General features: G+C 43.7%; 56 protein-coding genes, 2 tRNA genes, 1 pseudogene and 1 riboswitch (2 of these 60 cut by a window edge). Of the genes and pseudogenes, 25 read left to right on the top strand and 34 right to left on the bottom strand.

The window, feature by feature from the left end; genetic code table 11:
* Window positions 1-206, bottom strand: the start of a protein-coding gene (locus KNQ05_RS11500) for a GNAT family N-acetyltransferase (protein ID WP_214766692.1). 310 nt of this gene lie to the left of the window's left edge; the window shows 206 of its 516 coding nt (coding positions 1-206); it begins with the start codon at window positions 204-206; the stop codon falls past the left edge of the window.
* A 299-nt stretch (window positions 207-505) separates the two neighbouring features.
* Here KNQ05_RS11500 and murB point away from each other — a divergent pair, with 299 nt between their 5' ends.
* A complete protein-coding gene (gene murB, locus KNQ05_RS11495; protein WP_088836357.1) occupies window positions 506-1417 on the top strand; it encodes a UDP-N-acetylmuramate dehydrogenase in 912 nt (303 codons plus the stop codon).
* Between the two features lie 84 nt (window positions 1418-1501).
* Here the strand turns inward: murB and KNQ05_RS11490 are convergent, their stop codons facing one another.
* The gene (locus KNQ05_RS11490) at window positions 1502-2725 is read right to left on the bottom strand and encodes an aminopeptidase (RefSeq protein WP_214766694.1); all 1224 of its coding nucleotides are present in this window, start codon (window positions 2723-2725) and stop codon (window positions 1502-1504) included.
* A gap of 98 nt (window positions 2726-2823) precedes the next feature.
* Here KNQ05_RS11490 and KNQ05_RS11485 point away from each other — a divergent pair, with 98 nt between their 5' ends.
* A complete protein-coding gene (locus KNQ05_RS11485) occupies window positions 2824-3243 on the top strand; it encodes a DUF1232 domain-containing protein (RefSeq protein WP_029332678.1) in 420 nt (139 codons plus the stop codon).
* 49 nt (window positions 3244-3292) lie between these two features.
* Here KNQ05_RS11485 and KNQ05_RS11480 read toward each other — a convergent pair whose 3' ends face one another.
* Together KNQ05_RS11480 and KNQ05_RS11475 are read right to left on the bottom strand one after the other, a co-directional pair.
* Window positions 3293-4129 (bottom strand): formate/nitrite transporter family protein, encoded by an 837-nt coding sequence (locus KNQ05_RS11480; protein WP_088836355.1) that lies wholly within the window; start codon window positions 4127-4129, stop codon window positions 3293-3295.
* Between the two features lie 189 nt (window positions 4130-4318).
* Complete coding sequence (locus KNQ05_RS11475) at window positions 4319-4930, bottom strand: hypothetical protein (RefSeq protein ID WP_157898461.1); 612 nt, start codon at window positions 4928-4930, stop codon at window positions 4319-4321.
* Window positions 4931-5062: 132 nt separating this feature from the next.
* Between KNQ05_RS11475 and KNQ05_RS11470 the strand changes: the two genes are divergently transcribed.
* Window positions 5063-5932, top strand: coding sequence for a YitT family protein (locus KNQ05_RS11470; protein WP_088836353.1), 870 nt, complete (start codon window positions 5063-5065; stop codon window positions 5930-5932).
* A 241-nt stretch (window positions 5933-6173) separates the two neighbouring features.
* On the top strand, window positions 6174-6782 hold the full coding sequence (locus KNQ05_RS11465) for a CHASE3 domain-containing protein (protein WP_088836352.1): 609 nt from the start codon (window positions 6174-6176) through the stop codon (window positions 6780-6782).
* Between the two features lie 89 nt (window positions 6783-6871).
* Here KNQ05_RS11465 and KNQ05_RS11460 read toward each other — a convergent pair whose 3' ends face one another.
* From KNQ05_RS11460 to KNQ05_RS11430, 7 genes are all read right to left on the bottom strand, one after another.
* Complete coding sequence (locus KNQ05_RS11460) at window positions 6872-7246, bottom strand: ArsR/SmtB family transcription factor (protein ID WP_353048334.1); 375 nt, start codon at window positions 7244-7246, stop codon at window positions 6872-6874.
* Window positions 7247-7323: 77 nt separating this feature from the next.
* The gene (locus KNQ05_RS11455) at window positions 7324-7761 is read right to left on the bottom strand and encodes a hypothetical protein (RefSeq protein WP_088836350.1); all 438 of its coding nucleotides are present in this window, start codon (window positions 7759-7761) and stop codon (window positions 7324-7326) included.
* 20 nt (window positions 7762-7781) lie between these two features.
* Window positions 7782-8420: a thiamine phosphate synthase gene (thiE, locus tag KNQ05_RS11450; RefSeq protein WP_214805425.1), complete on the bottom strand. Its 639-nt coding sequence runs from the start codon at window positions 8418-8420 to the stop codon at window positions 7782-7784.
* Complete coding sequence (gene thiM, locus KNQ05_RS11445; RefSeq protein ID WP_088836348.1) at window positions 8410-9180, bottom strand: hydroxyethylthiazole kinase; 771 nt, start codon at window positions 9178-9180, stop codon at window positions 8410-8412. The genes thiE and thiM overlap by 11 nt, the downstream gene beginning before the upstream one ends.
* Window positions 9161-9970, bottom strand: a complete 810-nt coding sequence (thiD, locus tag KNQ05_RS11440; protein ID WP_214802485.1) for a bifunctional hydroxymethylpyrimidine kinase/phosphomethylpyrimidine kinase — start codon at window positions 9968-9970, stop codon at window positions 9161-9163. The genes thiM and thiD overlap by 20 nt, the downstream gene beginning before the upstream one ends.
* Window positions 9971-10086: 116 nt before the next feature.
* Window positions 10087-10197: riboswitch (TPP riboswitch) on the bottom strand.
* Between the two features lie 61 nt (window positions 10198-10258).
* The gene (locus KNQ05_RS11435; protein ID WP_088836346.1) at window positions 10259-11533 is read right to left on the bottom strand and encodes a murein hydrolase activator EnvC family protein; all 1275 of its coding nucleotides are present in this window, start codon (window positions 11531-11533) and stop codon (window positions 10259-10261) included.
* A 203-nt stretch (window positions 11534-11736) separates the two neighbouring features.
* Window positions 11737-13188 carry a murein hydrolase activator EnvC family protein gene (locus KNQ05_RS11430; RefSeq protein WP_088836345.1) on the bottom strand — a complete coding sequence of 484 codons (1452 nt, stop codon included), beginning with the start codon at window positions 13186-13188 and terminating at the stop codon, window positions 11737-11739.
* Between the two features lie 260 nt (window positions 13189-13448).
* Between KNQ05_RS11430 and KNQ05_RS11425 the strand changes: the two genes are divergently transcribed.
* Window positions 13449-13856 carry a VOC family protein gene (locus KNQ05_RS11425; RefSeq protein ID WP_029332666.1) on the top strand — a complete coding sequence of 136 codons (408 nt, stop codon included), beginning with the start codon at window positions 13449-13451 and terminating at the stop codon, window positions 13854-13856.
* Window positions 13857-13909: 53 nt separating this feature from the next.
* Here the strand turns inward: KNQ05_RS11425 and KNQ05_RS11420 are convergent, their stop codons facing one another.
* The 6 genes from KNQ05_RS11420 to KNQ05_RS11395 all read right to left on the bottom strand — a co-directional run bounded on the left by KNQ05_RS11420 (window position 13910) and on the right by KNQ05_RS11395 (window position 18499).
* Window positions 13910-14422 carry a type 1 glutamine amidotransferase domain-containing protein gene (locus KNQ05_RS11420; RefSeq protein WP_088836344.1) on the bottom strand — a complete coding sequence of 171 codons (513 nt, stop codon included), beginning with the start codon at window positions 14420-14422 and terminating at the stop codon, window positions 13910-13912.
* A 24-nt stretch (window positions 14423-14446) separates the two neighbouring features.
* Window positions 14447-14614 carry a hypothetical protein gene (locus tag KNQ05_RS11415; protein WP_204251418.1) on the bottom strand — a complete coding sequence of 56 codons (168 nt, stop codon included), beginning with the start codon at window positions 14612-14614 and terminating at the stop codon, window positions 14447-14449.
* A 30-nt stretch (window positions 14615-14644) separates the two neighbouring features.
* The gene (locus tag KNQ05_RS11410; protein ID WP_088836343.1) at window positions 14645-15085 is read right to left on the bottom strand and encodes an Ohr family peroxiredoxin; all 441 of its coding nucleotides are present in this window, start codon (window positions 15083-15085) and stop codon (window positions 14645-14647) included.
* 138 nt (window positions 15086-15223) lie between these two features.
* Entirely contained in the window at window positions 15224-16567 is a 1344-nt protein-coding gene (locus tag KNQ05_RS11405; protein WP_088838425.1) for a hemolysin family protein, read from the bottom strand.
* Between the two features lie 182 nt (window positions 16568-16749).
* Entirely contained in the window at window positions 16750-17232 is a 483-nt protein-coding gene (locus KNQ05_RS11400) for a DUF456 domain-containing protein (RefSeq protein ID WP_088836342.1), read from the bottom strand.
* 61 nt (window positions 17233-17293) lie between these two features.
* Window positions 17294-18499: a DUF2254 domain-containing protein gene (locus KNQ05_RS11395; protein WP_214805423.1), complete on the bottom strand. Its 1206-nt coding sequence runs from the start codon at window positions 18497-18499 to the stop codon at window positions 17294-17296.
* 193 nt (window positions 18500-18692) lie between these two features.
* On the opposite strand from KNQ05_RS11395, the gene KNQ05_RS11390 reads away from it, so the two are divergent.
* Together KNQ05_RS11390 and KNQ05_RS11385 are read left to right on the top strand one after the other, a co-directional pair.
* Window positions 18693-20177: an aldehyde dehydrogenase family protein gene (locus KNQ05_RS11390; protein ID WP_088836340.1), complete on the top strand. Its 1485-nt coding sequence runs from the start codon at window positions 18693-18695 to the stop codon at window positions 20175-20177.
* A gap of 63 nt (window positions 20178-20240) precedes the next feature.
* On the top strand, window positions 20241-20630 hold the full coding sequence (locus KNQ05_RS11385) for a tautomerase family protein (RefSeq protein ID WP_088836339.1): 390 nt from the start codon (window positions 20241-20243) through the stop codon (window positions 20628-20630).
* 443 nt (window positions 20631-21073) lie between these two features.
* On the opposite strand, the gene yidD is transcribed toward KNQ05_RS11385, so the two are convergent.
* Window positions 21074-21358, bottom strand: a complete 285-nt coding sequence (yidD, locus tag KNQ05_RS11380; protein ID WP_088836338.1) for a membrane protein insertion efficiency factor YidD — start codon at window positions 21356-21358, stop codon at window positions 21074-21076.
* Window positions 21359-21459: 101 nt separating this feature from the next.
* Between yidD and KNQ05_RS11375 the strand changes: the two are divergent.
* The 4 genes and pseudogenes from KNQ05_RS11375 to KNQ05_RS11360 all read left to right on the top strand — a co-directional run bounded on the left by KNQ05_RS11375 (window position 21460) and on the right by KNQ05_RS11360 (window position 26058).
* Window positions 21460-22402 (top strand): annotated as a pseudogene (locus KNQ05_RS11375) (quinone oxidoreductase family protein).
* A 200-nt stretch (window positions 22403-22602) separates the two neighbouring features.
* On the top strand, window positions 22603-24960 hold the full coding sequence (locus KNQ05_RS11370) for a YhgE/Pip domain-containing protein (RefSeq protein WP_214805421.1): 2358 nt from the start codon (window positions 22603-22605) through the stop codon (window positions 24958-24960).
* On the top strand, window positions 24947-25507 hold the full coding sequence (locus KNQ05_RS11365) for a TetR/AcrR family transcriptional regulator (RefSeq protein ID WP_088836336.1): 561 nt from the start codon (window positions 24947-24949) through the stop codon (window positions 25505-25507). Before KNQ05_RS11370 ends, KNQ05_RS11365 begins: the two co-directional genes overlap by 14 nt.
* A 272-nt stretch (window positions 25508-25779) precedes the next feature.
* Window positions 25780-26058, top strand: coding sequence for a hypothetical protein (locus tag KNQ05_RS11360; protein ID WP_088836335.1), 279 nt, complete (start codon window positions 25780-25782; stop codon window positions 26056-26058).
* Window positions 26059-26107: 49 nt separating this feature from the next.
* Here the strand turns inward: KNQ05_RS11360 and KNQ05_RS11355 are convergent, their stop codons facing one another.
* Complete coding sequence (locus tag KNQ05_RS11355; RefSeq protein ID WP_214766705.1) at window positions 26108-26842, bottom strand: metallophosphoesterase family protein; 735 nt, start codon at window positions 26840-26842, stop codon at window positions 26108-26110.
* A gap of 359 nt (window positions 26843-27201) precedes the next feature.
* On the opposite strand from KNQ05_RS11355, the gene KNQ05_RS11350 reads away from it, so the two are divergent.
* The gene (locus KNQ05_RS11350; protein ID WP_088838424.1) at window positions 27202-28200 is read left to right on the top strand and encodes a PTS sugar transporter subunit IIC; all 999 of its coding nucleotides are present in this window, start codon (window positions 27202-27204) and stop codon (window positions 28198-28200) included.
* Between the two features lie 88 nt (window positions 28201-28288).
* Here the strand turns inward: KNQ05_RS11350 and KNQ05_RS11345 are convergent.
* Window positions 28289-28361 (bottom strand) — tRNA-Val (locus KNQ05_RS11345).
* A gap of 166 nt (window positions 28362-28527) precedes the next feature.
* Between KNQ05_RS11345 and KNQ05_RS11340 the strand changes: the two genes are divergently transcribed.
* On the top strand, window positions 28528-31635 hold the full coding sequence (locus KNQ05_RS11340) for an efflux RND transporter permease subunit (RefSeq protein WP_214805419.1): 3108 nt from the start codon (window positions 28528-28530) through the stop codon (window positions 31633-31635).
* A 154-nt stretch (window positions 31636-31789) separates the two neighbouring features.
* On the opposite strand, the gene KNQ05_RS11335 is transcribed toward KNQ05_RS11340, so the two are convergent.
* Window positions 31790-32266, bottom strand: coding sequence for a DUF456 domain-containing protein (locus KNQ05_RS11335; protein ID WP_088836332.1), 477 nt, complete (start codon window positions 32264-32266; stop codon window positions 31790-31792).
* Window positions 32267-32456: 190 nt separating this feature from the next.
* Between KNQ05_RS11335 and KNQ05_RS11330 the strand changes: the two genes are divergently transcribed.
* Entirely contained in the window at window positions 32457-33002 is a 546-nt protein-coding gene (locus KNQ05_RS11330) for a methyltransferase family protein (RefSeq protein WP_088836331.1), read from the top strand.
* Window positions 33003-33024: 22 nt separating this feature from the next.
* Window positions 33025-34515 carry a phytoene desaturase family protein gene (locus KNQ05_RS11325; RefSeq protein ID WP_214770065.1) on the top strand — a complete coding sequence of 497 codons (1491 nt, stop codon included), beginning with the start codon at window positions 33025-33027 and terminating at the stop codon, window positions 34513-34515.
* A 66-nt stretch (window positions 34516-34581) separates the two neighbouring features.
* Here the strand turns inward: KNQ05_RS11325 and KNQ05_RS11320 are convergent, their stop codons facing one another.
* Genes KNQ05_RS11320 through KNQ05_RS11310 form a run of 3 tightly spaced genes read right to left on the bottom strand, consistent with a single transcriptional unit; the run spans window position 34582 to window position 37195 of the window.
* Window positions 34582-35133 carry a histidine phosphatase family protein gene (locus tag KNQ05_RS11320; RefSeq protein WP_214770067.1) on the bottom strand — a complete coding sequence of 184 codons (552 nt, stop codon included), beginning with the start codon at window positions 35131-35133 and terminating at the stop codon, window positions 34582-34584.
* 11 nt (window positions 35134-35144) lie between these two features.
* Window positions 35145-35828 carry a response regulator transcription factor gene (locus KNQ05_RS11315; protein ID WP_088836328.1) on the bottom strand — a complete coding sequence of 228 codons (684 nt, stop codon included), beginning with the start codon at window positions 35826-35828 and terminating at the stop codon, window positions 35145-35147.
* Window positions 35829-35833: 5 nt separating this feature from the next.
* Window positions 35834-37195, bottom strand: a complete 1362-nt coding sequence (locus KNQ05_RS11310; RefSeq protein ID WP_214770070.1) for a sensor histidine kinase — start codon at window positions 37193-37195, stop codon at window positions 35834-35836.
* Window positions 37196-37361: 166 nt separating this feature from the next.
* Here KNQ05_RS11310 and KNQ05_RS11305 point away from each other — a divergent pair, with 166 nt between their 5' ends.
* Window positions 37362-37931: a YdhK family protein gene (locus tag KNQ05_RS11305; RefSeq protein ID WP_088836326.1), complete on the top strand. Its 570-nt coding sequence runs from the start codon at window positions 37362-37364 to the stop codon at window positions 37929-37931.
* Window positions 37932-37976: 45 nt separating this feature from the next.
* On the opposite strand, the gene KNQ05_RS11300 is transcribed toward KNQ05_RS11305, so the two are convergent.
* Both KNQ05_RS11300 and KNQ05_RS11295 read right to left on the bottom strand, forming a co-directional pair.
* A tRNA-Val gene (locus KNQ05_RS11300) sits at window positions 37977-38049 on the bottom strand.
* 237 nt (window positions 38050-38286) lie between these two features.
* The gene (locus KNQ05_RS11295) at window positions 38287-38913 is read right to left on the bottom strand and encodes a nitroreductase family protein (protein WP_088836325.1); all 627 of its coding nucleotides are present in this window, start codon (window positions 38911-38913) and stop codon (window positions 38287-38289) included.
* A gap of 192 nt (window positions 38914-39105) precedes the next feature.
* On the opposite strand from KNQ05_RS11295, the gene yhfH reads away from it, so the two are divergent.
* The 4 genes from yhfH (at window position 39106) to KNQ05_RS11275 (ending at window position 41983) form a co-directional block, all read left to right on the top strand.
* Window positions 39106-39252, top strand: coding sequence for a protein YhfH (gene yhfH, locus KNQ05_RS11290; RefSeq protein ID WP_084157661.1), 147 nt, complete (start codon window positions 39106-39108; stop codon window positions 39250-39252).
* 220 nt (window positions 39253-39472) lie between these two features.
* Window positions 39473-40318 carry a polysaccharide deacetylase family protein gene (locus KNQ05_RS11285; RefSeq protein ID WP_088836324.1) on the top strand — a complete coding sequence of 282 codons (846 nt, stop codon included), beginning with the start codon at window positions 39473-39475 and terminating at the stop codon, window positions 40316-40318.
* A 12-nt stretch (window positions 40319-40330) separates the two neighbouring features.
* On the top strand, window positions 40331-40981 hold the full coding sequence (locus KNQ05_RS11280) for a YkyA family protein (RefSeq protein WP_088836323.1): 651 nt from the start codon (window positions 40331-40333) through the stop codon (window positions 40979-40981).
* Between the two features lie 93 nt (window positions 40982-41074).
* On the top strand, window positions 41075-41983 hold the full coding sequence (locus tag KNQ05_RS11275; protein ID WP_214805417.1) for an EamA family transporter: 909 nt from the start codon (window positions 41075-41077) through the stop codon (window positions 41981-41983).
* A 59-nt stretch (window positions 41984-42042) separates the two neighbouring features.
* Here KNQ05_RS11275 and nagE read toward each other — a convergent pair whose 3' ends face one another.
* The 3 genes from nagE to KNQ05_RS11260 form a co-directional block, all read right to left on the bottom strand.
* The gene (gene nagE / locus KNQ05_RS11270) at window positions 42043-43551 is read right to left on the bottom strand and encodes an N-acetylglucosamine-specific PTS transporter subunit IIBC (protein ID WP_088836322.1); all 1509 of its coding nucleotides are present in this window, start codon (window positions 43549-43551) and stop codon (window positions 42043-42045) included.
* Window positions 43552-43710: 159 nt separating this feature from the next.
* A complete protein-coding gene (locus KNQ05_RS11265) occupies window positions 43711-43908 on the bottom strand; it encodes a CsbD family protein (RefSeq protein WP_088836321.1) in 198 nt (65 codons plus the stop codon).
* A gap of 117 nt (window positions 43909-44025) precedes the next feature.
* Entirely contained in the window at window positions 44026-45228 is a 1203-nt protein-coding gene (locus tag KNQ05_RS11260) for an ornithine--oxo-acid transaminase (RefSeq protein WP_214805415.1), read from the bottom strand.
* A gap of 181 nt (window positions 45229-45409) precedes the next feature.
* Here KNQ05_RS11260 and KNQ05_RS11255 point away from each other — a divergent pair, with 181 nt between their 5' ends.
* Window positions 45410-47449, top strand: coding sequence for a sensor domain-containing protein (locus KNQ05_RS11255; protein ID WP_214805413.1), 2040 nt, complete (start codon window positions 45410-45412; stop codon window positions 47447-47449).
* Window positions 47450-47860: 411 nt separating this feature from the next.
* Here KNQ05_RS11255 and KNQ05_RS11250 read toward each other — a convergent pair whose 3' ends face one another.
* Entirely contained in the window at window positions 47861-49258 is a 1398-nt protein-coding gene (locus tag KNQ05_RS11250; RefSeq protein ID WP_204251430.1) for a basic amino acid/polyamine antiporter, read from the bottom strand.
* A gap of 114 nt (window positions 49259-49372) precedes the next feature.
* Here KNQ05_RS11250 and KNQ05_RS11245 point away from each other — a divergent pair, with 114 nt between their 5' ends.
* A complete protein-coding gene (locus tag KNQ05_RS11245) occupies window positions 49373-50056 on the top strand; it encodes an MgtC/SapB family protein (protein ID WP_088838422.1) in 684 nt (227 codons plus the stop codon).
* 108 nt (window positions 50057-50164) lie between these two features.
* Window positions 50165-51799: a peptide ABC transporter substrate-binding protein gene (locus tag KNQ05_RS11240; RefSeq protein ID WP_214805411.1), complete on the top strand. Its 1635-nt coding sequence runs from the start codon at window positions 50165-50167 to the stop codon at window positions 51797-51799.
* 98 nt (window positions 51800-51897) lie between these two features.
* Here the strand turns inward: KNQ05_RS11240 and KNQ05_RS11235 are convergent, their stop codons facing one another.
* Both KNQ05_RS11235 and ade read right to left on the bottom strand, forming a co-directional pair.
* Window positions 51898-52155: a hypothetical protein gene (locus KNQ05_RS11235; protein WP_214805409.1), complete on the bottom strand. Its 258-nt coding sequence runs from the start codon at window positions 52153-52155 to the stop codon at window positions 51898-51900.
* A 248-nt stretch (window positions 52156-52403) separates the two neighbouring features.
* Window positions 52404-54140 carry an adenine deaminase gene (gene ade / locus KNQ05_RS11230; RefSeq protein ID WP_214805407.1) on the bottom strand — a complete coding sequence of 579 codons (1737 nt, stop codon included), beginning with the start codon at window positions 54138-54140 and terminating at the stop codon, window positions 52404-52406.
* Window positions 54141-54267: 127 nt separating this feature from the next.
* On the opposite strand from ade, the gene KNQ05_RS11225 reads away from it, so the two are divergent.
* Window positions 54268-54807: a gamma carbonic anhydrase family protein gene (locus KNQ05_RS11225; RefSeq protein ID WP_088836314.1), complete on the top strand. Its 540-nt coding sequence runs from the start codon at window positions 54268-54270 to the stop codon at window positions 54805-54807.
* 108 nt (window positions 54808-54915) lie between these two features.
* A complete protein-coding gene (locus KNQ05_RS11220; RefSeq protein ID WP_088836313.1) occupies window positions 54916-55113 on the top strand; it encodes a hypothetical protein in 198 nt (65 codons plus the stop codon).
* Between the two features lie 132 nt (window positions 55114-55245).
* On the opposite strand, the gene KNQ05_RS11215 is transcribed toward KNQ05_RS11220, so the two are convergent.
* On the bottom strand, window positions 55246-56829 hold the full coding sequence (locus KNQ05_RS11215; RefSeq protein WP_088836312.1) for an ABC transporter permease/substrate-binding protein: 1584 nt from the start codon (window positions 56827-56829) through the stop codon (window positions 55246-55248).
* Window positions 56826-57671, bottom strand: partial view of an ABC transporter ATP-binding protein gene (locus tag KNQ05_RS11210; RefSeq protein ID WP_088836311.1) — the 3' portion only. It continues 282 nt past the right edge of the window; only the last 846 of its 1128 coding nucleotides appear in the window; the start codon falls outside the window, past its right edge; its stop codon occupies window positions 56826-56828. The genes KNQ05_RS11215 and KNQ05_RS11210 overlap by 4 nt, the downstream gene beginning before the upstream one ends.

Raw genomic sequence — 57671 nt, 5'->3', positions numbered from 1 at the left:
TCTTTTTTTTCAATCAGCAAAAAGCCCGTCTGACGTTCATCTTCATACCGCTCGAATTGTTGATCGAACCATAAACGGGCCTCCGTCTCATCCAATGAAACACCACCGTTAATATACTGCATCACTAATTCATTTTGAACGAGTTCTTTATAAAAGTCGAAATCTTCCTGAGAAAAAGGTCGCATTCTCAAACGTTCGCTCTCCATATCGATTCCCCTCCTAATTTTCCGAACATCCTTCTATATACGTATTTATAATTCCCCCTTTTCTAACCGATTCATACCCTAAATCCTTATTTTGTCTTGTTCACCTTTCGAAATTCGGAATTCCAGATATATATTTTCATTACTAAGCGATGACAGTTTTCGGATAAACCTTGCATTTTTCGTGTCAACTCTGTATTTTGGGAACTATGTGCTAAACATCAATTACGTAATTAGTGTAAAATATATTTTGAGCGTACTTTCGCTGAATGGAATTCATAAAAAAAGGACTGAGAACTTATATGACTGAACAGTTGTTGACTGGGCTTTACGAGGGATTAAACGAAGACTCTGTATTAGTGAATGAACCGTTAAAATATCATACGTATACGAAAATGGGAGGAATTGCCGACCTTTTCATCATTCCTTCTTCTTACGAAGAAACAGCTTTTGCTGTTCGCTATGCTTATGAGAACGATCTCCCATTGACATTACTCGGTAATGGATCGAACCTCGTCGTACGTGATGGCGGGATTCGTGGCATCGTCTTATCATTTGAAAAATTAACGGATATTTCGGTCGAAGAACATGAGCTCGTCGCACAAAGCGGCGCGGCCATCATCCAAGCCTCACGCGTCGCTTATGATCATGCGTTGAGTGGTCTCGAGTTTGCCTGTGGAATCCCCGGCACAGTCGGTGGTGCTCTTATCATGAATGCTGGTGCGTATGGAGGGGAAGTCAAAGATTGTCTTCAGAGCGCGACGGTTTTAACACGCCAAGGTGAGCTGTTAAACATCACACGCGACGAACTCGAACTTGGATACCGGACAAGCTGTTTCGCTAAAAAAGAATATATCATTCTCGAAGGACGTTTTTCTTTGACGGAGGGGGATCCTGTTCTCATCAAGGAAGTCATGGACGATTTGACGAATAAGCGTGAAACGAAGCAACCCCTCGAATACCCTTCTTGCGGCAGTGTCTTTAAGCGCCCTGAAGGATATTTCGCCGGAAAGTTAATCCAGGACAGCGGACTTCAAGGGACACGAATTGGTGGAGCGGAAGTCTCACAAAAACATGCCGGTTTCATCGTCAATATCGAAAATGCAACGGCGACTGATTACATTTCGCTTATTCACCACGTTCAAGAAACGGTGCAGGATAAATTCGGGATTCTCCTCGAGACCGAAGTAAAAATCATCGGTGAAGAACTTTAATACGAATACTTTCCTTAAACACAAAAAAGTAACAGGAACGGATACCCGTTCCTGTTACTTTTTTAGCCTCCATTCGGCTCATCCTTAAATTGACCAGTTGCCGTTACGCATTAACGCTTCGCGTGTACCGTCTGCTAATTCGCCATCGATTGCCATATCTGCTGAGCCAATCATGAAATCAACATGCGTCATCGAATCATTCGCCCCTTGCTCGGCTAATTCTTCATTCGATAAACTTGGTCCATTCTCAAGGCACGTCGAGTAGGCACGACCAATCGCGAGGTGACATGAGGCATTCTCATCGAACAACGTATTATAGAACAAGATGCCCGAGTCAGAGATTGGTGAATGGTGCGGCACGAGTGCTACTTCTCCGAGATAACGTGCTCCTTCGTCGAGCGAAATCAACTCATCTAATGCCGCTTGACCCTGTTTCGCTTCTGCTTTGACGATTTTCCCATCTTCAAACCAAAGCGTAAAGCCATCAATCAAGTTTCCGCTGTAGCTGAGTGGCTTCGTACTCGAGACATGACCGTTGACTCCTGTCTTCTTCGGTAACGTAAAGACCTCCTCCGTCGGAAGGTTCGCGATGAAATCAACACCGTCCGCATTCGGTCCACCACCACCGAGCCATACATGACGCTCTGGTAACTCGATCGATAATTCCGTCCCTGGTGCCGAGTAATGAAGTGTTTTATATTTTTTCTCCGTCAAGAATGTCGCTTTCGTACGGAGATTGTGATCATGTTTCTCCCATGCAGCGACTGGATCTGCTTGATCGACACGAGTTGCCTTTAAAATCGCTTCCCATAGCTCTTCTACAGCGTTTTCCGAGTCCGGGAATACCTTAGCCGCCCAAGCATCTGAAGGTGCAGCAACGACACACCAGCTTACATTGTCGCTCATGACGAATTTACGCCAATTGGCTAGTGCAACTCCTGCTGCTTTATTCGCGCGCGCGATACGACTCGACTCGACTCCGTTTAAAAGATCTGGATCTTCACTGACGACAGATAAGAAGGCTGTCTTTTCATCAGCTAACTGATCGAACCGTGCTTTTAACCACTCTGGAAATGCGTCAAACGAATCTTCCGGTGCATCGAAATAACGGATTTTCGTCATTTCATCATCTGACCATTGCACGTAAACGTTCGATGCGCCTACTTCGTAAGCAACACGTGTAATTTCACGAACAAGTGGTGCATTTTCGATGCCAGCACGAATTTCTAGTTGCTGACCGGATTGCAAATTGATTCCTGTACGTACAGCGAGTGCTGCATACTTTTTGAGTTGTTCTTGAGTCGGCATTATGTAATCCCCTTTCGTCTCTTACTCTTATTTTCACGAAAGAGTTGCAATTTTGCAAGAAATAAGGTGAAACTAGGTGTAGAGAAGGAGTGTTGAACATGGAATTCGTACCAGGAGATTTTAAATCCGCTTACACATATTTCCACCGTCAGGCATTGGCGTTAGTCGGAGATCACAAAGCACAGGAAGATTTATTGATTCGAGGAGAAGTTGGCTTAGCACATTTAACAAAAGATATCGCTTCAGAAGAAGGGTCTGATATCGAACGTGAAGCAGAACTCGTGCTGTATTTCCAACTTAAACAGTTACTTGAGATGTTACGTGCCCTTTATCAAAAACGTTTTTCGATGAAGGAAGAACAAGAACAATTATTATTGACGGCTGTGCTCTATTTTACTTCCCCAGTTGATGCACTACCTGACGAAAATGTTCTCGGTCTGTTCGATGATGCTCAAATCGTCGAATCGATCTATGAAGAACTCGCAGCAGATGTCGATCGCTTCCAACATCTCGAATAAAGAAAAAGGTAAGGGAGGCGGGAAAACCCGTCGCTACCTTACCTTTTCTTTATGCTTTTTTTTTCGTCGCGATGTTGATTGTCGCAGCTTGTTGTTTTGATTGATCCACTTCTAGCTTTTCTTTATTCAACCATGTGTAAACCATTCCCATGAAGAGTGCTCCACCGATGATGTTACCGAAGAGAGCAGGAATTAAGTTATGGATTGCTCCGGCAAATGAAATCGCCTCTGGGTGAGGTACGACAAGCGCGATTGAGAACAATGCCATATTGGCAATGACATGGTCAAAACCTGATGCGAAGAAGACAGCAACTAAAACCATCATCATCATGATTTGTGCCAATTCATTTTTCATGTTTTTCGGAATGAAAATCGCTAAACAAACCATCCAGTTACAGAAGATTGCTCGCGTAAAAATTTCCCATGTCGAGTGATGGATTTTCGATTCAGAGACAGCGAACAACCAGTTGTTTGCGCCTAACTCTTGAATGATTCCAGTTTGCGAAAAGAGTAACGCGAAGGCAAGTCCTCCGAGACCATTACCAATCAAACAAATCGTCCATACTTTAAACGTATCCATTTTTGTAGTGTATCCACGCATCGTCGCCGTAGTAAAATACATCGTATTTCCTGTAAACAGTTCTGCACCGCCGTAGACGATTAAGACAAGCGCAACACCAAAAGTTAATCCACCGACGAGCGTCATCGCAGCCGATTCATTTAGATAAAGTCCGTTGATTGCTTTGAGTGTAAATATGATAGCAAAACCGATGAATACTCCAGCAAGCATGGCACGAACTAAATATTCGAGTGGACGCATTTGTAGCATTTTAGTTGATTTAACCGCTTTATTTCTTAGCCCTTCTAATGCTTCTACTTCATTCATTGTAGAAACCTCGCTTTCTTCTTGTTCAACACTTCACAATGTTTGTTCACTTATTATCATACTTCCATCTTATAAGATGTTCAACCCCTGCCTACCCCTTATTTAAGGTTTTTACGAAAGAATGACATGTAAACGATACCATTGTGTCAAGTTTGTGAAAAAAGCTTTTTCTTGCTAGATACAACTACTTTACGGGTATATTTTGAGTTGTGAACGGAAGTATTCTAGAAAGGATTTTCGTCTTGATTCAACTAATACATAGTCGTCAATAACTACACGATTAAAGCGGTTAGTGGACGTCGAAGCTCGCTCAATATCGCGTGGTGTATACCCTTCAAAATCATTACGCGTGATTTTAATTTGAAGGATTGATACAGGATCCGTATATTGAATTTCAACTGTCATTACATTAGGAATCGCTAAAAAAAGAGCCAGCGTATGGTGCATGACGAGTTGCGAAAATCGACTTTTGATAAAAGAGGGTGTAGACGGATCAATCCATTCATGATTTGTCCCGACCCATTCTTTTCTGGATTTACCCGTCACTTCATAACGTAAGGAGACGGTAGTCCCTTCAATCTTTACTTGTTTAAGTGCGTCTGAAAATGGAAATCGTTCAATAAATCCTGTCATTGCATTTGTATTTGTAACCGATGTTCCGACATATCGGGTGACCAGTGCTCCATCACGCCACTTATTGTCAGGGGATTCCCTCGAGTAATGCAACATAAAAACGGAACCTGCGCTTAATCCAATGAGCGCACAGCATAAAAATAAAAGGATTTTTTTCAATTCACTCAATTCCTTTCGACCCGCGTCACATTTTTTTTACGATATTTTTCAGTTGAGGGGTTGAATTTAATGCTATATAGGCGTACTCTTGCAGGCAGATACTTTACAAAGGAGGAGCATGAGGATTTCTCATCAATCACAATGAAGACTAAACAAACGAGCAAGAAAAAACGAACAGAAAAAATCAGTTTCCTTTTAATCGGTACACTTCTTTACTCCCTTTATATCAGCCTTTTATTATCTCCAAATGACATTGGATCTGGCGGCATCATGGGAATCACACTTATTTTCCAAGAGTTGTTCAATACGCCTATCGGACTGACCCAACTTGTCTTGAATATCCCGCTTTTCTTACTTGGTTTTCGCTTCTTAAGAAAACGATTCATGCTACTTTCAGGAATTATCGTCCTTATTTCTTCATTTTTAATTGATTGGATTCCAACACAAGTGGTTCCTGAGTCATTAAACGATCCTCTCGTCGCCTCCATTTTTGCAGGGTTAGTTTCCGGACTCGCAATGGCATTAATCTTCTTTGGCGGCGCTTCGACAGGTGGACTCGACATCCTCGGAAAGTTCTTTTATGCCCGCTTTCATAACTGGCCGCTCCCGCGTATTTTTTTAATGCAGGATTTAGTGATCTATATCTTAGTTTGGCTAGTCTTCGACTTAAAACATGTTATGTATGCATTAATTATGAGCTTCGTTCGCGCCAAGGCGTTGCAAACGGTCTATAGTTTTTACTCTGCTTCTAAACAATGTATTATCATTTGTGAAAAAGCAGATGAAATCAACGACGTCATCACAAAAGAACTTGGTCGTGGTGTCACGATTCTCGATGCGCGCGGTGGCTATTCCAACCGGACAAAGAAGATGGTTTATGTCGTCGTACAGAATAATGAAATCGTTCGTCTTCAGGAAATTGTTTCTTCTGTCGAACCTAATGCCTTCGTCACCTTCTCTGAGATTCATACCGTCTTCGGAAATTACAAAGAACATTCCTACTCTTTTTAAATGAACCGCACACGATGAAACGACACCCCCCTGTCATGAGGTGGGTTGTTTTTTGTAAACGAAGGCTGACCCATCATATACGTCTACGTTTGGTATCGCTTCAGGTTTCATCTCAAAATATAAAACGATTGGATCCCCGTAACCAAAAGATGTTCCCCTAAAAAATAGATAACTCTTCACTTTTTGGGAATTAGTGGTTAAGCTAATGACATTACCAGTTAGCTTACGAAGGAATGATTGCATGAATAAACTTTGGCGCTACCGCATCTCTCTCATTCTTTTAGTCAGTTTGTTCGCTTCGATTCCTCTCATCTATGCCTTGACAGGTTATCGTACCATTTCAAAAATGACAGAAGAGATGCACGCCCATAACATCCCGATGATTAAACAGGTCGACCAACTCGTCGAATACAATCGGGATCGGGCAAATGCCGTTCGCGGCCTATTGCTCTATGAAGACGACCGCTACATTGAACAATACTACTTCTGCACGACCAAAATTCATGATTTACGCCGTGTGCTCAATGCTTCGAACGAAACACCTGTACCGATTAAAGATTTATTGGTCCGTAACAATGCATGGGAAAAAGAAATCGAAACCGTTTTCAGCCTTTATGAAACAAACGGTTCACAGGCAGCCACCGCTTTAGCGAAACAATCGACGCAGACCACGCAGACCATTCTTGAAGATCTTGCTCAAGTTAAAGATCAATTGTATACCGAATTAGATCAAGAACTCGAAAATACGGCGCTCGTGACAGCATCCTATAAACGGATGTGCTTTAGTCTATCCATTTTAGCCTTTCTACTCATCAGTGTGACCATCACGTTCTTCCATCGAATCAAATAATCTGTTGTTTCATACGATTAGCTTCGTGAAAAAGCTAAAAAACGCACCGCAGCTCTTTATCGGACTGCGGTGCGTTTTTTATATTTTTCTCAAGAAGAAGCCTTTCCTTCATTCACATGCTCCATTGCCAAATGAACTAACGACGAGACATGATGGTCATCAAGTGAATAATAGACAACTTTTCCTTCTTTACGATATTTGACGAGACCTTGTTTCAATAACGTTCTTAAGTGATGCGAAGCCGTCGCAATCGAACAATCAACTGATGCCGATACGTCACAAACACAAAGTTCTCGCTCGACCGTCAATGCATAAGCGATTCGTAGACGCGTTGCGTCCGATAACACTTTAAACAATTTCCCAATCTCAAGCGTCGGGATTTTCTCAACGGCATGACCAATTTCAGTCGCACGTTTTTTATCGATCGCAATCGTCTCACAGCGTGGTGCCTCCACTGTCTTCACCTCTCCTCCAAACTATTGCACCATCCTAAAACAACAAATGCAAGTAAGATGACTACGATGATTCGCGAGGTGAAGATTCATTTCCGATGTTTTTTTTGGATTGTACGAAAAACTGCCCATCCCCCTAATCGATTCCCGATATCCCAAACGATTCGATTAGTATCGACAGCCCGTACACCGATATCGATGATACTTGTATTTCGCAATCGCTCCTTATATCGATTCGATAGGAAGCGTGGTAACGGTACTTGTAACATCACTCGATAAAATAAATCGAGGTGTGTATGGCCCCAGATTTCCGTAGCGATGGATGCCGTTTTAATCAACAGCGGCCGTTTATATCGTTGTTGGTGTTTGTTTTTTAACAAAACCGCCAATTCAAATGCATAACGATTCGGATAGGGAAACAATTTCCAACCTAAATGATACTTTCCACGGTTGTCGATTCGAATGATTTGTGGTTCGATTCGATACCGAATCCAGCCTCCCCGAAAGCGAATGACTTGCCATTTCACGTACATCACCTCTTCAGTGATTATACCCGGTCTGATACTATTTGACGCGCAGTCTGAACCGCCTCTTTGAACTCTCGTGCCGCACGTTCAATATCTGGTGCTGCGAATAAGGCAGAGACGACAGCATATCCTTCAAGCATCTCGAATAAGTCGGGCACCACATGATGTGTGATTCCACCAATCCCGACGAGAGGAAGGGAAACAGCCCGGCGAATCGCTTGGAGTGTTTCGTTTGTCATCTGACTCGCATCGTCTTTTGTCGCCGTTGAATAGAGCGACCCTACGCCAAGATAAGTTGCCCCGTCTTGCTCTGCTTCGATTGCCTGTTCAACGGTTGAAACAGAAACCCCAATCGTGGCTTCCGGTAACAGCTTACGTGCTTCCTTCAAAGGGATGTCCTCTTGCCCGATATGCAGACCTGCACCGACGATTTGTGCGATATCAATCCGGTCATTGATGATGAGTGGGACGCCGTAACGAGACATCATTTTCTTCAAGTCACTCGCTTGTTCGAGAAATTCTTTCCCTTGCGCCTGTTTTTCACGAAGCTGGACCATCGTCGCGCCACCTTTTATTGCTGCTTCGACCGCATCAATCAAGGCAACGTCCGGGTGAAAGCGCCGATCTGTTACCGCATAAACCGTGTAATCATTCTCCACTGGTCAATACCCCTTTCAAACTTTCTTCTGTAGTTAAGCTGATTGCGTTGAACAACCCCATCCGGAAATCACCAAGTCCCGCTGCTTCATCTGCGACTTCACCCGCTTTTCCCATTAAATACGTCCCATAGGTCGCTGCTTCGAATGCATCATACCCTGCTCCAAGTAGGGTTCCGATGAGCGATGCCGTCATGCAACCTGTCCCTGTAATGTGTCCGAGTCGTGGCGTTCCTACGGTTAGTTTTACTTGTCGCTTGCCGTCTGTAATGAAATCAACCGGTCCCGTTACGACGAGAGTCGTCCCGAGCCGTCCAGCAAACTCATGGACGACTTGAAAATCTAATGTCTCTCCGGAAGCGACATCGACTCCTTTTGAACGTCCGACTTGACCGATGAGCGTCTTGATTTCAGAGACGTTCCCCTTAATGACCGTAAAATGAATTGCTTCGAGTAACTCTTTCGTGAATTGTGTCCGAAGTGTCGTCGCCCCCATTCCGACTGGATCTAAAATAATCGGTTTCTTCAATCGGTTAGCCGTTTGACCTGCCAACAATTGCGACGCTCGTGAAGCTGCGTTCAATGTCCCGATATTGATAACGACAGCATCTGCATGTCCAACCATTTCCTCGACTTCTAGGATATCTTCCGCCATGACAGGTGAACCCCCGAGCGCAAGGGTCATATTGGCACACTCATTAATCGTGACCGCATTCGTTAAATGATGAATTAATGGTTTTTTATCATGAATGGTTGTAAGCATCCGTTTCCCTCCAAATGTCATAAAAGTGATGTGTCGGTCCGATTCCGTTCCCTAAGGCAAATCCATGCCGGATTGCTTCAGTTACGTACCGTTTAGCATAAATCACGCTATCCTTCAGGGAATCTCCCAGCGCAAGACGTGCCGCAATCGCGGAAGACAATGTACATCCAGTACCATGTGTATGCTGGCGTTTTAATCGTGCCTCCTGAAACAGATGATGCATCCCTTCCGTGTATAAAATATCCGAGGCATCCGTACTTTCAAGATGACCGCCTTTTAACAGGATAGCGATATCTCGTTTTTGTGCGAATTCCGTCGTCGCCAGCTTCATTTCATCAATTGTCGAAATCGCTTGCCCTAACATGCGTTCCATTTCCGGAATATTCGGGGTCGTCAAGGTTGCAAGCGGCATTAAATGCTCCATTAATGCTTGTTCAGCATATTTCCTTAACAGCGCATGCCCCCCTTTTGCGACCATCACGGGGTCTAAGACGACTGGTCCCTGATAATGTTTCAAACATTTGGCAATGACTTGAATCGTTTTTTCATTCGAGACCATCCCAATTTTAACGGCATCTACACGAATATCGCTAAAAATCGAGTTCAACTGGGCTTCGACAAGCGTTGGTGATACATCTTCAACTGCTTGTACGCCTAACGTATTTTGCGCTGTGATAGCAGTAATTACACTCATACCGTAAACCCCAAGAGCAGAAAAAGTTTTTAAGTCGGCTTGAATTCCAGCTCCACCACTAGAGTCTGATCCAGCAATCGTCAGTACATGTTTCATCGATAGACCTCACTTTCTATGAGAGCACAAGGAGAAAGCGGAACGAAAAAAAGCGCCGTCCGCTGTAAAAAAGCAGACGACGCCATGAAAAACCAACGAGTGTGGTCACTTATTCATGTCTTCAATCTCAACTTTCCTACGCTGGTATTATCCAGATCAGGTGATAGGGTCGAAAACAGAATGGTTTTCCTCTCAGCCAGATTCCTCCAGCTCCCCTAGTTGCTCATGATTTAAATTTCTCTTTCACTGTAGCATAGCGCCATAAAAAAAACGAGCCGAAGCTCGTTTTTATAAGTATGCTAATGGATTAACTGTGTTAGCTGGTCCTGTCGCACTGTATTGGTAACCACCAATATGCAATTCAAAATGAAGATGTGCGCCCGTCGAGTTTCCCGTATTTCCGAGCGTACCGATTTGTTGCCCTTGCGAGACCGTTTGTCCAGCATGAACTGATAATGAATTCATATGCGCGTAAACTGTTGTATACACTTTCCCATTCAAGAAATGTGAAATCATCACGTGATTTCCGTACGGTCCACCGCTTCCTGCTGTGATGACCGTTCCTGAAGCTGCTGCGACGATTGATGATCCGACTGACCCTCTAAAGTCGACACCATTATGGAAAGTATACCCATTCGCACCACTCGCTGGTCCGAATCCTTGTGAAACACTTCCTGACGCAGGGCGAACGAACTGCGCCGAACCACTCGGAACACTAGCGACTGGCGTAGCACTTACGACCTTCTTAGACGTCCCGGCGTTGTTTTTTTCCGCCGCCTCCGCCGCCTTTTCCGCTGCCGCTTTTTCAGCTGCTGCCTTTTCCGCTGCTGCTTTAGCTGCTGCCTTTGCTGCCGCAATCGCACGTTCTTGCGCTTCTAATGTCGCTTGAAGTTCTTTCGCATTCAGAAGTTTTGTCGTAAATTTTGTTTTACCTTGACGTAATTTTTTTAAGGTTGCACTACGTGCTTTCATTTGCTGTTTGAGTTCCTTTTTTTGAACCAAAAGGGCTTCTTTTTCTTTCACTCGCTCTTCCTTTTTATCCACAAGCGTCGCTTTAGCATCAGCTAATTTTTTTTGCGTTTCAAGGTAAGCAGAAATCATCTTGTCATCTTGTTCAGCAATTTTTTTCCCTGCCATCACACGACTAAAGAGATCGCCAAGATCTTTCGAACCAAAAATGACTTCTTCCCATTTAATCGAATTCCCATCATTTTCTTGAAGCACACGAAGGCGGTCTCCTAACAGCTCTTCCTGGCGTTTTAACATTTCTTCATAATGGATAATGTCTGCCTCAAGCTCTTCAATTCGTTCATTCAACTGACGAATCTGTTTATTTTTTTCTGAGACACGAAAAATATTTTCATTGATTGCTGCATCAATCGCATTGATTTGACGTTGCTCTTTTGAAATTTTAGATTCTTGTTTTTTGATTGATTTTTCTAGTTTACGTTGTTCAGCTGCATTATCTGCTTTCTTTTCTTTGATTGTAGCCGCTTGAGTGATTGGGGTGTTCGTCAATAATAACGTCCCTAATAGTACGGTAGAAAATAACTTTTTTAGCATATGTGAGTTCCTCGCTTATGTATGAATTCGATTTTTGAAGTCCTGTTCCGTAGTGAAACTATCTGAAATTGATTATAGCACCGTAATAGTTTCAGAAAAATTTCATTTACATTTCAAATGAAAACGTTATTTTGTAATATAACAACTAATTATTCAAACTGTATAAAAAAGAACCTCTACAATGTAGAGGTTCTTTTACGATTTTATAACATTGACATAGGATTAACACTATTTGCAGGGCCTGTTCCGCTGTAGATATACCCACCGACATGAATTTCGAAGTGTAGGTGTGGTCCAGTCGAGTTACCCGTGCTACCAAGTGCACCGATTTGTTGTCCCTGGCTGACACGTTGTCCTGCACGCGCATTCAATGAACTCATGTGCGCGTAAACCGTCGTATACGTTTTTCCGTTCAATTGGTGAGCAATCATGATGTGATTTCCGTAAGGACCACTACTAGAAGCCGTAATGACAGTTCCTGTTGCTGCTGCGACAATTGGTGTTCCAACCGGTGCACCAAAGTCGATTCCATTATGGAATCCATACCCATTTTCACCACTTGCTGAGCCGTATCCTTGTGTAGTCGCACCACTTGTCGGATGAATGAACAATGCTGAAGATGCAGCTGGAGCCGGAGCTGGATTCGGTGCTACTGGTGCTGGTTTTGGTGTTACAGGCGCTGGTGTCGGCGTTGATTGTTTTGTTGAATTCGTTGTTGCTTTTTGACGCGCTGCTTGTTTTGCAGCTTGCTCGGCTGCCGCTTTTTCTGCTGCAGCTTGCTCAACTGCTGCCTTTTCTGCCGCTGCCTGATCGGCTGCTGCTTGTGCTGCTTGAGCTTCAGCACGGGCTTTTGCTTCTCGTGCTTCTTGTGCTTTGCGCTCTTTTTCAATCCGTGCTTCACGTTCACGTGCCGCTTTTTCTGCCGCGATTGCTTTTTCTTGCGCAATCAAGATTTGTTGAACTTCTTTCGCGTCCATCAACTGTGTCTCAAATTTCTTTTTTTGCTTCTTAAGTTCTTTAATGCGTTTGTTTCGTTCACTGATTTGTTGTTCGAGCTCTGCCTGTTGACGCTTTAATTCTTTTTTCTCTGTCACAAGCTTTGCTTTTTTATCTTTAAGTTCTGCTTGGGCATTCGCTAATTTCTTTTGCGTGTTCTGGTAATCCGTAATCATCTTATCATCTTGTTGTGAGATGGATTTCCCCGCTAGCACACGGCTGACGAGATCTCCGACATCTTTCGAACCAAAGATGACTTCTTCCCATTTAATCGAATTACCATCATTTTCTTGCATGACACGTAAACGATCGCCGAGCAATTCTTCTTGACGTTTCAGCTTGGCTTTATATTTTTCGATTTGCTTACCAAGTTCGACGATTTCAGCTTCTGTCGCCTTGATTTGACGATCTTTTGCTTCGACGGCAAACATTTTTTCATTCAATGCTTCGTCTAAACGATTCACTTCTTGTTGTGTCTTCGAAATTTTCTCACCTTCGTGATTCACAGAAGACTCAAGATTTTTTTGTGTATTTTGGTTTTCTTGTTGCTTTTGTTCGTTTTTAGCTTTTTGTTCACTTAAATCATCTGCTGATGCAAAATAAGGAGTTGATGAAAGGACAAGTGCGGAAACGATGAGCGACGTAAACGTTTTTTTCATGTAGTATTCCCTCTTTTTCTCTATAATTTTATTGTAGTCAAAAGTATGCTTTATTTAAATTTCATTTTAATGTTTAAATTTTATAAGAACGTTTTTGATTATAGCATTCATTTTGCCTCTATTATATTTCAGTGAGATTTCATTTTGTATAAGTTTATTGGTTAATTATGTAATACGATGAAGCTCCTTTAGTGAAAATACCTGCGCGTTGCACCTTGAGGGAAGTTTTGGCACACTAGTGGTGTAAGGGAGGAATTATAGTGAAACTTGATCATACTGGAATTGCCGTCCGTGATATGCAAGAAGCCATTACTTTTTATACAACAATTTTAGGAGGGAAATTAGTCCGTGAATATTCAAACCCCGCTCCAGGCGTGGCATCGAATATCGCTGTCATTGAATTTGAAGATGCACACATTGAACTACTGACACCAACAAGCGCTGACAGCCCAATCGCTCGTTTCTTAAAACAACGTGGTAAAGGGGTACATCACATCGCTTACCGCGTTGACGATTTAGATCAAGCGATTCTCGATGCAAAAGAACAGGGACTTACGTTCCTCGAAGATACGTACCGGTCAACGCCTTTTGGCCGTCGTTTGATTTACATGAATCCGAGGCATTCACATGGGGTCATCACTGAGCTTTGCGATTACCCAAACGCTTAACGCAAAAACAAATCCCCTACACGACCTGTGAAGGGGATTTGTTTTGCATGAACTTATGCGAGCTTCGCTAACATTTCACGGTTGAACGCCGGAATATCATCTGGTTGACGACTCGAGACGAAGTTATCATCGACGACGACTTCAGTGTCTTCGAAATCAACCCCAGCATTTTCCAAATCGATTCGGATTGATTTATACCCTGTCATCTTGCGCCCCTTAACAATTTTAGCGTTAATCATTAATTGTGGACCATGACAAATCGCGAAGACTGGTTTCTTCGACATATCGAACTCTTCTACGAAAGAGACAAAACGTTCGTCTTCACGTAATAAATCTGGTGAAAATCCACCCGGAATCAACAGCGCATCATAGTCTGCCGGTGATGTTTGATCAATCGTGACATCAACAGAGACTTTTGCATCTTCTTGTTTACCAACGAGTTCTGCACCTTTTTCTGAACCGATGACTGTCACTTCATGACCTGCCCCTTTTAATGCGTCGACTGGTCCTGTGAACTCGACATCTTCGAAATGGTCCGCGAGTACGACTGCTACTTTTTTACCCATTAAAATCATCCCCCAATGTCTATATTACTTATCTTGTCCACGATCGCGAGGTGAAATCGGATCATCCGGCATAGCGTTCTTTCCTTCAAGAATTTCCTCTTGTTGCTCGGATGACAGTTTGCGTTCTTGTTCAGTTAAACGCTCTCGCTCATCTTCTAACTTTTCGTTTGGACGGTCAGTTTCTTTTGGCATACTGATTCCTCCCGTAAAAAAGAATAGTTTTTATTCGCTTAATGCTTCTACCACTTTTACCGATAAATCAACATCAATATTTCCGCGTGTCGCTTTAGAGTACGGGCAGAAACCATGCGCTTTTTCAAGTAATTCTTCTGCTTCTTCTTGCGAGACGCCGACAACTTCTACAACAAGTTTAGCTGCGATTTTAACGCCGTTATCTGCTTCGTCTTGTAAAAGACTCACTTCCGAGTTCGTCCGTGTTTCGACACGTTTTTTTGCTTGGCGTGCCATTAAATTATATGCACCATCGAAACATGCCGCGTATCCTGCCGCGAATAGTTGCTCTGGGTTTGATGTCGGAATATCTTCTTTACCTTTTGTACCAGGCATTACTAAATCTAAATTAATGACGTTATCGTCAGAAGAGACTTTTCCATCACGGCCCCCTACTGCCGCCGCGCGTGAAGTAAGAATTGTTTTAGTCATGAAATAGAACCCCTTTTCCTCTGGTTTGAGTAACTTTTTTGCCACATAAACAGTAATACCACTGACTGCCCGAGTATAAACAAATTCTCTACGCCTTTTATCAAGAAAAAAACAAGGTCACCCTGTGGGCGCCTTGTTTCACATGATTTCTTCTTCAGTTGGTGTAGTGGATTCTTTTTCAGGGAGTTGTAGATAAATCGATTTTACTTGGTGATTATCGACTTCCATCACTTTGACCGTATAGTCTTCATAACGGAACTCTTGACCGCTCGACACTTCCGTATCTTGCGCCATCACCCAACCACCGATTGTATCGATATCTTCTTCCTCGATTCCGAGGTTAAACCGCTCGTTCAAGTCATCGATTAGGACACGTCCAGAAATTCGATACAGTCGCTCATGAATTTGTTCGATGTCGGCCTTCTCATCTTTATCGAATTCATCACGAATCTCACCGACAATTTCTTCTAGTATGTCTTCCATCGTGATGACGCCGGCAGTACCACCATACTCATCGATGACTAACGCCATTGGTGTTCGTTCGACTTGCATTTTCAACATCGCATCTTGTAAAGGAGAATACTCTGAAACAATCGGCAAATTATGCACGTAATAACTTAACGCCTTCCCTTTATTCGCCATATGATCGGTGAACAGTTGCTTCGCATTGATGAAACCGAGGATTTTATCCTTGTCCCCTTCCTCTGCAACCGGATAGCGTGTGAACTGATATTCTTCGACAAGTGCGATGATTTCATCCATCGACGCATCATTGGAGATGGTAATCAAATCTGTTCGCGGCAACATGATGTCTTTTGCGATCCGTTCGTCAAAAGAAAAAATGTTCTGCATGTAAGACAGTTCAGTCTGGTTGATTTCACCACTCTTATAACTTTGTGTCATGATGATTTTAATCTCTTCTTCCGAGTGTGCTTCTTCATGCCCTGCCGGCTCTACACCGAACAAGCGCAAAAAGACTCGCGCTGATCCATTTAAAATCCAGATGAATGGCTTCATCACTTGACCAAACCAGTAAAGGGGTGGTGCAAGCAACATCGTAATCGCTTCTGTTTTTTGGATTGCTAACGATTTTGGTGCTAATTCACCTAACACAACATGAAGGAATGTGACGATTGAAAAGGCTAAGACAAACGAAACAATCGTAGAAATTGAATCGGGTAACGCAATCTCTACGAAGAGCATTTCCAGGATTGCACCTACTGTCGACTCTCCTAGCCACCCTAGACCAAGTGCTGTCACCGTAATCCCTAATTGACACGCTGATAAATAATAATCGAGGTTTTCCAATAATTTTTTGGCGATGACCGCTGTTTTATTTCCCTCTGTAATCAATTGATCGATTCGAGACATCCGCATTTTCACGACCGAGAACTCTGCCGCTACAAAAAATGCTGTCAAAACAATTAATAATCCAATAATGAGAAGCCTGATAATAATCGTTGTTGTGTCGAATGTCTCCATTGCATGTGTACTGTCCAATCGTTTCCCCAAGAGAAGGGGATTCACCTCCATTTAATTAAGCTCAGCTTGAGCTTTTGCGTAAAAAAGAAGCTTTTATAAAAATAAGCTTCTCCTCTTTTTCATATTCATACTATAACGGAACTTACACTAAATGTGTACTTGAAGCAACCTTTGCTTTTAGGTCAAACAATGTACAACATAAAGACGACAATCATTAAGAGCATGGCAATCCCTTTTAATAATGCACTTGATAAAATGCCTAAAACCGTTCCGATACCAATCGCCATTGATTCATTCCACGTCTTTTTACTGATGATTTTTTCTGTTAAGATTGCGAAAACAAACGGGAAAATCAACAGACCCACACCAGGAATAATGAACGGTCCTGCAATCAATCCGACTGTCGTTGCAATTTTAGCCGCACGTGACCCACCACGCCGATCGACTGTGTAAGAACTTACTAAATAGTCAAGCGTGAATAATAAAATGATAAATACCGACTGAATGAGCCAAAAACTAATCGTTAACTCGGTAAACCCGAAACCAAATCCATATATCAAAAAACCGATGATGAGTAACGGTGCACTTGGAATGATTGGATAAACAAGTCCTACAAAACTAGCTATGAAACAGACCGCAATCAGAATCCAAAGTAAAATCGTCATACATATCTCCCACTTTCTTTGTTCTCTCCTCCTAATTTACGTACAAGACACGAATTAAGTTTCAAGCAAGCGCTTTTTCTAAGACCTTTTCTAGATGCACACGATCCCAGTCATTCAGAGAAGACCAATCCAATTCTGAACAAACAAACGGGATAAACGTCTGAATTGTTGCCCGATGTTCGGACAAAGCATTTCGTTTCGCGCTCTCGAGTGACTCTAGCATCGTTGCAAGCACAGAAATATCTTCTTGTCCGTAGTGTCGCAGTTGATAAAACGTCTCGTATAGTAATTCCGAGAAAGTAACGCGTTTAACGATGACAGAGCCTTCGTCGCCGATTAACAGACTGCCATCCGGAAGCATCGCAAAATTGCGTAGCAGGTCACCGATTTGTCGAAGCGCGTGTCGCGCCGTATTCGGGTCGTTAATCCCCGGAGAAATTGCGCGTAAACCGACTTCAGATAACTTTTGGATGACAAACGTAAAATCTTGCACGGAAGAACGTGTTGGTCCAATGATGATTCCGGATTCCACACCTTCTTCGTTTGCAGTACCAATCGCTTGTCCTTTTGTCACGTAACTCCCAATCGTGACATCGACTTGAATATTCATTCCTTCTTTCGCCAATGCACCGTAATCAAGCAATTGCAAGTAACCAGACTCTGATGCGACGATTGGATATTGTAGCGAATCATAACCATCAGAAATAAAATGATGTTTTTCCGCTTTCAAATTATCAATTTGTTCCTCGATTAATTGACTGCCTTCCCGGTGCAAACGATCCAGTAATGTCGTCACACGAATCGATTGGCTAACGATATGGATGAAAGCAACGAAAGCAATGATTGAAATTAAGACGACGAGAACAGCAACGGCAGAAGCAACGACACTTCCTCGTAAAGAAGGACGAACGAAAAACAACATCGTAATCGAATACGTAACTGCCCCGATAAAGATTCCGAAAATATGTTGAACTTGTCGATTTTCGATGAAGTTCGGTAATGTTCGTGGTGAGAACTGTGATGAATAGGTCGTCAAGACGACTAAGATCGTCGAGAAGGTAAACGTCATCATCGTCAACAAACCAGCGAAGACAGAACTATGAATCGTTCTTCCTAAATCGAGCGTTGTTTTCCAATCGTCCGGAAAGTAGTTTTTTAAATATAAATCAGTCGCGAGGACACATGCCGTCAACAAGGCACCACCTACCCCATATAACAAGGGCCACCACCAGTTTGTCTCTTGATAAATCAGCTTCAATCGCTTCATCAACCCAACTCCATTCTTGATATATTGCTATATTTTTTAATTCCTGTTTCTTCATTTAGTGAAACCTTTATCATTCTTCTTTTTCAATAAAAGCTGAGTCACTTTATTTTGTGAAAGTGTCAGATTGTGTTTTACTTCTTTTCATAACGTGAATAACTTAATTGTTATCAAAAAGAATTGGAGATGAAAAGTCATGAAACAGACAAACGAGAACGTTCTGAAAACTGATTTCACAAAAATCTTCATCGATGGTCAGTGGCGCAAAGGCGCAAGTGACAGCAACATGGAAAATACGAATCCTTTCACAGGGGAAACACTATTTGAAATTTCAGCTGCAAACAATGACGATTTGGACGAAGCTTATCAAGCAGCGAAAATCGCTCAAAAAGAGTGGGCAAAAACACCGGCTCTTAAACGCCAAGGATTGATTGAACAGTTCTTGAAAGTCATGTACGAAGAAAAAGAAACCATCATCGATTGGTTAATTAAAGAATCAGGTAGTACACGAATTAAAGCTGAAGGTGAATTCCTTGCTTCCGTTTTAATCGTTAAAGAAGCAGCAACGTTCCCACTTCGGATGCATGGTGAAATTCGCCCATCTGTCGTACCAGGCAAAGAAAATCGCATCTACCGCAAAGCACTCGGCGTTATCGGCGTCATCAGCCCTTGGAACTTCCCGTTCCACTTAGCGGTCCGCTCGATCGCAACGGCAATCGCAATCGGGAATGCAGTCGTCGTCAAACCAGCGACTGATACACCCGTCTCAGGTGGGTTAATCTTCGCAAGCCTGTTTGAAAAAGCCGGTCTTCCAAAAGGTGTCTTGAACGTCATCGTCGGTCGCGGTTCTGAAATCGGCGATTCAATCGTTGAACACCCAGTTCCACGTTTAATCTCATTCACAGGTTCTACTGAAGTTGGTCGCCATATCGGTGAACTTGCTGGGAAACACCTGAAGAAAACTGCATTGGAACTCGGTGGTAACAATGTCTTCGTCGTTCTTGACGATGCTGATCTCGATCGTGCCGTCGAATCTGCTGTCTACAGCAAATTCTACCACCAAGGTCAGATTTGTATGTCAACGAACCGAATTCTTGTCGCAGATTCGATTCACGATGAATTCGTTGAAAAATACATTGCTCGTGTTAAAGAACTACAGTTCGGCGATCCATCAAAAGACCGTACACAAGTCGGTCCATTGATTAATCAATCACAAGTCGATCGTATTATGGAAGATATCGAAAAAACAAAAGCTGCAGGTGCTACAGTTCGTGTCGGTGGTGAAGCAAACGGGAATGTCATCGCACCAACGGTCGTGACTGGTGTAACGAACGATATGCCACTCGCTAAAAACGAAATCTTCGGACCTGTCGCAGTCATCATCCCGTTTAAAGATGACGAACATGCGCTTGAACTCGCAAACTCACTTCCATATGGTTTAAGCGGTGCCGTTCATGGTTCTTCAATCGAACGCGCGACTGAATTTGCGCTTCAAGTTGAAACAGGAATGATTCACATCAATGATCAGTCGGTCAACGATGAACCACATATGCCGTTCGGTGGCGAAAAAGACTCAGGTCTTGGTCGTTTCAACGGTGAATGGGTACTCGAAGAGTTCTCAACGGTTCAATGGGTATCTGTCATGCACGAACGTCGCCAATACAAACCATTCTTCGAATAAAATAAAAAAAATGCGGGCATTGCCCGCATTTTTTTTACATACTATTTAAAAGGAGTGTTACTAATGCCACTATTACGTTTTGATGTGATTGAAGGACGAAATGAAGAAGAGTTAAAGGTGCTCCTCGATACAGCGCATGATGCGATGGTCGAAGCTTTTGATGTACCGGAACGCGATCGTTACCAAATCGTTCACACGCATAAAGAACACGAGATGATTATTCAAGATACAGGACTCGGTTTCGAACGGACACGAAACCTTGTTTTGATTAGTGTCACGAGTAAATCGCGGACACAGGAGAAAAAACAAAAACTCTATCGCTTACTCGCGGAACGACTTGAAGCAAACTGCGGTCTCGCACCAAGTGACTTGATGGTGTCAATTGTTGAAAACGATGCCGCTGACTGGAGTTTCGGAATGGGCGAGGCACAATTCTTAACCGGAAAGTTGTAAATTCCAAATACCTTATTTCATCAAAAAAGCCCTAATTCCTAAAATGGAATTAGGTCAACGTGTAGACAAACTCTTATGAAGCGTGAACATGTTATAACGAGAGGCAATCCGTTCGCGCTTTCCTGTCTCGCCTCGTCTTTAAAGCGGCAATCTTCCGCGCCACTACAGCAAAGCTGCAGGGTCGCGACCGATTGCTTTTCGCTTTATAAGCGATTCGAGACGGATTGCGCTCTAAACCGTCTGCATGACTGGATTTCCGTCACGCTATTCCCTAAAAAGCGTCACGTTTCGTTGACTCCTACGGGGAAAGCAACGAAAAAGACGCTTGATTTCCCGATAGCACATTGTTTACACGTTGGCCTAATTCCTAAAAGGAAATTAGGTCTTTTTACTTGTATGAATCATCCATCTCAACCGTTCGCATGTAAAATCAGAGACCGCTCTCAATCAACCGTTTCTTCATCATTCTCTCGTTCTTTTGGATTCTCTCGCTGCAGCGGTGCTTTCCAACTAAACGTTTCCGGAACAAAGTCGAGTCCACCCGGGTGGAACGGTTGGCAACGTAACAGGCGACGTGTCGTCAAGTATCCACCTTTCATGGCACCATGCTGTTCAATCGCTTCTTTTCCGTAATGCGAGCACGTCGGATAAAAGCGACATGTCGCCGGCTTCATCGGAGAAATCACTTTTTGATAGAAATGAATGCCACCAAGCATAACTTTTTTCATAATACTTCACCCTCTTTTTTTCATTTTAACGCATTCCTGCACTTATATCAGTTTAGATGATCTATAGTTAAATCCATTACTACTAAAAGGATGTGTTTCAGATGAAAGCTCTTACGTTCAGTTCATTCGGAGATTCCTCCGTCCTCACATATCAAGAAGCTCCAACTCCCGTTATTCAATCTCATGAGGTTTTAATCGAAATGAAGGCAATCGGTCTTAATTTCGCTGACATCTATCGCAGAAAAGGTAATTATCACTTAGAAAGAGCCGCTCCCTACATTTTAGGATATGAGGGTGCTGGTATCATCACTCAGATCGGGGAAGACGTTTCCGGACTTAACGTCGGTCAGCGTGTTGCCTTTGCCGATGTACCGAATGCGAACGCAGAACAGGTTGCCGCTCCCTGACGAGATTTCCTTTGAAGTCGGTGCTTCCCTGCTCCTACAAGGATTGACAGCCCATTACCTGACACGTGACAGCTACGCGATTCAACCACGCGATCTTGTTTTGATTCACGCAGCAGCTGGAGGTGTCGGACAACTGCTGACTCAAATCGTTCATTCGCATGGAGCCGTTCCAATCGGGCTGACCTCTTCCGAAGAAAAAGCACTCATCGCAAAAGAAAATGGTTGCGAAGAAGTTTTTCTTTATTCGGACGACTGGGTTGAGCAAATTCTGACAGTAACGAATAATCGTGGTTTCGATGTCGTCTATGAATCCATTGGTACAACATTAATGAACAGTTTTGACGTCACAAAAGTAAGAGGAACCGTCGTGTTTTACGGAATGGCCGGTGGAGATCCCGTCGCAGTCGACCTCCGCTTTTTAATGGATACATCAAAAACACTTACAGGCGGTGATTTGTGGAATGTTCTCACATCACGTGAAGAGCGGATTCGACGGGCGGGTGAGCTGTTCAGTTGGGTGATTTCAAATCAGCTCCATGTATCTGATCCAACTTCATTCCCACTCGCTGAGGGAGCACGTGCCCATGATTATCTTGAGAGTCGAAAAAGTACAGGCAAAATCCTCTTGATTCCTTAAAGACGCTCGTTTTTTGAAGCACGTCTCATTTTTTCCTACATTAAATACTATCTCTTTTAAAATCAATCACAATCAGTCATTACAAAATAGTAAAGATTTGATTAAATGAATTGCTTTCTATTCTGAAAGAGAGTAAAGTAAATCTCATCAAAACCGAAAACTCAAATAAGTTTTAAGTTTTCAAAAGGGGATTTATATTCATGTTTCGCTCAGAATGGAAAAAATTAAAAAGCCCGATGATGGTGATTGTCATCTTGGCAATCATTCTTGTTCCCTTTCTTTACAACTCCATTTTCCTATCTGCATTCTGGGACCCGTACGGTCAGACAGAAGAGATTAAAGTGGCCATCGTAAATGAAGACAAGACGATCAAGTATGAAGGTGAAAAAATTGATATCGGGGATCAATTCATCAAAAAATTAAAAAAGAACGATGACTTTGATTGGCAGTTTCTTTCAAGTAAAGAAGCCGAAAAACAGTTACGTTCCGGGGATACCTATATGACGGTCGTCATTCCAAAAAACTTTTCAAAGAATGCGACAACTTTACTCGATGAACATCCTAAAAAAATTGAACTCGAGTATTACTTGAACCCTGCTAAGAACTACTCAGGGACACAGATTTCAAGTAATGCCGCTAAACAGTTAAATGAAAAAATTCGAAAATCCGTAACGAAGCAATATAGTAGCGCCATCTTTGGAGCGCTAAAAAAAATTGCGCAAGGTCTTGAAGATGCCTCAGAAGGTTCGTCGAAGCTTGAAGATGGTGCCAACAAAACGACAGACGGTGCCAAAACGCTTACGACGAATCTCGGCAAACTGACAGATGGTACAAACGACTTGTCAACGAACTTAGCAAAGGCAGCGGATGGTTCGTCTCAACTCTCGACAGGTCTCAACACACTTAACGATGGTGCTCAGGCGCTCGCTGAGAAATCTGGTGAGTTATCGAGTGGTCTGAACCAGCTGGATGACAATAGCGGTAAACTCATTAAAGGATCAACTGACCTGCAAGCTGGTTCTACTCAACTTCGTCAAGGTCTTGAATCGGCTTCTGCCGGATCAACTCAACTGCGTCAAGGTATTGAGAGTGCTTCTGCTGGTGCATCAGAGTTAGATAGCAATCTTCCGAAATTCAATGCCGGACTCAATCAACTGAATGAAAAAGCACAGGAAGTGGATGCGACGATTACAAACTTGAACAGTGCCGCTGCAGCTTTAAAACAAGATTTAAGTGCTCGGCGTGAAGCAATTGAAGCTAACGTCGCAACAATCAAGGGGGTCATTTCTTCTTCTGAGAATTTATCGGAAGAAGAAAAACGTACGTTACTTGAATCGATTGCGACGATGGAACAAAATGTTCAGAGTCTCGCGCAACAAGAAACGGCTCTCGATGCTAGTCTTGCCGCTGCCAACGATGCGACAGATAAAATTAATCAGTTAGCAGTCGGTGGACAAAACATCGCATCCGCCGTCTCGCAACTTGACGGTGGTCTAGTAAAATTACTTTCAGGTGCAAAAGACTTGGAGCAAGGTCAAAACAAACTGCTTTCAGGTGCAAAAGACTTAGAGCAAGGTCAAACTGATTTTAATCAAGGATTAACGACGTATACAGATGGTGTTCATAAAGCAGCTGACGGTAGTACACAGTTAACTGCCGGTGCTCAAAAAATTGCGACCGGGACAAACGATGCCAGTACGGCAATGGGAAGTTTGAACTCAGGACTCGGTCAACTGACAGACGGTGCGGTAGCACTTTCATCTGGGGCCGGTCAATTGACAGATGGTGCTTCGCGCTTAGCAGATGGTAACTCTAAACTGGCTGACGGAGCAAAAACACTCACTGATGAACTCGGTAAAGGTGCAAAAGACGCAACAGTCAAACCATCAAACGATCGTGACAACATGCTCGCTGAGCCTGTCGTATTAAAAGAACATGACTACTCGACCGTTAGCAACTACGGTTCCGGACTGTCTGCTTATATCTTAAGTATCGCGTTATTCGCTGGTGCGTTGATGTTCTCTTCGGTCTACCAGATTCGTCCAGCACACGGAGAGACGTTATCATGGCGCTTCCTCGTCGGTAAACTTTCTTTGATTTTACCAATCGGTGCATTGCAAGGGGTTGCCGCCGCGACCGCTATCGTTTACGTCCTCGATTCGACTGTCGCGAGTGTCCCTGCCCTCTACGGCTTCGCCGCCTTGACCGGGATGACGTTCATTACCTTGCTATTCGCTTTGACGATGTTATTTGGCCGCGTTGGACAATTCGCAGCGTTCCTGCTATTACTCCTTCAAATCGGTGGTAGTGGCGGTACGTTCCCAGTCGAAATGACACCAAGCTTCTTCCAGTATATTCACCCGTTCCTACCGATGACGTATTCAGTCAGTGGGTTCCGTGAAGCACTTGGACTCGGTGTCACAGATGCTCTTGCTTCTAATAGCCTAGTCCTCGGATCGATTCTAGCCGGAGCGTTAGTACTTGTCTTCGTAGGTGCTTTAAGCGCTAAACGTATTTTGCTTTCGACGAAAGCGAGAAAATCACATGACGCAGCATGAAAAAGAACAAGTCATCCTAAACGCGGCAATGGATTGTTTCTCTGAACTCGGTTATAAAGGAACGACGATTGAACGAGTTGCAAAGCGGGCCCATGTTGGAAAACCAACTGTTTATCAGCTGTTCGAAAGTAAGCTTGATTTGTTTGAATCTCTTGTAACCTTCGTGTTACAAGAGATGCGAACGGAAGCTGAGAATGCTTACGTCGAAGGTGCAAGCGTGGAAGCCAATAAACAGGCGATGATCGATGCAATCGTTAATCATCAGCAGCAACATTTATTCATCTTAAAAATTACAGAAGAGACGCACAACTTAAAACTACAAGAGATGCAAGAGTTACGAACCCGCATTGAAAAACATGTTGTTGACTATATTAAAAACTTACTCGAAACACGCCTCGAGCTAGATGTCAGTTCCTCTGGAATCCCGATTGATGTAACAGCGTTTCTACTGTTTCGAACGTATATCGCTTTGATTGCCGAATGGCCATTGATCGGCGATGAGCTTGACCTAAAAATCATCAGTCAAGCCATGCTCAAGCTACTGTAACCAAAAAGAATGACTTCTCCTGTTAAGGAAGAGTCATTCTTTTTTTGTCTAGTACCGCTTTCTTACTGGCATGCCGTTTGACTAAATGGTATGTCTTTTTCATCGTCCTGAACAAGAAAACATTTTGATACAGCTTCTTCACCCAATCCCACCTATTCTTATCTCTCTTCGTTTGATTCGAAATGAATCAATGATTCCCTTTTACAGAACCCCTTTATTTTGAGTTTAATCGTATACTTAAACTATCTTGCTTGAATGGAGTGTTACCCTGTATGCAATCGTATATGCTTCTCCCGCTTTATCTCTTGGTTCTGCTTGTCTACGTCATCATTTCACTGATTGATATGTGGAAATCCTATACGGCAAGCAGCAACTCGTCGGACTTCCTGTTTTTCATCTTGACGCTAGTCGCACTGTTTGCAGGCTTTCTGCTTGCCCCGATCCTGTCACTACTCTTTCATTGGAAACGCAACCGCCTCAAACGAAATATCGGGCTCGTCCTCTTCTTCATCCTCATCATTGCGTACATCGTAAGATTTTTTATTTCGTAAGTCAAAGCGGCGTCGTCTTTCTCGGCGCCCTCTCTTTTATCTATCGACTTCAACTTCTTCCCCCTAAAAACAATTTCCGTAACAACTCTTTTGACGGCATGTCTGACGCATTAAATGATTCGAGGTACGCCGCGTCATCATACGGTACATCCATAAATTCTACGTCCCAGTTCTCACTATCTCCTGACACGACCGCAAATGGTGCGATTGCCTCCGGTTGGCACCCTAACGCTCCCGGATTCACATATGTCGTTCCGTTTACTTGAACGAACTGTCGCGGATGGTGATGCCCAAAACAAATCAGGGTGGCACTCGTATCAGCAAATAACTGCGGAAGTGTTTCTTTATTACCATCAACCGTCGGACGAAGCGGTTCTTCTCCAATCATTGCCCGCACGTCCCGATAGGCATAATGCGTGAACAGGATACGCCGTGATTCAACTACTTTTGAGATGGTCCGCGGCAGTCGCCCTAAAAAAACTCGATTTTCTGCCGTTAATTGATTCGCAACCCAACTGTGATGTGCTTTCGCATGAAGATAACTGTCCGGATACCGTTCCCCATTCAATAATGCCAAGACATTTTCATCATGATTTCCACTGATTGTCCGAATTTTTTTATCACTTCGAATCAAGTCAATCACTTCATTGGTTTGCGCACCAATTCCGACCAAATCACCGAGGCAGTAAATCGTCTCGATTTCTTGATCCCGGTGGAGTATGGCAAGGACCGCTTCTAAGGCTGACGCATTGCCGTGAATATCTGTAATAAGTGCAAATTTCATGTAACCGCCTCCATTCCAGGTTTACTAACGTTTCTTCTTCCTTTCCTCTTTTAAGCTGAAAGTGAACTGAAAAATAAATTGTCAGAAAATATTGATTATTCATTTAATGCATGTTAGGCTTAGAAAAATTCAAGCGAGAGGAGCACGACACGATGTACCTTCCACAAATTGCGGGCCGACTGATTATTCTATGCACGAGGGACTGAAAACTTTTCCGAGATTTTCCGGAATCGATTTTTGGGCCCTCCTTTCGATGCATCGAATGAGGCGCCCGCACTATTCATGGCGCCTATCCAGTTAACGGATAGGTTTTTTTAATGGAAAAATAGAGAGGATGAAGAAGAGTGAAGGATTATGCGATGGATCGAATGGTAAAGGTATCAGCCGGGATGGCGAATGCAGTGCTCGTTACACTTGGCGTGGGCTTATTGATTGAGACGTTCGGAAACTTATTACATATCGAAGTGTTACTGACGATTGGCGGCATCGCAAAAGTTTTACTTGCCCCGGCGCTCGGTGCCGGCATCGCCTATCAACTTGGTGGTAATACGCTCGTTCTCTTCAGCGCAATGATTGCGGCAACAATCGGTGGTGCTGCCCTCCAGCCGACTGAAGCCGGTCTCGTCTTAATTCCCGGTCAACCGATCAGTGCGTTGATTGCTGCAGCCGTCGCTGTTTATGTCGGAAAACGAATGACAGGCAAAACGAAGTTCGACATGATGGTGATTCCAATGTGTGCCGTACTTGCAGGAGGCATCACTGGTCTTGGTGCTGCTGCCGTAACGACACCCTTACTTACAAAATTCAGTGCAATGGTCACATCTTCTGTCGAAACATCGCCAATCGCGACTTCACTCGTCATCGCACTCATCTTTAGCGTAATTTTAATGTCTCCTGCTTCATCTGCAGCACTCGCCATTGCGCTTCAGCTTGATCCCGTCGCAAGTGCCGCTGCGCTTATCGGCTGTTCCGCACAATTCGTCGGTTTTACTTTGATGGCCTATCGCCAAACCGATCCCGGCGGTTTGATTGCCTCGTTCTTCGTGACACCAAAAGTTCAGTTTCCGAATATCGTCAAGAATCCGCGAATTGTAGCCGCACCGTTTTTAGCAGCTATGATCTCAGCGCCGGTCGCAACACTCGTGTTGTCATTAAAAGTTCCATATGAGTTAGCTGGACTTGGATTGAACTCGATGATTGCGCCACTCAATATTTTCGTCAATCAAGGGTTTAACGCGTTCGCCGTCTTCGTTGTTACAGGCATTCTCTTACCCGGCGTCCTCACATTCGTCTTCTACCGGGCGACAACATTGTTCGGTTGGACAAAAGTTGGCGATCTCCACCTTGAAATCCAATAAAGTATAAGCTATTCCCGTTCAATTAAGGGAATAGCTTTTTTAACGACAAAAAAAACTCGCTCATCAAAAGATGAACGAGTTTTCGGTATGATTCTGACTGGGCTCGAACCAGCGACCTCTACCCTGTCAAGGTAGCGCTCTCCCAGCTGAGCTACAGAATCATGATATCGTGTTGCTGGGTATGTCTTTATTATATCAGCATATCGAAAAGTGTAAAGTGTTTTTTCTAACTTTTTCATAAAAATTAAACCGTTTTAAAGTTGCAGCCCTTTAAACCGTCGTCTAGTATGTAATTAAGCACATACAAAAATAAAGGAGGGACATCTTTTGAACTTTTTAACACGTTTTAGCTTAAAAAACTCTGTCGCTGTATTTATCATCGCTATTCTTTTAGTGTTAGGCGGGGTCTATTCATTTACCCAACTCAAGGTCGACCAGTTTCCTGAAATCGAATTCCCGCAAATTTCAGTTGAAGCCGTTTATCCTGGTGCATCCCCTGAGGATGTCGATCAACAAGTCGTCTCAAAACTCGAAACCGCTCTCAAAGGGATTGAGGGATCAACAAAAATTTCGAGTTCTGCGTACGAAAGCATCGGGATTATCAATATTGAATTCCCGTTTGATACCGACATGGACCAAGTCGAGCAACAAATCGATGCGGCGATCCAGGATGCAAACTTACCTGAAGAAGCAAGTACTAAATTAAACCGCTTCTCCTTTGGTTCGTTCCCCATCTATAATATCTCCTTCTTTAGCAAAGACGGAGAAGACATTGAATCACTATTAAAAGATCAAATTGAGCCAGAATTGAACAAAATCCCAGGTATCAACAGCGTTTCGGTCGGTGGTTACAAAGATGACCTCGTCCAAATTACCGTTGATAAAAAGAAGGCAACAGCAGCCGGTCTGTCGCTCTCAAGTATTAAAGATCAAATCAATGCCAAATACGTCTCCTTCCCATCTGGACAACTTGCGGAAGGTGATTCCAAGATTCCAATTCGTGTCGAAGAAAAACTTGAAAATCTCGACAAAATCAAAAATCTACAATTAACATCGTCCATCGGTACCGCAGCTGCTCCAACAGAACCATCTACTGGTGTTACCGGAGGAACAGGTGCACCAACTGAAGCAACTGGTCAGGAGGCACCTCAAGAACCAGCAGAACCGATTCGTTTAAAAGATATTGCAGACATTGAATCTGTCTCAAAACAGAGCGAAAAAACGCGTTATAACTTAAAAGATTCACTCTCGATGGCAATCACAAAAAAACAAGATGCCAACACGGTAGAAATTGCCGATCAAGTCACAAAAATTCTCAACAAATATGAGGATCAAATCGATTATACAATCGGGATTGATTCAGCAAAAGATATCGAAGAGTCCGTTTCGACACTCGTCAAAGAAGGACTTCTCGGTGCTCTATTCGCGTCGATTGCCGTACTTCTGTTCTTACGTAATATTCGTGCGACCATCATCGCAATCGTCTCGATTCCACTTTCACTATTGATTGCTGCGATCTTCTTGAACTGGCAGGACATTTCACTGAACATCATGACCCTTGGTGGGATGGCTGTCGCGGTCGGTCGGGTCGTCGATGACAGTATCGTCGTCATCGAGAACATTTTCCGAAGGGTCCGCAAGTCAGAACAAGGGATGACTAATGAAGTCATCGAACAGTCGACGAAGGAAATCTTAAAAGCGATTACTTCATCGACATTAACGACCGTTGTCGTGTTCTTACCCATCGGATTCGTTGGTGGAATTACTGGTAAGTTCTTCTTACCATTCGCTTTAACCATCATCTTCTCGCTACTCGCTTCATTGCTCGTCGCGATTACGATTGTTCCGATTTTAGCGAAGTTCGCATTCAAAAAGGTTCCGGCGGAAGAAAAAGAAGGCGTCCTCCAACGCTGGTACGGGACATTGATTGAAAAATCATTATCCCATAAAGCGATTATCTTGATTGTCTCTTTCTTACTCCTCGGTGGATCACTCGCCATCGTACCGCAACTTGGCTTTACGTTTATTCCGAATGAAGCTTCTAAAACATTGACAGCATCGCTTGAGCTTCCGGCTGCGACATCACTTGAAAAAACAAGTGACGTCTCACTGAAGATGGAAGAGATGTTTGACGATGAAGAAGCGATTGACGATGTGACGACGTCTGTCGGAGCGCGTGACTTCACGACAGGTCTTCGTCTCGATAATAAGGCAAGTTACTTCCTTAACTTAAAAGCAGATGCTGATGTCGAAAAAACAATCAAGTCACTTGAATCACAAATGGATGAGATTGCAGCCGCAGACGATGTTGATGCTAAAATCAGCATCGCCGAACTTTCGACTGGTGGTCCTCCTTCGAACAATAACGTGGACATCGATTTGTTCTCGAATGATCTCGAAGCGCTTCAAACAGCAGCAAAATTAGTCGAAGACAATATGAAAGAAAACAGTGATTTAAAATATGTTACAAATAACTTTAGTGAAAAACAAAAGCAATTCCTCGTTGAAATTGATACAGAGAAAGCAAGCGACCTCGGTCTCTCTGGTTTCCAAATTCTCGGTACCGTCAATGACCAAACGAAACCGGTCACGGTCGGCACGTTGACACTCGATGATAAGGAACAAGACGTTCAATTGTCTTATGCAAAAGAGTTAACATCACGTGAAGATCTTGAAGATGTTCAATTGTTCTCAGCGACAGGTCCTGTTCCTTTAAAAGATGTCGCTACAGTCAAAGCGGTCGATACGTTCACATCGGTTCAGAAACTCGATGGAAAAGTCTACGCACGTGTCTCAGGACAAGTGAAAGGCGATAACGTCCAAACGGTTTCGAGTGACGTTAAAGCAGATGTCGAGAAAATTGAGTTACCCGATGGTGTATCTCTCACCAGTGGTGGCGGTAATGATGATACGGTCGAAATCTTCCAGTCACTCGGAATCGCAATCGTCGTTGCGATTGGTCTCGTCTACTTGACGATGCTGATTACGTTCGGCAAGGCGCGTATCCCATTCATCATCTTGTCATCGCTCATTTTCGTACCAATCGGTTCACTCGTCACACTCTTCTTAGCGAACGAACCATTGTCCGTCAGTGTCATGATCGGATTCTTAATGTTGATCGGTATCGTAACGACGAACGCAATCGTTCTCGTCGATCGTATCGGACAAAATGTCACCCGTGGATTACCAATTCGTGAATCGCTCATCGAAGCTGGTAAAACACGTCTCCGTCCAATCTTGATGACGGCATTCGCAACAATTATGGCGCTCGTTCCACTTGCTCTAACGACTTCGTCCGGAACGCTGATTTCAAAAGGTCTTGCGTTGACGGTTATCGGTGGGTTAACGACTTCAACACTCTTAACGTTAATCATCGTACCTGTCGTCTATGAGTTATTCTTCTTCAAAAAGATCAAAAAAGAACGTAAAGCGTAACGAAAAACCCTTCTCGCCTGTGCGAGAAGGGTTTTTTAGTGTGTACAGATAACAATACGAATCCTCTTCCTTTTCCGTTGCCTTCCTCGGGTGAAGCGGTCTTGCCGGTAGAAAGCGAGTGGAAGAAAGCACGGCACTTTGTCTCGTCACTTCTTTATTTTTCAAGGTATTCATCTGTCCGTTCAATCGTTCCGTTATGTTTTGCGACTAGGCCATCCAAAACTGATGGTTCAAATTCCTCACCAATCGCGATCACCCCTGTCTTCCCGGGTGGTATGACCCCTAACGTCCGTTTAAACGTCTCTTGAATCGCTTGGTTTTCTTTCAATTCTTTTGATCCACCAATCAGCATACCAGTCATCGAACCGAGGAGAATCCCGAACGGACCACCCAGTATACCTACGGCCATCCCAATCAATGAACCTTTAAACGCTTTATTCGAACCACTTAAATCAACGGCATCCTCAAACGAAAATGCTCCATTCTCGCTTCGTTTAATGATTGCGACTTGCTCAAAATCCACTTGCCCATTCGCATGATACTTCTTCAGTTCACTGAACACTTGATACGATGTTGATTCTTCTTCAAACGTTAACGTAATGATATGATGCTTTTCATCTTTTTTAGCCACAGCTTCCACCTCTTTCATACCAGACGGACCGATACAACTGAACGACGAAGCATACATCAAGTATTTACCATTTTTATATCCATATGAAACCTTTTAGCAGACTTTAGACGATTGAAATTCTATAACTTTGGGTAAAATAACATGTACGTGCTTTTTCTAAATAATGAATCATGTAAGGGGCGAATCTGTGATGTCAATTTTAGATTATGCCTTCATCCTCGTATCACTGTTTTGGCTACTCGAATTGTTTCTCTTTCGAAATCGTCAAAAAGAATCATCTCCATACGCAGAACAACGTAGTTTCTACTTAATTTTCATAACGTTGTCTCTCACAATTATTTTCTCGTTGCTATTCAGTCGAACAGACGAAAGTCTCCCTCGACAAATTATCGGACTAGGTTGTTTAGGAGGCGGAGTCTTTTTACGTTACTGGGGCATTCTCCACCTAAAGAACCAATTTACGCGGCACGTTACGGTAAATACGGGTGACCGTCTTGTCAGTACGGGACCGTATCGGACATTACGCCACCCGCTTTATACTGGACTATTGTTTATCACGATCGGTTTCCCGTTATTTTTTGCTAATTGGATCGTTACGATTGTTGCCGGTCTTGTGATGTTCTTTATGTTGCGCCACCGGATTCGAATTGAAGAAACGCTACTCACAGCCGGTTTTGGTCCAGCTTATACGCAATGGGCGACGACACGAAAACGTTTGATTCCTTTCATTTATTAAATTCTAAGGAGAAGTGATTCTATTGAAAAAACAAGCAGTGGTTATCGGAGCAGGTTTAGCAGGAATGTCAGCAGCGATCCGTCTCGCGGGAGACGGTTATGCCGTCACGATGCTCGAGCAGAACGGCAATGTCGGTGGGAAGTTGAATCAACGAAGCGGGAAAGGATTTACGTTTGATACAGGTCCTTCTATCTTAACGATGCCTTGGGTCCTCGAACAACTTTTCTCAAGCGTGCATCGTCGCCTCGAAGACTACTTAGAAATTGAACGGATCGAACCTCAATGGCGGACGTTTTTCGAAGACGGGACAGAACTCGATGTCAAAGGTGACTTACCTGGCATGCTCGATGAATTTAAAAAAGTTTCGGATCAAGCCGATTTTGTTGAACTCTTCAGTTACTCTAAAAAAATGTATGACCTGTGTTTAGATAGCTTTTATAAATATAGTCTTGAAGACTTAAAAGATTTAAAGAAATACCATACGATGTCCGAGTTACTTAAGATGGATCCGTTGAATACAGTTGCAAGTGGGACAAAAAAACATTTGAATAACAAACATCTCGAGCAATTGTTTAATTACATGGTGATGTATGTCGGTTCCAATCCATACGAAGCACCTGCCGTCTTCAACCAAATGATTTATGTCCAAATGGGAATTGGCATCTATTACGTCAAAGGCGGTATGTACAAGATTGCCGAAGCGATGCAAGCATTGCTTGACGAATTGCGTGTCACTGTTCACGTCAACACGCCGGTCGAACGTGTCGTCGTCGAAGGAAAACGCGCAGTCGGAGTCGAGACTAAAGACGGTACGTTTTACCCGGCTGATGTCGTCGTCTCGAATCTCGAAGTCATTCCGACTTATCAAAACCTTGTTCCGGACAAAAAAGCAGGCAAACAAGCGAAAAAGTTAAATGATTCGTTTGTTCCTTCTGTGTCTGGTCTCGTCTTGTTACTCGGAGTCAACCGTGAATACGAATCATTAAAACATCATAATTTCTTCTTCTCGGAAGATCCAGAACGCGAATTTGCACAAATGTTCAAGGATGGTGTACCACCTGAAGATCCAACGATTTATGTTGGTGTCTCGTCGAAATCTGACGCTTCACAGGCACCGGAAGGAAAAGACAATCTATTCGTTTTGACGCACGTTCCTCCCCTTACGAAAAACCCCGCTGGTAAAACGGATTGGGATGCGTATCGCGAAGTCGTCCTCGACAAACTTGAACGGATGGGGCTAGATGGTTTACGCGATTCGATTGAATTCGAATATCGTTTTACACCGGAAGACTTACAATCACTCTATGGACCGAATGGCGGTTCGATTTACGGTGTCGCTGCAGATCGGAAAAAGAACGGCGGCTTTAAAATCCCTTCGAAAAGTGACCTGTACGAGGGACTTTACTTCGTCGGTGGTTCGACGCACCCAGGTGGCGGTGTGCCGATGGTCACATTGTCCGGCCAACTGACGGCAGACTTGATTAAGAAACATGAAGGCGCCGTCAACGTTTAAGTATGACCCTATACAAAAGAGGCAATGATTTCCGGTACGTACACGGAAGTCACTGTCTCTTTTAGTTCACCTTGTGACTTGCCGACTTCCGCTATAGCATTCGCCTTCGAAGTCGAGTCGGTACACCGCTGGCATCGGTAACGTTTGCCAAAAGGCATAGTCATACTGCGCATCAAAATGCTGCATCAATAAGGCCATGATGTTTCCATGTGTTCCGATGACAAGCACCTCTTCTTGATGTGTCCGCAGTAACTCGATCGTACTCGCAACGACACGTTCTGTCGCCACTTGATTCGACTCACCACCGTACGGATTATCATCCGGATGTTCCCAAACGACACGGACTGCTTCTTGAAAATCAGCCAAGGCTCCCGGAGCGAGCACTCGCTCCGCGAAATTTGACTGTTCCTTAACAGCGAGCCCCCGATTTGCTGCTAAAGGTTGAACTGTTTCACGTGCTCGCCTGTATGGACTCGTATACACATGATCTACTGCAATATTTTGAAACACTGAAACTAATGCTTCGGCATCTTGCTTTCCTTTCGCCGATAACGGACGATTTCGTTCATCGGTTGAATACGTTGAATGCGCATGGCGCACAAGATAGATAGTCGTCATGATATTCCCCCTTATGTTGACCAATCCGGGTAATCCGTTAACCGATAACCGATTCCCCGAACCGTCTCTAAATACCGATCAATCGGAAATTCCGCGTCACGTAATTTTTCTCGGACATGTCGAATATGCGAATCGACGGTTCGAGGTTCAAGCATGTTTTCATAACCCCAAACAGATTCCAATAAACGTTCCCGCGAAAGGATCGTGTTCTTGGCATGTAGCAGTTTTCCGAGTAACTGAAATTCTTTTTTCGTAAGTGAAATTCGCTGCCCCTCGTATTCACAGCGATAGGCAGCAGAATTATACTGAAGACCATGAAAATTAATTTCTCCATTTCGAGACTTCCCGATTAACAATTCGATTCGAGCAAGCAACTCTCCTTCTTGAATCGGTTTTGAAACATAGTCATCTGCGCCGACTTCGTGACCACGCAAAACATCTTCTCGTTGATTTCGGGCTGTCACCATAATGATTGGAAAATCAGCGAACTGCCGGATAGTTTGACATAATTTCCAACCGTCGACTTCGGGCATCATGACATCTAGTAATGCTAAGTCAATCGGAACCGTTTGAACGAGTTGTAAGGCTTTTTCTGCTGATTCAGCTAAAAAACAAATGTGTCCATAGGGCTTTAAATATAACTGAAGCAACTGCCGCATACGTGCTTCATCATCCACGATCAATATACGTGCCATCTTTGTTACACCTCCCATTGGACAGTTACTGTCGTCCCTTGATTTTTTCGACTTTTAATCTCTAAGCTAGCCCCATGCGCTTTGACGATGGCACTCGCAATCGCCAGACCGATTCCTGATCCGCCACGATTCCGAGAGCGCGACGGTTCACTTCGGTACAACCGTTCTGTGACCCGCTTGATTTCATTTTCCTCTATCCCAATCCCCGTATCTCGAACCGCAAAAAAGGGCCCACCTGAATTTCTACCATAATTGATTTCAATTGATCCGGTTTCTGTATATTTCCGTGCGTTATCAAGAAGATTCAATACGACTTGACCGAGACGAACGTCATCTCCTTCAATCATTACAGCGTCACCCATGACCGTTAGTGTTAATCCTTCCGCTTCAATCGCGGGACGAACTTTCTCGACAAGTGATGGAATGAGTTGCTCAAGTGATACAGGTAACCGTTTAATCAAGAATTCATTTTCATCTAAACGTGCTAATAGAAGAAGTTGCTCAATTAATTCCGTCACCTGCGTGCTTTCCTCTTGAATAATCTTAATATACGAAGCTTTTTCAGATTCTGTTAAACCAGGTCGGCTTAAGATATCCGCATAACCTTTCATATAAGTTAACGGTGTTCTCAATTCATGGGAAACATTTGCTAAAAATTCGGTACGTTCCCGATTCAGAAGATCGAGATCTTTCGCAAGTTTTGTAATCGAACGTGCCAACGCGCCTAGTTCGTCTTGCCGTTCGACCGGCAAATCAGCAGACAAGTTCCCTCTACCAAGTTCTGCCGTCGCCCGTTCCATTTCGATTAAAGGACGTGAAATCACCCGCGTAAAGAACCACACAACAAAGACCGTCAAGACGAGTGCGACGATTCCCATTCGTATAAATTGCCGGGTTAACGGATCAACTACTCGTTGTACTAAATCTGCCTGGGCGAACATGAACACATGACCTACATGTTTTCCCGATACAGTGATCGGGCTATCTGTCATCAAATAGTGCCCTTTCGTCTCGGATGGATTAACAATCCGACTGTTTTTTTGGTATGTAAAGTCGGTATGGACAAGTTTTTGTCGCATCTCATCCGTCAGTCGGTCAGATGTACTTTTGATTTGTCCATATTGATCGGTCACGACAACCGTGAACTCGGACGTCGATTCCATCAAACTGACATGATGAATCGTCTGCTCCGTGAAGGACTGCTCGAGTACGTCACGATGCGTATCCCCCCGATTCAATAGACCTAACATGACTTCATCCGAACGATCTTCGACAAGATTCAAGTACAAAGCACCAAACAAAATACCTCCAGTCACTAAAAAAGCACTCAAAAATAGTACTCCGATATAGTGCGATATGCGTTTCAAGTCATCCCTCCTCATACCATGCTCTTCTTGTTCATTATAAACACCAATTGATTTTAGACTTCAACTGAAAGGTACAGGATGCAGAAATGTCACGCTTTCTGCACGGTTTCTGCACGAATAATGGGTAAAGTAATCGTGTCATCACATTATACAGGGGGAATTTAAAATGAAGAAAACAATCGTAGCAAGCCTCACATTATCGACTGCCTTATTGCTTGGTGCATGCGGGAATGATCAAGATAAAGAAGCAAACCACAATGACATGCAGAGTGAAATGCAGGACGATTCACATGAAGGAATGATGCATTCAAGTGACGGGGATTTACCGGAGGGTATTAAAAAAGCAGCAAATCCTAAATTCGAGGTCGGCTCAACAGCAATCATGTCGTCGAAGCATATGAAAGGAATGGATGGAGCGGAAGCGACAATTGCCGGTGCATTTGATACGACCGTTTATGCCGTGAGCTTCACACCAACAGATGGCGGAAAGAAAGTGACCAATCATAAATGGGTCGTCCAGGAAGAGTTAACACCAGTCCCATCTTCTCCACTTAAAAAAGGTGACACGACGACGATTGATGCTGATCATATGACTGGTATGAATGGTGCCAAAGCAACAATCGACAGCGCTGAACAAACAACCGTTTACATGGTTGACTTCAAACCGACGACGGGCGGCGACACTGTCAAAAATCACAAGTGGGTGACAGAAGACGAACTTCAAACGAACGAATAAACTAAAAAAGTCCCGTTCATCAAATGATGAACGGGACTTTTAGTATGATTCTGACTGGGCTCGAACCAGCGACCTCTACCCTGTCAAGGTAGCGCTCTCCCAGCTGAGCTACAGAATCATGATGCAGTACGTTATGTACTTGCTAGGACATTTATTAATATAGCAAGAAACTAAACAGCTGGCAAGTAGTTTCCGTAAAAAAAATAATTTTTTCATAAAAAAACAGTCGAGCTGACTCAAAAAGAAATCACCTTTCTTTTTACGCGCTTTTTTTGCAAGAGTCGCGTGAAGCAAGTGATTCCTTTTAAACAAGATGGGTGTGGCACATGTTTACTTTTGAGTCAGCCCCTTGTTTTTATAATATTGTTGTCACTTGATCGACTGGTAAGCGAAGTGCCGGGCGTTTTTTCGCATTTTCAACGGCTTTACCGACAGCAATCAACATAACAGGTACAAAACGCTCTTCCGTAATGAACGTATCGGCGAATACTTGATGATCGAAACCGCCCATCGCAAGCGTCGAGAGCCCTTTCGCTTCTGCCACGAGCATCAACTGCATCGCAGCTAAGCTGGCATTCGACATTGCCGCGTCACGGCCGTATGCAGCACTTTGGTAGGCACCTTCTACTTGCCCTTTGATCGAGTCAAATAACTCTTCCGTCATGCCGCCCGCTTCGACAGCTGGTCCGTAGACCGGATTGTAATTACGGTTTGCCTGCGTATCACCCAGCACGGCGATGACGACTGAAGAAGACGTGATGGCTGGTTGATTGTAAGCAATCGGTGCGAGCTGTTGTTTCGCTTCTTCTGAGTGGAAGGCGATAAAATGCCAATGTTGTAAGTTCCAAGCACTTGGTGCAGCTGTTGTTAATTCGATTAATTCTTTTACTTCCGTTTCAGTTAATGTAAATGACGCATCATAATGACGAACAGAACGTCGTTCATTCAATGTTTGCAGTGTTTCTGAAAAAGTTTGGTTCATGATGTAATCCCCCTTAATAGTATCTAATTTACTTTGATATCGTATCATCCTGTTTCTCGACTGTCATATGACAAGACTTACTTAACTTCATCTGTTATAAAACAATTATTGACTTTCATCATCTGTACTAATACAATAAGATTATATAAACAACGTTGTATACACATTGATTGCCATTAGGAGGAGATACAAATGGAACAGCCACTTTACCAAGAGACATCTGCTGAATTTTATCGTCAACTCCCTGCAAAAACTTGTGCTACCTGTGGAAAAGAGATGGATGAACAATGCGAATCTTACCAGTCCGAATGTACGGATTGCACAGTCACTGAACAATAAGTGAGCTATAACAAAGAGGACAAACAGATCCAAACGGGTCTGCTTGTCCTCTTTTTCATATTTAATTTAAATCAAATATCATCTGTTTTAATCTAACTTACTGAGTCATAATTTGAAAAATCTTACTCAGTTATCTTTTTGTAACATGTTTGTTACAAATGAAACAGACAAAATGTTACAGTTAACCTATACGATTTTCTGCAAAGGAGCTATAACAGCGATGGATTCATACAACACTGGAAATCCGATTGGTCTTGGACCACGAAAACGACATTCTAAGAACAAATTTCTTCGCAAGCTATCGATTTTATTCACCTTACTTTTACTTTCTGTCGGTGGATTCATCGCCTATCAATACATCAAGCCGAAACAACAGCTCGCTACTGTAACGGTCACAACGCTCGGACAAGTCCCTGTTGCTAACATGGAAAAATCCCGGGTCGATCAATGGAATGGTGTGACAAAAAAAGTCGCCTATTTAACGTTTGAGGATGGTCCTAGCGCCTTAACCACAGACATTTTAAATGAACTGGCGCAACAACAAGTCAAAGCTACTTTCTTTTTCATCGGAAGCAACATCGACGCCCAGCCGACGTTTGTAAAAGATACCGCAACAGCAGGACATTACATCGGTTTGCATAGTGAGACCCATGACTATGAAACGCTCTATAAGAAAAAACAATATGTCAAAGAGATGCTGAGCGTCCAAAAAAAGATTAATCAGTTAACGGGACATTCGCCTCTTCTGACGCGTCCTCCGTATGGCTCGTCTCCCGGTATTTCAAAAACGATTGCGAATGATGTGGCGTCTGCGAATCTACGTGTCTGGGACTGGTCGATTGATTCGATGGATTGGTATTACAAAGACAGTGCAAAAGAAGTCGCAAAAACTGTCATCGACCGGGCAGAAGATCCCTTCGAAATTATTTTATTACATGAACAACCACAAACGTTACGCGCACTTCCGGCAATCGTTGCCGGTTTAAAGAAAAAAGGCTATCAGTTTTCGATTTATGATGAAGACTTCCATATTCCGTTTAATTTTGTTCAGCAATCCAATCTATAAGGAGTTTCGTTCATGAAAAAAATATACCTGTCTCTCACTTTTCTCTCGAGTTGTGCTGCGTTACTTTTAAGTGGTTGTTCAACAGATTCCTCTATGGACTTTTATGACAAACTCGAGGAGCACGCAACATACGAACAAGACGCGACCACGCTCGCAGAGTCTAGAAGTAGAAAAGATGAAATTTCCGTTAACACGTACCAAGCAGTTCTCGATGCAGGAGCCGAGGAAATCAAGCGGTCACAAAATGAACGTGAGGAATTAATGGCTTTAAACGAAGAACGATCCTCTTTGCTTGAACAAGAACAATCGTTGCGCCGAGAGGCTTTCGCTAAGTTAGATATGCAAGAATTAAAAGATTACGTCGCAGAACTCGAAACCGGACCGAAACGTGAAGGATCTCGCGTGATTGAAGTCATCGAACAGCGTGAACAAGCATTCACTACGTTCGTTAAGCAGTATACCGCTTCAATGAACGCGGAGGAAAAATTACTCTCCTACTTGACCGAGAAACCGAACTTCGTTAAGATTGATGAAGCAACAGCCGACTTAAATCGTATTACGCGTCAGGCTACAGCTACGTTAAACGATTTTAATCGTTTAACTGCTCGCTACAATGAATTAAAACCCGCCTTTTACAAAGAGGTAGGTCTCAACATTAAATAACTCACACAGGTTGCAACCAAACCCTGTCCAAAAAACCTGGACAAGGCCCTGTTGCAACCTTTTTTGTGCGTTCTAAAACATGGAGGCAACCAAATGAATCGATCAAAAGCAACACTTTTCGTTTTAATCGGCGCCATCAGTTACGGTGTCCTTTCAACGATTGTCAAACTAGCTTATGCTGCCGGCTTCGACTCTGCTACAGTTTCAGGAAGTCAGTTTCTCTTCGGATGGCTCATGATTTTCATCCTTGCGCTATTTACAAAAAATCTACGTCTCGCACCTACGACCGCTATGAAACTGGTCATTATCGGCATCTCCAGTGGGACGACAGGTTACCTTTACTATCAGAGCCTGCAGACAATATCTGCTTCCGTCGCAATCATCTTATTGTTCCAATTTACGTGGATTGGTGTTGTTATCGATTCAATCATTTCGAAACGCTTACCTTCACGGGCACACTTCTTGTCAGCAATCCTCTTGATTGGCGGAGCCATTTTGGCAAGTGCTGCTTACACGAGTTCGCTTGACTTCCGCGGAACGTTGTTCGGATTAGGAGCAGCGGTCAGCTTCTCCATCTTTTTACTCGCGAGCGGACGTGTCGCAAATCATCTTCCGGTCATCAAAAAGAGCTTTTATATGATGACAGGTGGGTTACTTTTCGTCATGATTATGTATCCACCTACTACTTTCTTGAGCGAAACAAATTTTGAAAATGGAATGTTGCTTTATTCCCTTCCACTCGGCTTATTCGCTTTGATTTTACCACCACTTTTATTTGCTGCAGGTGCACCACATCTCAGTCCTGCCAGCGTCTCATTGCTCGGGGCTGCCGAGCTCCCAACAGCAGTTATCTGTTCTGTGCTCATTTTAGGCGAACATTTAATGGGCTCGCAATGGATTGGTATCATCATCATTTTAGTCGGTATTTTTTATCCGATTTATGCCCACGCCCCAAAACAAAAAACAGTCACTGCGTCGCACAATCAACGTGACTTTTCTTAAAAGTGTATCTCCCTTCAAAACAAAAGACCATCGCTCATGAGCGATGGTCTTTTGTTTACTTATTTTTGACGTTTCATGGCATCCGCGACGAATTCAACATCTGTCCCGATGATGATTTGGACGTTTGTCGCCCCCATCTTCATGACACCTTTTGCACCAGCGGCTTTAATCGCTGCTTCATCAATTACACTTGTATCTTTGACTTGTAAACGTAAACGTGTTGCACAATTATCAATCGCCGTCACATTTTCCGTACCTTGTAGACCTGCAAAGATTTTTGCTGCTTGTTGCTCATACTTATCATCTGAAACACCTGTTACGATACCCGTGTCTGTTACGAGCGATTCATCTTCACGACCTGGTGTTTTTAAATCAAACTTCGTAATCATGAAGTAGAACAGGAAGTAATAGATGACCGCGAACGCGAGACCAACCGGAATCAGCAACAACGGTTTTGTAGCGATTCCAAAATTCAAGGCATAGTCGATAAAACCGGCCGAGAATGAGAAACCATGCAATACTCCGATTAAATTGACGACGGCCATCGAAAGACCTGTCAAAACAGCATGCATGACATACAAGACGGGTGAAAGGAACATGAATGAAAATTCAATCGGCTCTGTAATCCCCGTTAGGAAAGAAGTCAATCCTAAACCGATCATCGCTCCGGCAACAGCTTTTCGATTTTCTTTTCGTGCTGCCATCACCATTGCAGCAGCAGCTGCCGGTAGCGCAAACATCATAATCGGGAAGAAACCAGCCTGATAGATACCCGCTGTCGGATCTCCGGCAAAGAAACGGGCAATGTCTCCATTGACGATCGTCCCGTCTGCTTTTTCATACGACCCGAAGACGAACCAAAAAATATTGTTTAAGACATGATGAAGACCGACAGGAATCAAGAGACGGTTGAAGAATCCAAACAGTGCGGCACCGCCTGCTCCGAGGCTGACCATCCATTCTCCTGCACCATTGATCCCATCTTCGATGAACGGCCATAAGTAACCAAAGATAAAAGCTAAAACGAGCATGACAGCAGAGGTGATGATCGGAACGAACCGTCTCCCACCAAAGAATGCTAACCAATCTGGAAGTTTAATGTTATAAAAACGATTGTAAAGCAACCCAGCTGTAATTCCGGCAATGATTCCGCCAAATACAGCCATATTGACCATCGAACCGAGACTCGCCTGATTCGCAATCGCACTCAAGGTCGCACCGTCAGCTTTCGTCGAAGAGTCATTGACAATGGCCGCTATCGCATCATACTTCGCTTGAATTTGGGCGTTGGAATAATCTTTGTTCATTGAATCAACACCATTTTTTAAAACGAGATAACCAACTGCCCCAGCTAATCCGGCTGCCCCGCTGGCATCAATCGAAAGTCCGATTGCGACACCAATAGCGAAGATGAGCGGCAGGTTATCAAAAATTGCCCCTCCCGCTGCAACCATCAATGGGATATCCAGCATGTCTGCCGATCCGAGTCGTAAGACAATCCCTGCGGCTGGTAATACGGCGATTGGTAACATTAAGGCTTTACCAATCCGTTGAAGAAATTGCAACATACACTTCATCCTTTCTTAAGTAAATAATGATTTGTGATAGAACAATGAAAACGCTTTTACAACTGTTATTATTTCATATAAACATCTAAATGACTAGACCTTTATACAAATTTATTCATAAAAAAAGTACCCGAACGTTCGGGTACTTTCAGCCATGCATTAATGACGATTCGTATCCTCAAGATCTTGCTGGACATTTCCGACTGTCTTTTTCGCGCCGCCTTTTAGTTGATCTTTCTTCCCATCACGTTCTGTTGATTTATCCCCTGTTGCTTTACCAAGTGCCTCTTTTGCTTTACCTGCTGCTTTATCGACTGCACCATCGAGCTTTTTATTCAAACCACTGTTATCTGACATATTCATTACCCCCTATTTTTTATGCGAATAATAGTATTTTCCCACCTCTAAAAGAATCAAACATAAAAAAGAAAAAGACTTCCCGTCATTATCGACTGGGAAGTCTTGATCCCTCCATTATTGCGTTACTGAAGCGCCTAATACTTGTTCGATTCGTTCAAAGGCCCAGTCGAGCTCTTCTTTCGTGATGACGAGTGGCGGTGCAAAACGAATGACCGTCTCATGCGTTTCTTTACAGAGCAAACCTTTTTCTTTTAATGCTTCACAATATGGACGAGCCGCTTCTGTCAACTCAACCCCGATGAAAAGACCGCGTCCGCGGACTTCTTTAATGATTGGATTTTTAATTTGTTTTAGTTTCTCCATGAAATACGTTCCGAGTTCGAGCGACCGCTCAGGTAACTTCTCATCTTCAAGTACTTCAAGCGAAGCAACTGAAACGGCACATGCTAATGGATTTCCACCAAACGTTGAGCCATGCGAGCCTGGATTAAAGACATTCAGTACGTCCCGATTTGCCGCGACACATGAAATCGGGAAGACTCCGCCCCCTAATGCTTTTCCGAGAATATACATGTCTGGCGTCACTTCGTCCCAATCCGAAGCAAACCACTTGCCTGAACGTCCGAGACCTGATTGGATTTCGTCAGCCACGAGCAGGACGTTCTGCTCTTTACAGACAGCTTGGGCGTCTTTTAAGAACCCTTCGTACGGAATCAAGATTCCCGCTTCCCCTTGAATCGGCTCAACGATGAAAGCTGCCGTATTTTCAGTGATTGCACCTTTTAAGGCTTCCAGGTCACCATAGGGAATCGTTTTGATTCCAGGTAACAGTGGTCCAAAACCACGTTGGTATTCTGCTTCCGTCGACATGGAAACAGCAGTCATCGTCCGCCCGTGGAAGTTTCCTTCGCACACGATAATCTCAGCGTCGCCCGGAACCCGTTTTACTTCATACGCCCAACGTCGTGCAGCTTTCACTGCTGTTTCGACGGCTTCTGCACCGGTGTTCATTGGTAGAACCATATCTTTATTCGTCAACTTCGCTACTTTTTCATAGAAGAAACCTAACTGATCATTATGGAACGCACGTGACGTCAACGTAATCTTATCAGCCTGGCGTTTTAAAGCTTCGATGATTTTAGGATGACGATGCCCTTGATTGACGGCTGAGTAAGCACTGAGCATATCCATATACTGACGTCCTTCCGGATCTTTGACGAAGACGCCTTCCGCTTCTGAAATGACGATTGGAAGTGGATGATAGTTATGTGCCCCGAACTGCTCTGTCTGTTGAATGATTTTTTCTGTTTGATTCATAAATAGTCCCCCTTTGACTCTTTAGAAAACGCTTTCAAATCGATTATAACAGATTCCTCAAAATAATCTTCATACAAAAATTAAACATCCAAGAGGGTTTATCTGCATGTTGATTGAATATATTGGGAATAGACAAGACAAATGAACTATCAATTTGCGTAACAAGGAGTGTGTGCATGTAATGGACCGTTCGACCATTGATTCCTATGAAGTCGTCATGAGTAAGTTCCCCTTACCTGCCTTCATCTTAAATCTGGATTTAACCGTTCGTATCTGGAACCCTTCGGCTGAAGACTATTGGGGATGGTCTGCAGATGAAGTGTTAGGTCGAACACTCCCGTTATTAAATCCGGAAGACGTTGCTTTTAGTGAACAGATTTGGAAATCATTTTTAGAACGTCGTCAGGCCATTCAACTTCCGAACACGTATTTTTTACACAAAACAGGTACAAGCATGACCTCGACAATGTTGATCACGCCACTGTTTGACGATAGCGATGAATACGTCACAGGTGCTTCTTTTTGTAGTCTTCCTTCAACCGCTCAACAATCTGGTACGAAACCGCTCTTTCAAGGATTGATGGACTTACGCTATGCGTTTGATCAAATCGCCTGTGTCCTCGTTTTGGATGCACGGGGCACTATCGCTTATGCGAACGCCAACATGGTCGATTTCACAGGTTTTTGTCCGAATCAGCTAATCAAGCGCCCTTGGACGCAGTTGCTCAGTGCAGCCGAAAACGACGTATTGATGACCATCCGCTCGCAAATTAAACAAAAAAAAGCCTGGTCCGGAAAAGTACCGATTGAAACGTCATCGTCCGAAAAAAAGTTTCTCCAAGCGACACTTATTCCGATTTATGATGCGGCCGGTGTCCGGTTCCAACACCTATTTATCGGGACTGATGTGACCGAAACAACGCGTCTTGAAGAGGAACTTGATTTTCTAGTCCACCATAACGAAATGACACACTTGCTCAATCGACGTGGATTTTTAAGAGAAGGTGCAACAATGTTCGATCACGCTTCACCCACTCAGCCGCTCGCTTTAATCTTATTTGATATCGATCGTTTCAAAGTCATCAATGATTCGTTCGGAACGCACATCGGTGATCAACTTTTACAAGCATTAGCCATTCGTCTCTCACAGCAGACAGAAGGTACCTTAACCTTTCATCCAATGAGTGATTTATTCGGTCTACTCATTCCCGCTTCCGACAGAAATATGTTGTTCCAACTCGTCCGTAAGCTCCAACAAGTCATTCAACGCCCTTACTACATTAATGGTCATTCATTAATCATCTCCTGTACGTTCGGAATCACGCTCTATCCGTCAGAGGCCAGTTCACTCGAAGATTTATTCCGGCGATCAGAAATGGCACTATACTCAGGAAAAGCTGTCGGAACAGGAACGATTCAATATTTAACACATGAAATGGATCAACAATTTACACGAAAAGTACAGCTTGAACGTTCTTTATTTACAGCTTTGGAAGATGGCGCGTTCTCACTCGCTTATCAGCCAATCATCAACTTGAAAACGAGACGTGTGAATGGCTTCGAGGCATTGCTGCGTTGGAATCATACAGCACTCGGAAGTATTCCGCCGGCTGAGTTCATTCCGCTTGCCGAAGAAGCAGCACTCATCACACCCATCAATAACTGGGTCGTACTCGAGGCGTGCGAACAACTAGCCAAGTGGCAACAGACGATTGATCTTAAGCTGACGATGGCCATCAACATTTCCCCCCATCAGTTCCAAAGCGATTCCTTTATCCGGACGCTCCAACACTTGATTTCAAATAAAATAATCTCGCCTCGCTCAGTGACGCTTGAGATGACAGAAAACATCGCTATCCTACAAACGCAGCGAACACTCGAACGGATGCAATTGATCAAGTCACTCGGTTTCCGCCTGTCCATCGATGATTTCGGAACAGGTTATTCTTCACTTCAATATTTAAGTGCTTTTCCAATCGATGAACTCAAAATCGATAAAACTTTTATTGATGGGATTGACGTTGGAAATGTAGGATTATTAGATTCCATTATTCAACTAGGTCGGAATTTGAACCTTAATTTAGTTGCGGAAGGAGTCGAAACTTCCAGCGCTGAAGCGTATCTAAAAACAACATCATGTCAACAGATGCAAGGATTCATCTTCGCAAAACCTTTATCCGCCGACGAGGTCGACAAACGATTTAATTCCTCAACTAGCTGATATCGCTTGTTTAACAATACAAAAAGGGCTGACTCAAAAGTCAACCCTTCAGCGTGTAGACAAATTATTAAGAAGCCTAAACATGCGGTATCGAGATGCAATCCGTTCGCGCTTCCCTGTCTCGCCTCGTCTTCAAAGCGGCAATCTTTCGCGCTCTAAACCGTCTCCATGCCCGGCTTTCCGTCACGGTGTTATCTAAAAAGCGTCACATTTCGTTGACTCCTATGGGGAAAAATGCGTTTTTGACGCACGTTCAGAGGCAGGCAAGACCCTGCTCGTTGTCCGCTAGGATCCAAGGAGCAACGGCTTGCGCCTCGCCCGAGGAAAGCAACGAAAAAAGATGCTTGATCTCCCGATAGCACGTTGTCTACAGTCGGAAGGGCTGACTCAATAGTCAGCCCTTTTTTACGATTACAACTGGATTTGACCAGCGATCATACCATAAATGGCGATCCCCGCTAAAATTACGAGCACACCGCTCGCGATCATCTCGTAACGTGACATACCACTACGTTTTTGCTCACGTTCTGCTAACGAGTAGGCAATGATACCCGGAGCATAAACCAATGCTGCAATGACGATGTACCAAATACCCGACGCATACACGAGCCAAATCGAATAGAAGGAAGCAATAATAGAGAAAATCAACATCTTCGTATTGCGTTCCGCCTTAGAGAAACGAACGCTATAGATCGCCGACAACAAGTACGGTAAAAGTGCACAGATCCCGGCAATACTCGATAAAACAAGATACGTTTGGGCCGAGAACAAAGCAACCGCCGCAACGAGTTGTGTCGCAATTTGTGTGATAAGCAATGCGCCGACGGGTGCTCCGTTCCGGTTCGTCTTCGCGAACACTTTTGGAAAAGCTCCATCTTTTGCGACAAGATAGGAAATCTCTGAAGCTAAAATCGTCCAACCGAGCAAAGCACCAGACAACGAGATAATTAATCCAATCATGATGATGGTTGCACCGACCGGTCCGATTGCGGCTTCCAAAACATACGCCATTGTCGGTTCATTTAATCCGGCTAGTTGCTCTTGCGTCAGGACACCGAGTGATAACACTGAAATCAAGATGTAAATGACGAGTACGCCGACGAGACCTGTCACGGTCGCCTTACCGACATCACTCCGCTTGTTCGCACGTGACGATAAGACGACGGCTCCCTCAATCCCGACGAATGCCCAAAGCGTGACAAGCATCGTTCCCTTCACTTGTTCAAAAATCGATCCAAGCTCCGTTCCCTCTCCCCAAAAATTAAGATTGAACGTGCGTACATTAAACGCAATCCCAACGAGCAGAATGAAGATTAGGATGGGGACAAGCTTAGCGATTGTCGTAATCAAGTTAACGAGTGTTGCTTCTTTAATCCCACTCGAGACAATCCAAAACAGTCCCCACACGACGACGACACTCATCATCAATAAAAATAGTCGATTTTCCGCTGAAAAAATCGGGAAGAAATAACTGAGTGCATTAAAGACTAACGTGATATTCGCAACGGTACCGATCCAGGCGGATACCCAGTACCCCCAAGCGCTATTGAAACCAACGAAACGACCGAAGCCTTCTCGTGCATACGCATAAATACCACCTTCAAGCTCCGGCTTACTATTCGCCAAGTGCTGAAAAACTAATGCCAACATAATCATACCGAGCCCTGTAATGCTCCAACCGATTAAAATCGGACCAGCACTTGCTTTTTGAGCCATCGCTCCTGGCAGGTTAAAGGCTCCCCCTCCAACCATCGAACCGATGACCATTGCTGCTAATGCAAAAAAACCAATCTTTTGTTGATTCATGATGTAAACACTTCCTCCAAATCTGTATATCTATTCATATTAAACGTATATTCATTCGAAGACACAAAGTTCATTATAACAAAACCCACTTCAATGTAAAGAAAGGATTTGATGATGATGGCATGGGTGCATTCGTTCCAACTAGAGGACTTATATAAATTAATGATTGCCGCAACATTTGGAATCATTATCGGATTCGAACGTGAAGTCAAAAACAAGCCAGTTGGTATACGTACTAGCCTCGTAATTACCCTGATCAGTTGCCTGTTAACCATCGTTTCAATCAACTCCGTTATTTTTTATGAAAACATTGCTTCTCATGTCCAGATGGATCCGATGCGAATCGTCGCCCAAATCGTCGCCGGAATTGGATTCATCGGAGCCGGCGTCATCCTCCGACGTCCACATGATATCGTCAGTGGTTTGACGACAGCAGCAATTATCTGGGCAGCGAGCGGCATCGGGATTGCCGTCGGTGCAGGATTCATTATTGAGTCAAGCTTTCTCGTACTTTTTCTATTCGTTTCGCTCGAAAGTATCACCTGGATCATGAAACGATTCAACAACAGCCGGTTTGAAGCAAACGTCATCGTCGCTCATTTGACTTTACCGGAAACACTCGATGCAGAAACGGTTAAAAAAGCGCTCGAACAACAAGGGGTCCGGATTACGAATATTCGTTTACGCGGCACGCCACAGCAATTGACATTGCGGATGTACTCGCCTCACCGTGTCACGATTTTCATACTTTATGACTACTTGAAATCGCTCGGAATTGGGCAAATAGACCTTGATCAGTGAGAATTATCAGAAAATTTATGTTGCATTTTCATCCATTTTCACTTAAATTTACATTATGTTCAAACTTTTCTGAAATTATTTTAAATTAATCGGGGGGTCATTTTTCACATGAAGAAACAGACTAAAATCGCCTTTGCTGGCTTATCGAGCATGGCGCTACTCGCAGTAGCAGCTTGTGGTCAGGATAATGAATCGAACGGTAGCTCGTCATCAGATGGTAACAAAAAACAAGAAGTGACATTTATCTCTACAACGGATGTCCCACAACTCGATCCAACGAAAACGACGGACTCGACATCAATCATCGTGACAAACAACGTATTCGAAGGCCTTTATCGTCTGGATGGTGAAAATAAACCAACGCCTGGGATGGCTGAAAGTGTTGAAGTATCCGATGATAAACAAACATATACCTTCAAACTACGCAAAGACGCAAAATGGTCGGATGGTTCATCGGTCACAGCGGATGATTTCATTTACTCATGGAAACGTGCACTTGATCCGAAAACAGGCGCTGAATATGCGTACATCTTACAGGATTTGAAAAATGCCAATAAAATCATGGCGGGTGAAGCAGAACTCGACGAACTCGGCGTCAAAAAAATCGACGAACAAACACTCGAAGTTCAGCTCGAAGCACCTGCACCGTATTTCCTTGGTTTGACGAGTTTCCCTACGTACTTACCACTTAAGCAATCATTCGTCGAAGAAAAAGGCGACAAATTCGCGATGAATGTTGAATCGATGAACTTCAATGGACCTTTTATCTTGTCAGATTGGCAATCGAACGCCGGATGGACATACAAAAAGAATCCAGATTACTGGGACAAAGCAAACGTCAAAATGGATAAAATCAATGTGAAGGTCGTAAAAGAAATCTCGACCGGCGTCAACTTATTCGAGTCAAAAGAAGTTGATTTCGCACCGATCACTTCTGAATTCGTTTCACAATACGAACAGTCAGAAGACTACAAAACACGTCCAGACGCACGGATCAATTTCTTACGCTTCAACCAGAAAAATAAAGCACTTCAAAATGAGAACATCCGTAAAGCCCTTGCACTTGGTTTCGAGAAGCAAGGCATCACAGATGTCATCCTGAACGATGGATCAGAACCTGCGAACTTCATCGTCGCAAAAGATTTCACGTTCACACCGGACGGCGAAGACTTCCGTGCGAAATACCCAGACCTTCAAAGCTTTGACGCTGCAGAGGCGAAAAAAGCCTGGGAGGCCGGTCTAAAAGAGTTAGGTGTTAAAACAGTTGAACTCGATATGCTTTCACGAGATGAGGATGCCTTCAAAAAGGTATCTGAATTCTTAAAAGGTGATCTCGAGAAGAACTTGCCTGGCTTGACGGTCAAAATCAAGCAACAACCGTTCAAAAACTTCCTTGATCTTGAGTCAAAAGGTGACTATGACATCTCCGCTGCCGGCTGGGGCCCTGACTACCAGGATCCAATGACGTTCCTCGACATGTGGTTAACGGACGGAAGCTTTAACCGGATGAACTACTCGAATAAAGAGTTTGATCAACTTGTTAAAGATGCGAAAAAAGAAACAGATGAAGCAAAACGTTGGTCTGATCTTCAAGAAGCTGAAAAAATGCTTCTCGCAGAAGATTATGCAATTGCTCCAATCTATCAAAAAGGTGAAGCTTACTTGCAACGGGCTAATATCGACAAATTATACCGCCACCCATTTGGTGCTGACATGAGCTTTAAATGGATGGAAGTTAAGTAAGTAACATATGAAATCCAAAAATCCATTCCGGTGGGTTTTTGGATTTTTTTATTTTGTAAAACAACAAAGACCCCTTCTGCCGGAGCCGTCTGGGGTCTTTACTGTGCGATTTGTTTATAGAATTTAATTTTTTCATGTTGTCCCTCTTCTACTGCTCTGAAAAACTCGGCGAAAAATTCATACAACACCGTTCGCTCTTGATAGGTCGGACCTGCTTGACGGATGACAGAAAACGCAAGGTTTCGCAGTTGACGTTTTGTTCGACGCCGCTCCGGCAACTCATGAAATTGGTCGATAAACGAGCGATAGACGCAAGCAATCAGTTCTTGATGTCCTTCAAAATACGATTTATCCATACGATCCTTCCTTTCTTTTTTCTTTTATATTTTACGAATCAAGGGTTAAAAAGTTTCACTAAAAGTGATGTTTTTCACAGATGATATAAAAACAACTATAACAAGGATCAGATAATGATTCAACTTGGAAAATATTAAGTTTCAATAACAAATGTAAAGGAATGATGGGATTTGAGGCGGGAAGGAAATCAATAAAGCAGGTGAACACTAGTCGTAGTGAGTGTTCACCTTTTTTAATTCGTGTTTCTTTATTTTGGGGCCTGCGTCTTAATATGTTGGAAGGTTTTGACGTCAAACAGTCCGCTGTCCGTCAATTTCAAGTTCGGAATGACGGGTAAGCAAAGGAACGACATCGTCAAATACGGATTGAATGAACGATCCGCTTCTAGTACATCCAGTGCATCGTTTAACTTTTCTAACGTAGCTCCGACTTCCTCGAACGGACGACTCGTCATCAAACCGGCGATCTCAAGTGGCAGTTCTGCCAAGACGTCCTCACCTTTGACCGCGATGACGCCTCCCCCCGCTTTAACGAGACGCTCTGCTGCAAGCTTCATCTCCGCATCTGAAGTACCGACGATGACGAGGTTATGTGAATCATGGGCGACCGTCGCGGCAATCGCTCCACGTTTCATACCGAATCCTTGGACAATGCCAACTGCTGAGAAGTCTGTTCCGTTATGGCGTTCGATGACAGCAATCTTTAATAAATCTTGCGCTGTATCCTGCACAAACATTCCATCGACGACGGGCACATCCAACACGAGATGGTTCGTAACAATGCTTTTCGGAATAACTCCGATAACATTTGCTTTCGGGTGCGCGAGTGGCAGTTCAAACACTGTGTCCGTGATTTCTTTCGTTTTTAATTCACCGCGCAAATTAGGTGGGACCGTTACTTTTGGAGACGTAATGATTGTTTTACCATCCCGAGCGACCGGTTCGCCTTTTACGAACACTTCACGAATCACTACACGATCAGGATCCGTCAAAAGAACGTAATCCGCCCGGCGTCCTGGGACGATTGCCCCGCGATCTTGTAATGCATAGGCATTTGCTGCATGGAGTGATGCCATCGCATATGCCGTTTCCCGTTTAATCCCATGCTCGATCGCATAGCGCACGTTGTAGTCGATCGTTCCCTCACGTAATGTATCATCCAAATGTTTATCGTCTGTACAGAATAAGAAGCGACTCGCATTGCTTTCCGTTACGGCATCAAGTACTTCTTTTAAATTCCGGGCTGCCGATCCTTCACGGACTTCGACATACAAACCTCTGCGTGCACGTATGAGCGCTTCTTCTTTCGTAACCGCTTCATGATCCGTCCGGATGCCGGCAACCCCGTAGATATTGACTTCACGTGCACCAAGACCTGCTGCATGACCATCAACGAGCTTTCCTGCTGCTTCAATCTGCTCGATTTTCTGTAGCATGTCCGCATCGGCACGTTCGACTGCCGGGTAATCCATTACTTCTCCCAAGCCATGGACACCCGGATGATTGACGAACGGTACTAAGTCGGCTGCCTTTAACGACGCCCCTGCGTGTTCGAACGACGTCGCCGGAACACAGCTCGGTAACATCATCCGTACATCAAGACGAAGCTGTTCCGCGTCATCTAACATGAACTGTAGACCGTCCGCTCCCTTGACGTTAGCAATTTCGTGTGGATCGGCGATTACCGTCGTCACTCCGAGCGGTAAGATGGCCTGTTCATATTCACTCGGTGTCACCATCGAAGATTCGATATGGACGTGTCCATCGATGAAACTCGGTGCGATATATTTATCCGTTCCATCAATGTTCTCTTCACCTTCATAGCCGTCCCCAACGGCGGCGATGTAGCCTGAATCGATTGCGACATCCGCTTGATAGGTCTCACGTGTCATCACATCAATGACCTGAATGCCTTGATAGACAATTGCCGCTTTCTGTTTTTTCGCAGCAATCGCGATAAGTCGTGCTCGAACTGTAGTATCCATCCTATATCCTCCTATAATGACCGGTATTTTTACCATCTTACAATTAGATTGTAAGCAGTTGCAATTTATTTTTCGGGAGTTCAAGATAAAAGAGGTAATTCTTAATCGAAAGTGAGGACAAGCAATCATGAAGTATCGCGTCGGAAACTTAATTCCAAAGGTCGATCCAAGCGTATATATCGCAGACGGTGCAAAAGTCATCGGTGAAGTCGAGATCGGGAAAGATTCAAGTGTCTGGTTCAACACCGTCATCCGCGGGGATGAAGGGCTCATCTCAATCGGGGAGCGGGTTAACATTCAAGATGGTTCGATGATTCATCAATATGAGGAATACTCAACGATTATCGAAGATGATGTCACGATTGGACATATGGCCATGATTCACGGAGGCATCATTCGAAAAGGCGCATTAATCGGCATGTCAGCCACAATTTTAGACGAAGCAGAAATCGGAACCGGTTCGTTCGTCGCTGCCGGTAGCCTCGTTCCACCTAAAATGGTCGTCCCTCCGAATTCGCTCGTCATGGGCGTCCCTGCAAAAGTCATTCGCGAAATCAATGATCACGACCGGTTCATCATGGAGCGGACTGTCAAAAAATATATCAAGCGCGGACAACAGTACGCTGCTGATTGTGTACCTTTATCTGAAGATATGACAGCCTTGTGAAAACACTTACAATATTCACCTGTTTTTAACATTTCCCCTCTCGTTCGTTTACATGTTGCGCGTACACTAAAGGTGTAGCACATGAATCGAGATTGAGGGGGATATGAGATGATTCCATTATTCGCAGAGCGATTGATGTCTGATTTATTTTTGTCGACGAGCAATCCAAGTTATGGTCTTCCTACATTACCTGAACACGAAGCAGATTGGTTGACGATTGAAGTCCAACAGCGTATTGTTAATGATGCCGAGCAAAAATCTTTGAGTTCAGGAACAACTCAACCAAGAGAGGAAGAACGTGTATGATTCAGCAAAACACCGTTCGCGCTTGGCTCGCTAGTCGAATCAAAAAATAATGATCTTATTTTCCAAAACGATATAGCGCGTCAGCGCGCATATAAAGAGCCGAAGCGGATTCCCGCCTCGGCTCTCTTTTTATTATTTTTTAATCATACCTTCTTCAATCAAGAACTCACGTGCGACATCTTCTGGTCGTTCTTTTTCGACGTCAGCCTTAAAGTTCAATTCTTGCATCTTCTCATCCGTGATTTTATCTTTTAACATATTGAGAACTTCTTTTAATTCTGGATGTTCATCCAACGTTTCTTGACGAACGATTGGGACCGCGTAATACGGTGGGAAGAATTCTTTATCATCCTCAAGGACCGTCAAATCAAATTTCTTCAACAATCCATCTGTCGAAAAACTATCGATGACGTTCGTTTTTCCATTCGTCAATGCCGTATAACGAAGCCCACCATCAACAGGCTGGACATCTTTGAATTTCATGTCCGGATATTTCTCTTTCAAGCCAAGGTATCCGTCTTCACGATTCGCGAACTCAATTGTTGAACCAAGAATCAGACGATTACTGACAGCAGCCATATCAGAGACTGTTTTCAAATCATATTTTTCGATGTCTTCTTTTGTCATCGCTAATGCGTACGTGTTATTGAAACCAATCGGATCGAGGACATCGACCTGACTTTTCGCTGGAATCATTTTTTTAACTTTTTCATACACGACTTCTGGATCCGTTTCTACTTCTTGTTTGAGTACATCGATCAGAAGCGTCCCCGTATAGTCTACATACGCGTCAATTTCTCCAGTCTCAAGCGCACCATAGGCAACTTTTGTACCACCGAGGTTTAATTGACGTTCGACTTCTAAATCGGTCTTATCTTCGATTAAATCAGCCAACATGTTCCCTAAAATCAATTGTTCCGTAAAGTTCTTTGAACCGATGACGATTTTATCCGGCTTCAAGAACGAATACGCAACCGTTCCACCAATTAATAAAACGACGATACTCGCAATTGCGATTTTCTTACCGGCCGACATCGCTTTGCGACGTTTACGTGTCCGATTTTTGACCCGTCCGTCTGCCAGCTTAATTCCGTTTGGTGCGACCGAATATTCAATCCGGCTGACGATGAAGTCAATCGCAAGCGCTAAAATACCTGCTGGAATCGCACCGGCTAAAATCTGATTGTTATCAACGGTTTGAATACCGGAGAAGACAAGATAACCAAGTCCACCGGCACCGATGAACGCAGAAATCGTCATCAATCCAACCGCTGTCACGGCAGAAATCCGAATTCCGGCCATCATGATCGGTAAGGCAAGCGGAATTTGAACCTTTCCTAAAACTTGTCGTTCGGTCAGTCCAATCCCTTTTGCAGCTTCCAACATATCTCCCGGAATGCTTGATAAACCTGTGTACGTATTTTTGACAATCGGGAGTAATGAATACAAGACGACCATGATAATCGCCGGTGTCGAGCCAATCCCGATGAACGGAATCAAGAAACCAAGTAACGCGAGACTCGGAACCGCCTGAACGACACTCGTCAAGGCGAGGACTGGTTTAGCGAACCGTTGATAACGCGTAATTAAAATACCGAGCGGAATCCCTAAGATAACTGCGATGACGACCGCAAATACGGTCAGCTGTAAGTGTTCAAGTAATAAGTTCCAGATTTGATCAGTGTTATTTTTTACATAGTCAAAAAATCCACTCATTGCACTTCCTCCTCCTGAATGAACTGCTCACTCAAGACGGAAAGCAAGCTACTTCGTGTAATCAAGCCGCGTAATTGACCGGCTTTGTTCGTTACAGGTAAATAACCTGTTTCTTCATGGTTCATTACTTCTAATACATCAAGCAGTGAATCCTGTTCATCGACGGCAACAAGTTCACCTTCCATGATTTCTTCAATTCGTTGACTCTTATCTGAAACCGTTTGGATGTTTTTCAATTTAACGATTCCCTGTAATGTACGATCACGATCTGTAATCAGCAGGCTATCCACTTTTCGTCCACGCATGATTTCTATCCCTTGCAGCAACGTCCGCTTACCACTGATTGAGACGGGATCTTCAATCATGATATCTTCTGCTTTAATGAACGCCGGACTACTCCAAATTTTATTTTTTCCAATGAATGATTCAACATATTCATCTTTTGGATGTCGTAAAATTTCTTCGGGTGTATCAAATTGAACAATTTCCCCATCACGCATGATACATATCCGATCGGCTAGCTTGATCGCTTCATCCATATCATGGGTGACGAATACGATAGTTTTCTTTACTTCTTCTTGGAGATTAAATAATTCTTCTTGGAGGTCGTTGCGGGTAACGGGGTCGAGCGCACTAAACGGTTCGTCCATTAAAATAACATCTGGATCATTCATCAATGCACGGGCAAAACCGACACGTTGTTGTTGTCCACCACTGAGTTCGCTTGGGTAACGGTCAATGAATTGTTTCGGGTCGAGGCCGACCATTTGGAGAAGTTCTTCTGTCCGTTGATCCATTTGATCGTGATCTTTTCCTTCAAGACCGGCAATCAATTGAATATT

It is taken from the genome of Exiguobacterium sp. s125 (assembly GCF_018618605.1).
Lineage (GTDB): Bacteria > Bacillota > Bacilli > Exiguobacteriales > Exiguobacteriaceae > Exiguobacterium_A > Exiguobacterium_A oxidotolerans.
Note: the sequence above shows the minus strand (reverse complement) of the source record. Positions and strands in the feature narration are given on the sequence as shown.

What these genes read in the sequence shown, in the direction of transcription:
- murB (WP_088836357.1), top strand. Translation starts at nt 506, where the DNA reads ATGACTGAACAGTTGTTGACTGGGCTTTACGAGGGATTAAACGAAGAC.
- KNQ05_RS11490 (WP_214766694.1), bottom strand. Translation starts at nt 2,725, where the DNA reads ATGCCGACTCAAGAACAACTCAAAAAGTATGCAGCACTCGCTGTACGT.
- KNQ05_RS11485 (WP_029332678.1), top strand. Translation starts at nt 2,824, where the DNA reads ATGGAATTCGTACCAGGAGATTTTAAATCCGCTTACACATATTTCCAC.
- KNQ05_RS11480 (WP_088836355.1), bottom strand. Translation starts at nt 4,129, where the DNA reads ATGAATGAAGTAGAAGCATTAGAAGGGCTAAGAAATAAAGCGGTTAAA.
- KNQ05_RS11470 (WP_088836353.1), top strand. Translation starts at nt 5,063, where the DNA reads ATGAAGACTAAACAAACGAGCAAGAAAAAACGAACAGAAAAAATCAGT.
- KNQ05_RS11465 (WP_088836352.1), top strand. Translation starts at nt 6,174, where the DNA reads ATGAATAAACTTTGGCGCTACCGCATCTCTCTCATTCTTTTAGTCAGT.
- thiM (WP_088836348.1), bottom strand. Translation starts at nt 9,180, where the DNA reads ATGCTTACAACCATTCATGATAAAAAACCATTAATTCATCATTTAACG.
- thiD (WP_214802485.1), bottom strand. Translation starts at nt 9,970, where the DNA reads ATGAAACATGTACTGACGATTGCTGGATCAGACTCTAGTGGTGGAGCT.
- KNQ05_RS11435 (WP_088836346.1), bottom strand. Translation starts at nt 11,533, where the DNA reads ATGCTAAAAAAGTTATTTTCTACCGTACTATTAGGGACGTTATTATTG.
- KNQ05_RS11430 (WP_088836345.1), bottom strand. Translation starts at nt 13,188, where the DNA reads ATGAAAAAAACGTTTACGTCGCTCATCGTTTCCGCACTTGTCCTTTCA.
- KNQ05_RS11420 (WP_088836344.1), bottom strand. Translation starts at nt 14,422, where the DNA reads ATGGGTAAAAAAGTAGCAGTCGTACTCGCGGACCATTTCGAAGATGTC.
- KNQ05_RS11415 (WP_204251418.1), bottom strand. Translation starts at nt 14,614, where the DNA reads ATGCCAAAAGAAACTGACCGTCCAAACGAAAAGTTAGAAGATGAGCGA.
- KNQ05_RS11410 (WP_088836343.1), bottom strand. Translation starts at nt 15,085, where the DNA reads ATGACTAAAACAATTCTTACTTCACGCGCGGCGGCAGTAGGGGGCCGT.
- KNQ05_RS11405 (WP_088838425.1), bottom strand. Translation starts at nt 16,567, where the DNA reads ATGGAGACATTCGACACAACAACGATTATTATCAGGCTTCTCATTATT.
- KNQ05_RS11400 (WP_088836342.1), bottom strand. Translation starts at nt 17,232, where the DNA reads ATGACGATTTTACTTTGGATTCTGATTGCGGTCTGTTTCATAGCTAGT.
- KNQ05_RS11395 (WP_214805423.1), bottom strand. Translation starts at nt 18,499, where the DNA reads ATGAAGCGATTGAAGCTGATTTATCAAGAGACAAACTGGTGGTGGCCC.
- KNQ05_RS11390 (WP_088836340.1), top strand. Translation starts at nt 18,693, where the DNA reads ATGAAACAGACAAACGAGAACGTTCTGAAAACTGATTTCACAAAAATC.
- KNQ05_RS11385 (WP_088836339.1), top strand. Translation starts at nt 20,241, where the DNA reads ATGCCACTATTACGTTTTGATGTGATTGAAGGACGAAATGAAGAAGAG.
- yidD (WP_088836338.1), bottom strand. Translation starts at nt 21,358, where the DNA reads ATGAAAAAAGTTATGCTTGGTGGCATTCATTTCTATCAAAAAGTGATT.
- KNQ05_RS11370 (WP_214805421.1), top strand. Translation starts at nt 22,603, where the DNA reads ATGTTTCGCTCAGAATGGAAAAAATTAAAAAGCCCGATGATGGTGATT.
- KNQ05_RS11365 (WP_088836336.1), top strand. Translation starts at nt 24,947, where the DNA reads ATGACGCAGCATGAAAAAGAACAAGTCATCCTAAACGCGGCAATGGAT.
- KNQ05_RS11360 (WP_088836335.1), top strand. Translation starts at nt 25,780, where the DNA reads ATGCAATCGTATATGCTTCTCCCGCTTTATCTCTTGGTTCTGCTTGTC.
- KNQ05_RS11355 (WP_214766705.1), bottom strand. Translation starts at nt 26,842, where the DNA reads ATGAAATTTGCACTTATTACAGATATTCACGGCAATGCGTCAGCCTTA.
- KNQ05_RS11350 (WP_088838424.1), top strand. Translation starts at nt 27,202, where the DNA reads ATGGATCGAATGGTAAAGGTATCAGCCGGGATGGCGAATGCAGTGCTC.
- KNQ05_RS11330 (WP_088836331.1), top strand. Translation starts at nt 32,457, where the DNA reads ATGTCAATTTTAGATTATGCCTTCATCCTCGTATCACTGTTTTGGCTA.
- KNQ05_RS11320 (WP_214770067.1), bottom strand. Translation starts at nt 35,133, where the DNA reads ATGACGACTATCTATCTTGTGCGCCATGCGCATTCAACGTATTCAACC.
- KNQ05_RS11315 (WP_088836328.1), bottom strand. Translation starts at nt 35,828, where the DNA reads ATGGCACGTATATTGATCGTGGATGATGAAGCACGTATGCGGCAGTTG.
- KNQ05_RS11305 (WP_088836326.1), top strand. Translation starts at nt 37,362, where the DNA reads ATGAAGAAAACAATCGTAGCAAGCCTCACATTATCGACTGCCTTATTG.
- KNQ05_RS11295 (WP_088836325.1), bottom strand. Translation starts at nt 38,913, where the DNA reads ATGAACCAAACTTTTTCAGAAACACTGCAAACATTGAATGAACGACGT.
- yhfH (WP_084157661.1), top strand. Translation starts at nt 39,106, where the DNA reads ATGGAACAGCCACTTTACCAAGAGACATCTGCTGAATTTTATCGTCAA.
- KNQ05_RS11285 (WP_088836324.1), top strand. Translation starts at nt 39,473, where the DNA reads ATGGATTCATACAACACTGGAAATCCGATTGGTCTTGGACCACGAAAA.
- KNQ05_RS11280 (WP_088836323.1), top strand. Translation starts at nt 40,331, where the DNA reads ATGAAAAAAATATACCTGTCTCTCACTTTTCTCTCGAGTTGTGCTGCG.
- KNQ05_RS11275 (WP_214805417.1), top strand. Translation starts at nt 41,075, where the DNA reads ATGAATCGATCAAAAGCAACACTTTTCGTTTTAATCGGCGCCATCAGT.
- nagE (WP_088836322.1), bottom strand. Translation starts at nt 43,551, where the DNA reads ATGTTGCAATTTCTTCAACGGATTGGTAAAGCCTTAATGTTACCAATC.
- KNQ05_RS11265 (WP_088836321.1), bottom strand. Translation starts at nt 43,908, where the DNA reads ATGTCAGATAACAGTGGTTTGAATAAAAAGCTCGATGGTGCAGTCGAT.
- KNQ05_RS11260 (WP_214805415.1), bottom strand. Translation starts at nt 45,228, where the DNA reads ATGAATCAAACAGAAAAAATCATTCAACAGACAGAGCAGTTCGGGGCA.
- KNQ05_RS11255 (WP_214805413.1), top strand. Translation starts at nt 45,410, where the DNA reads ATGGACCGTTCGACCATTGATTCCTATGAAGTCGTCATGAGTAAGTTC.
- KNQ05_RS11245 (WP_088838422.1), top strand. Translation starts at nt 49,373, where the DNA reads ATGGCATGGGTGCATTCGTTCCAACTAGAGGACTTATATAAATTAATG.
- KNQ05_RS11240 (WP_214805411.1), top strand. Translation starts at nt 50,165, where the DNA reads ATGAAGAAACAGACTAAAATCGCCTTTGCTGGCTTATCGAGCATGGCG.
- KNQ05_RS11235 (WP_214805409.1), bottom strand. Translation starts at nt 52,155, where the DNA reads ATGGATAAATCGTATTTTGAAGGACATCAAGAACTGATTGCTTGCGTC.
- ade (WP_214805407.1), bottom strand. Translation starts at nt 54,140, where the DNA reads ATGGATACTACAGTTCGAGCACGACTTATCGCGATTGCTGCGAAAAAA.
- KNQ05_RS11225 (WP_088836314.1), top strand. Translation starts at nt 54,268, where the DNA reads ATGAAGTATCGCGTCGGAAACTTAATTCCAAAGGTCGATCCAAGCGTA.
- KNQ05_RS11220 (WP_088836313.1), top strand. Translation starts at nt 54,916, where the DNA reads ATGATTCCATTATTCGCAGAGCGATTGATGTCTGATTTATTTTTGTCG.
- KNQ05_RS11215 (WP_088836312.1), bottom strand. Translation starts at nt 56,829, where the DNA reads ATGAGTGGATTTTTTGACTATGTAAAAAATAACACTGATCAAATCTGG.